General features: G+C 64.6%; 48 protein-coding genes. 16 read left to right on the top strand and 32 right to left on the bottom strand.

The window, feature by feature from the left end:
• Positions 1-29: 29 nt before the first annotated feature.
• Positions 30-1199 (top strand): pyridoxal phosphate-dependent aminotransferase, encoded by a 1170-nt coding sequence (locus tag JO236_RS06275; protein ID WP_293326239.1) that lies wholly within the window; start codon positions 30-32, stop codon positions 1197-1199.
• Here the strand turns inward: JO236_RS06275 and JO236_RS06270 are convergent.
• The 4 genes from JO236_RS06270 to JO236_RS06255 all read right to left on the bottom strand — a co-directional run bounded on the left by JO236_RS06270 (position 1171) and on the right by JO236_RS06255 (position 3776).
• A complete protein-coding gene (locus tag JO236_RS06270) occupies positions 1171-1641 on the bottom strand; it encodes an SRPBCC family protein (RefSeq protein ID WP_293326227.1) in 471 nt (156 codons plus the stop codon). The genes JO236_RS06275 and JO236_RS06270 overlap by 29 nt on opposite strands.
• A 58-nt stretch (positions 1642-1699) precedes the next feature.
• Positions 1700-2713 (bottom strand): hypothetical protein, encoded by a 1014-nt coding sequence (locus JO236_RS06265; RefSeq protein WP_293326225.1) that lies wholly within the window; start codon positions 2711-2713, stop codon positions 1700-1702.
• On the bottom strand, positions 2713-3165 hold the full coding sequence (locus tag JO236_RS06260; RefSeq protein ID WP_293326222.1) for a hypothetical protein: 453 nt from the start codon (positions 3163-3165) through the stop codon (positions 2713-2715). Before JO236_RS06260 ends, JO236_RS06265 begins: the two co-directional genes overlap by 1 nt.
• 80 nt (positions 3166-3245) lie before the next feature.
• Positions 3246-3776, bottom strand: a complete 531-nt coding sequence (locus JO236_RS06255; protein WP_293326219.1) for a hypothetical protein — start codon at positions 3774-3776, stop codon at positions 3246-3248.
• 31 nt (positions 3777-3807) lie between these two features.
• On the opposite strand from JO236_RS06255, the gene JO236_RS06250 reads away from it, so the two are divergent.
• On the top strand, positions 3808-4059 hold the full coding sequence (locus tag JO236_RS06250; RefSeq protein ID WP_293326216.1) for a hypothetical protein: 252 nt from the start codon (positions 3808-3810) through the stop codon (positions 4057-4059).
• 567 nt (positions 4060-4626) lie between these two features.
• On the opposite strand, the gene JO236_RS06245 is transcribed toward JO236_RS06250, so the two are convergent.
• Genes JO236_RS06245 through JO236_RS06235 form a run of 3 tightly spaced genes read right to left on the bottom strand, consistent with a single transcriptional unit; the run spans position 4627 to position 6669 of the window.
• Positions 4627-5082, bottom strand: a complete 456-nt coding sequence (locus JO236_RS06245) for an SRPBCC family protein (RefSeq protein ID WP_293326214.1) — start codon at positions 5080-5082, stop codon at positions 4627-4629.
• Positions 5083-5139: 57 nt separating this feature from the next.
• Complete coding sequence (locus JO236_RS06240) at positions 5140-6219, bottom strand: CaiB/BaiF CoA transferase family protein (protein ID WP_293326211.1); 1080 nt, start codon at positions 6217-6219, stop codon at positions 5140-5142.
• Positions 6220-6225: 6 nt separating this feature from the next.
• Positions 6226-6669, bottom strand: a complete 444-nt coding sequence (locus JO236_RS06235; RefSeq protein WP_293326208.1) for an SRPBCC family protein — start codon at positions 6667-6669, stop codon at positions 6226-6228.
• Between the two features lie 65 nt (positions 6670-6734).
• Between JO236_RS06235 and JO236_RS06230 the strand changes: the two genes are divergently transcribed.
• On the top strand, positions 6735-8423 hold the full coding sequence (locus JO236_RS06230; RefSeq protein ID WP_416362167.1) for an alpha-keto acid decarboxylase family protein: 1689 nt from the start codon (positions 6735-6737) through the stop codon (positions 8421-8423).
• A gap of 18 nt (positions 8424-8441) precedes the next feature.
• Here JO236_RS06230 and JO236_RS06225 read toward each other — a convergent pair whose 3' ends face one another.
• The 7 genes from JO236_RS06225 to JO236_RS06195 form a co-directional block, all read right to left on the bottom strand.
• The gene (locus JO236_RS06225; RefSeq protein WP_293326205.1) at positions 8442-8609 is read right to left on the bottom strand and encodes a (2Fe-2S)-binding protein; all 168 of its coding nucleotides are present in this window, start codon (positions 8607-8609) and stop codon (positions 8442-8444) included.
• A gap of 16 nt (positions 8610-8625) precedes the next feature.
• Positions 8626-9225: a fatty-acid--CoA ligase gene (locus tag JO236_RS06220; protein ID WP_293326233.1), complete on the bottom strand. Its 600-nt coding sequence runs from the start codon at positions 9223-9225 to the stop codon at positions 8626-8628.
• A gap of 30 nt (positions 9226-9255) precedes the next feature.
• Entirely contained in the window at positions 9256-9939 is a 684-nt protein-coding gene (locus JO236_RS06215; protein WP_293326202.1) for a twin-arginine translocation pathway signal, read from the bottom strand.
• Positions 9936-10946, bottom strand: a complete 1011-nt coding sequence (locus JO236_RS06210; RefSeq protein ID WP_293326200.1) for a hypothetical protein — start codon at positions 10944-10946, stop codon at positions 9936-9938. Before JO236_RS06210 ends, JO236_RS06215 begins: the two co-directional genes overlap by 4 nt.
• A 464-nt stretch (positions 10947-11410) precedes the next feature.
• Entirely contained in the window at positions 11411-12841 is a 1431-nt protein-coding gene (locus JO236_RS06205; protein WP_293326197.1) for a FadD3 family acyl-CoA ligase, read from the bottom strand.
• Positions 12838-14028: an amidohydrolase family protein gene (locus JO236_RS06200; protein ID WP_293326194.1), complete on the bottom strand. Its 1191-nt coding sequence runs from the start codon at positions 14026-14028 to the stop codon at positions 12838-12840. The genes JO236_RS06205 and JO236_RS06200 overlap by 4 nt, the downstream gene beginning before the upstream one ends.
• A 99-nt stretch (positions 14029-14127) precedes the next feature.
• The gene (locus JO236_RS06195) at positions 14128-14547 is read right to left on the bottom strand and encodes a lipoprotein LpqH (protein ID WP_293326191.1); all 420 of its coding nucleotides are present in this window, start codon (positions 14545-14547) and stop codon (positions 14128-14130) included.
• Positions 14548-14688: 141 nt separating this feature from the next.
• Between JO236_RS06195 and JO236_RS06190 the strand changes: the two genes are divergently transcribed.
• On the top strand, positions 14689-15444 hold the full coding sequence (locus JO236_RS06190) for an enoyl-CoA hydratase/isomerase family protein (RefSeq protein WP_293326189.1): 756 nt from the start codon (positions 14689-14691) through the stop codon (positions 15442-15444).
• A gap of 38 nt (positions 15445-15482) precedes the next feature.
• On the top strand, positions 15483-15860 hold the full coding sequence (locus JO236_RS06185; protein ID WP_293326230.1) for a hypothetical protein: 378 nt from the start codon (positions 15483-15485) through the stop codon (positions 15858-15860).
• Here JO236_RS06185 and JO236_RS06180 read toward each other — a convergent pair.
• The gene (locus tag JO236_RS06180) at positions 15776-16477 is read right to left on the bottom strand and encodes a TetR/AcrR family transcriptional regulator (protein WP_293326186.1); all 702 of its coding nucleotides are present in this window, start codon (positions 16475-16477) and stop codon (positions 15776-15778) included. The two genes, JO236_RS06185 and JO236_RS06180, sit on opposite strands and share 85 nt — an antisense overlap.
• Before the next feature lie 207 nt (positions 16478-16684).
• Here JO236_RS06180 and JO236_RS06175 point away from each other — a divergent pair, with 207 nt between their 5' ends.
• Positions 16685-17962, top strand: coding sequence for a cytochrome P450 (locus JO236_RS06175; RefSeq protein ID WP_293326183.1), 1278 nt, complete (start codon positions 16685-16687; stop codon positions 17960-17962).
• Positions 17963-17968: 6 nt separating this feature from the next.
• Here the strand turns inward: JO236_RS06175 and JO236_RS06170 are convergent, their stop codons facing one another.
• From JO236_RS06170 to JO236_RS06155, 4 genes are read right to left on the bottom strand one after another with little or no spacing between them, the layout of a single operon-like run.
• Positions 17969-18256, bottom strand: a complete 288-nt coding sequence (locus JO236_RS06170) for a cytochrome C oxidase subunit IV family protein (protein WP_293326181.1) — start codon at positions 18254-18256, stop codon at positions 17969-17971.
• 3 nt (positions 18257-18259) lie between these two features.
• Positions 18260-18853, bottom strand: a complete 594-nt coding sequence (locus tag JO236_RS06165; RefSeq protein WP_293326178.1) for a cytochrome c oxidase subunit 3 family protein — start codon at positions 18851-18853, stop codon at positions 18260-18262.
• A complete protein-coding gene (locus tag JO236_RS06160) occupies positions 18850-19626 on the bottom strand; it encodes a hypothetical protein (RefSeq protein ID WP_293326176.1) in 777 nt (258 codons plus the stop codon). The genes JO236_RS06165 and JO236_RS06160 overlap by 4 nt, the downstream gene beginning before the upstream one ends.
• Positions 19623-20399: a hypothetical protein gene (locus JO236_RS06155; protein WP_293326174.1), complete on the bottom strand. Its 777-nt coding sequence runs from the start codon at positions 20397-20399 to the stop codon at positions 19623-19625. The genes JO236_RS06160 and JO236_RS06155 overlap by 4 nt, the downstream gene beginning before the upstream one ends.
• Positions 20400-20500: 101 nt before the next feature.
• On the opposite strand from JO236_RS06155, the gene JO236_RS06150 reads away from it, so the two are divergent.
• The gene (locus JO236_RS06150) at positions 20501-21100 is read left to right on the top strand and encodes a TetR/AcrR family transcriptional regulator (protein ID WP_293326171.1); all 600 of its coding nucleotides are present in this window, start codon (positions 20501-20503) and stop codon (positions 21098-21100) included.
• A gap of 147 nt (positions 21101-21247) precedes the next feature.
• On the top strand, positions 21248-21538 hold the full coding sequence (locus JO236_RS06145; RefSeq protein ID WP_293326168.1) for a hypothetical protein: 291 nt from the start codon (positions 21248-21250) through the stop codon (positions 21536-21538).
• Positions 21539-21544: 6 nt separating this feature from the next.
• Here the strand turns inward: JO236_RS06145 and JO236_RS06140 are convergent, their stop codons facing one another.
• Entirely contained in the window at positions 21545-21949 is a 405-nt protein-coding gene (locus tag JO236_RS06140) for a hypothetical protein (RefSeq protein ID WP_293326165.1), read from the bottom strand.
• 230 nt (positions 21950-22179) lie between these two features.
• Here JO236_RS06140 and JO236_RS06135 point away from each other — a divergent pair, with 230 nt between their 5' ends.
• The 3 genes from JO236_RS06135 to JO236_RS06125 all read left to right on the top strand — a co-directional run bounded on the left by JO236_RS06135 (position 22180) and on the right by JO236_RS06125 (position 24080).
• Positions 22180-22896 carry a hypothetical protein gene (locus JO236_RS06135; protein ID WP_293326162.1) on the top strand — a complete coding sequence of 239 codons (717 nt, stop codon included), beginning with the start codon at positions 22180-22182 and terminating at the stop codon, positions 22894-22896.
• Positions 22893-23489, top strand: coding sequence for a twin-arginine translocation pathway signal (locus JO236_RS06130; RefSeq protein ID WP_293326160.1), 597 nt, complete (start codon positions 22893-22895; stop codon positions 23487-23489). Before JO236_RS06135 ends, JO236_RS06130 begins: the two co-directional genes overlap by 4 nt.
• 87 nt (positions 23490-23576) lie before the next feature.
• Positions 23577-24080 carry a hypothetical protein gene (locus tag JO236_RS06125; RefSeq protein ID WP_293326157.1) on the top strand — a complete coding sequence of 168 codons (504 nt, stop codon included), beginning with the start codon at positions 23577-23579 and terminating at the stop codon, positions 24078-24080.
• 60 nt (positions 24081-24140) lie between these two features.
• On the opposite strand, the gene JO236_RS06120 is transcribed toward JO236_RS06125, so the two are convergent.
• From JO236_RS06120 to JO236_RS06075, 10 genes are all read right to left on the bottom strand, one after another.
• The gene (locus JO236_RS06120) at positions 24141-25838 is read right to left on the bottom strand and encodes an MCE family protein (RefSeq protein ID WP_293326154.1); all 1698 of its coding nucleotides are present in this window, start codon (positions 25836-25838) and stop codon (positions 24141-24143) included.
• The gene (locus JO236_RS06115; protein ID WP_293326151.1) at positions 25838-27277 is read right to left on the bottom strand and encodes an MCE family protein; all 1440 of its coding nucleotides are present in this window, start codon (positions 27275-27277) and stop codon (positions 25838-25840) included. The genes JO236_RS06120 and JO236_RS06115 overlap by 1 nt, the downstream gene beginning before the upstream one ends.
• Positions 27274-28713, bottom strand: coding sequence for an MCE family protein (locus tag JO236_RS06110; protein WP_293326148.1), 1440 nt, complete (start codon positions 28711-28713; stop codon positions 27274-27276). The genes JO236_RS06115 and JO236_RS06110 overlap by 4 nt, the downstream gene beginning before the upstream one ends.
• Positions 28710-29792 (bottom strand): MCE family protein, encoded by a 1083-nt coding sequence (locus tag JO236_RS06105; RefSeq protein ID WP_293326145.1) that lies wholly within the window; start codon positions 29790-29792, stop codon positions 28710-28712. Before JO236_RS06105 ends, JO236_RS06110 begins: the two co-directional genes overlap by 4 nt.
• Positions 29785-30825, bottom strand: coding sequence for an MCE family protein (locus JO236_RS06100; protein WP_293326143.1), 1041 nt, complete (start codon positions 30823-30825; stop codon positions 29785-29787). Before JO236_RS06100 ends, JO236_RS06105 begins: the two co-directional genes overlap by 8 nt.
• Positions 30822-32057, bottom strand: coding sequence for an MCE family protein (locus tag JO236_RS06095; RefSeq protein WP_293326140.1), 1236 nt, complete (start codon positions 32055-32057; stop codon positions 30822-30824). Before JO236_RS06095 ends, JO236_RS06100 begins: the two co-directional genes overlap by 4 nt.
• Positions 32058-32090: 33 nt before the next feature.
• A complete protein-coding gene (locus JO236_RS06090; RefSeq protein ID WP_293326137.1) occupies positions 32091-32936 on the bottom strand; it encodes an ABC transporter permease in 846 nt (281 codons plus the stop codon).
• Between the two features lie 41 nt (positions 32937-32977).
• On the bottom strand, positions 32978-33784 hold the full coding sequence (locus JO236_RS06085; protein WP_293326134.1) for an MlaE family ABC transporter permease: 807 nt from the start codon (positions 33782-33784) through the stop codon (positions 32978-32980).
• A gap of 362 nt (positions 33785-34146) precedes the next feature.
• The gene (locus JO236_RS06080) at positions 34147-35352 is read right to left on the bottom strand and encodes a CaiB/BaiF CoA transferase family protein (RefSeq protein ID WP_293326130.1); all 1206 of its coding nucleotides are present in this window, start codon (positions 35350-35352) and stop codon (positions 34147-34149) included.
• Complete coding sequence (locus tag JO236_RS06075; protein ID WP_293326127.1) at positions 35349-36854, bottom strand: aldehyde dehydrogenase family protein; 1506 nt, start codon at positions 36852-36854, stop codon at positions 35349-35351. Before JO236_RS06075 ends, JO236_RS06080 begins: the two co-directional genes overlap by 4 nt.
• 282 nt (positions 36855-37136) lie before the next feature.
• Between JO236_RS06075 and JO236_RS06070 the strand changes: the two genes are divergently transcribed.
• From JO236_RS06070 to JO236_RS06060, 3 genes are read left to right on the top strand one after another with little or no spacing between them, the layout of a single operon-like run.
• Complete coding sequence (locus JO236_RS06070) at positions 37137-37838, top strand: SDR family NAD(P)-dependent oxidoreductase (RefSeq protein WP_293326124.1); 702 nt, start codon at positions 37137-37139, stop codon at positions 37836-37838.
• Between the two features lie 18 nt (positions 37839-37856).
• The gene (locus tag JO236_RS06065; RefSeq protein ID WP_293326121.1) at positions 37857-38057 is read left to right on the top strand and encodes a ferredoxin; all 201 of its coding nucleotides are present in this window, start codon (positions 37857-37859) and stop codon (positions 38055-38057) included.
• A 13-nt stretch (positions 38058-38070) separates the two neighbouring features.
• Positions 38071-39435, top strand: a complete 1365-nt coding sequence (locus JO236_RS06060; protein ID WP_293326119.1) for a cytochrome P450 — start codon at positions 38071-38073, stop codon at positions 39433-39435.
• Positions 39436-39519: 84 nt separating this feature from the next.
• Here the strand turns inward: JO236_RS06060 and JO236_RS06055 are convergent, their stop codons facing one another.
• Complete coding sequence (locus JO236_RS06055; protein ID WP_293326116.1) at positions 39520-40692, bottom strand: acyl-CoA dehydrogenase family protein; 1173 nt, start codon at positions 40690-40692, stop codon at positions 39520-39522.
• The gene (locus JO236_RS06050; protein ID WP_293326114.1) at positions 40676-41686 is read right to left on the bottom strand and encodes an acyl-CoA dehydrogenase family protein; all 1011 of its coding nucleotides are present in this window, start codon (positions 41684-41686) and stop codon (positions 40676-40678) included. Before JO236_RS06050 ends, JO236_RS06055 begins: the two co-directional genes overlap by 17 nt.
• Before the next feature lie 116 nt (positions 41687-41802).
• On the opposite strand from JO236_RS06050, the gene JO236_RS06045 reads away from it, so the two are divergent.
• Together JO236_RS06045 and JO236_RS06040 are read left to right on the top strand one after the other, a co-directional pair.
• Positions 41803-42303: a nuclear transport factor 2 family protein gene (locus JO236_RS06045; protein WP_293326112.1), complete on the top strand. Its 501-nt coding sequence runs from the start codon at positions 41803-41805 to the stop codon at positions 42301-42303.
• Positions 42300-43400 carry an NAD-dependent epimerase/dehydratase family protein gene (locus JO236_RS06040; protein WP_293326109.1) on the top strand — a complete coding sequence of 367 codons (1101 nt, stop codon included), beginning with the start codon at positions 42300-42302 and terminating at the stop codon, positions 43398-43400. Before JO236_RS06045 ends, JO236_RS06040 begins: the two co-directional genes overlap by 4 nt.
• Positions 43401-43610: the final 210 nt, after the last annotated feature.

The following is a 43610-nucleotide window of genomic DNA, read 5'->3' as shown; positions in this document are numbered from 1 at the left end:
GCGAAAAGCAGGCCTTAAGCTCGACCACCATGACGGTGCGGCGCCTGCGCCCGTATGCGACCACGGTGTTCGCCGAGATGTCGGCGCTGGCCGCGCGTATCGGCGCGGTCAACCTCGGGCAGGGCTTTCCCGATGAGGACGGCCCCCCGGAAATGCTCAACGCCGCCCGGGACGCCATCGCCGACGGCCTCAATCAGTACCCGCCCGGCATCGGCGTAGCCCCACTCCGACAGGCGATCGCCGCACAGCGCCAGCGGCGGTTCGGCATCGAATACGACCCCGACACCGAGGTGCTCGTGACGATCGGGGCCACCGAGGCCATCGCCGCAGCGGTGCTCGGCCTGGTCGAACCCGGTTCGGAAGTAGTCCTGATCGAACCGTTCTACGACTCCTACTCGCCAGTGGTGGCAATGGCCGACGCGCATCGGGTGGCCGCGCCGCTGGTCCCCGACGGGCGCGGCTTCGCTCTGGACACCGACGCGCTGCGCAAGGCGGTCACCCCGCGCACCCGTGCGCTGATCGTCAACTCACCCCACAACCCGACCGGCATGGTGCTCAACTCGGCAGAGCTGGCCGCCATCGCCGAGATCGCAGTAGCCGCAGATCTTTTGGTGATCACCGACGAGGTTTATGAGCACCTGGTGTATGACGGCCATCACCACCTGCCCTTGGCGAACTTCGACGGCATGGCCGAACGCACCGTCACCATCTCCAGCGCGGCGAAGATGTTCAACTGCACGGGGTGGAAGATCGGATGGGCTTGCGGCCCAGCCGAACTCATCGCTGCTGTGCGGGCGGCCAAACAGTATCTGAGCTACGTCGGCGGAGCGCCGTTCCAGCCGGCGGTGGCGCTGGCGCTGGACACCCAGGACGCCTGGGTCGCCCACCTGCGCAAAACCCTGCAGGACCGCCGTGATCGGCTCGCACAGGGCTTGGGCGACATCGGCTTCGCCGTGCACGACAGCTACGGCACGTACTTTCTGTGCGCCGATCCCCGCCCGCTGGGCTACGACGACAGCACGACCTTCTGCGCGGAGCTACCGGAAAAAACCGGGGTGGCCGCGATCCCGATGTCGGCGTTCTGCGACCCCGCGGCCACGCATATCGACGTGTGGAATCACCTGGTGCGCTTCACCTTCTGCAAGAGGGACGACACCATCGACGAGGCGCTCAGGCGTCTGGCGGTGCTGCGCCGCTAGACCGTCGGCCCACGCCCATCACCCGACGACGCAGTCCCTCCGTCGCCGCGTTAAGGATCTTCTTGCGGGCGCGATTGACCAGGAATTCGGGCAGCGGCGCCGAGGGTTCGACAGTGAGCGTGAACCGCACCCGGGTCTTGTCGTCGCCTTCGCGGCTCAGGTTGTACTCACCGTGCTGGGCGTGTTGCTGGAGGGTCTTCCTCGCGTCCCACACTATCCAGTCCGGACCCCAGTGGTACTCGAGCAGTTCGGTGTCGACGATTCCCATCAGCCTGATGGTGACCTTCACATGATGCGGCCGCCCGTCGGGGTGGGTGTCGACGACTTCCGCCCGCTTGTGCACCGACGACCACGTCGGCACGGCGTCCATGTCGGCAAGCGCGTCGATGATGACGCCCGGGGACGCGTCGATCACGATTTCGCTCGATGCTTGGATGGCCACTGTTCTCAAAGTAGCAATCGCAGCTCGCTTCGTCCGACACACGTCGTCGACCCCACCGTCATGATCCGCAGCAACCGGCGTGACGCAGCCCGAGGCGTCGAGACTGACTCGAACGAAGGCCGGCGGTGGGGTCGCCGGTGACCAGCAGGTCGGCGAGCCGCTCGAAAATCGGCATGCCCGTCTTGATTTCCATGTAGGCGAACTGGCCCTGCGGATTGACTTCCAAGAAGTAATGCTGGCCGTCGGCGCCCAACCGGATGTCGATCACTCCGAATACCAGCCCGAGACTCCTCATCAGCGCGCTGAGCGGGTCGCTGACCGATTGCGGCAGTTGGTACGGCGAGAAAGCGACGGAGCTGTCGAGTCGAGAGTCGACGCGGCCCAGCCCAGACTGCGAGTCGATTCGGACGGTGCATTCGTGTCCGCCGATCCACGCGATCCGGAGATCGGCCTCCGCTTCGACGTAGTCCTGGAATATGGTCGGCGCCGACCTGATCGAGTTCAACCGAGCGATGTCCCGTTCCGTCACGATCCGCGTCGGAGAGAATTCCCTGGTGGTTCCGACGCGCTTACACACCACGGCGCGCGGCCGCGACTCGATGAACGCTCGAGCATGGTCGGGGTCGTTGGTGACGAGCGTCTCCGGCACCAGCAATCCATGCTGGTGCGCGGCTCTTAGCTGAACGATCTTCCGCGCGGCCATCCGCTCGGCTCTGGGATCGTTGACCCAGCGGACCGGAAGCGACATCAGCAGGCCTTGAATGAAGGTGTCGCACTCGGCCTGCCGGTAGGAATCGTCGGACGGGTTCGTGCTCGCAGGAACTCCGCACGGGCGCGGCCGGCGCCACCACACCGACTGAACCTCGTCCAGTTCAATACCCGCGACGTCACTTAAGACGGCCGTGCGGCCCATCCGAAAGCTGCCAGCATGCCCGGGGAAGTCATGCAGGTCCAGGCGGATGGCATTGACCCCGTGGTGCTTTCGCAGTACCACGGAGATGGCGGCCGCGTGCAGGTCGTCGGCTTCGGCGACGATCAGCGCGGAGCCGCTGGTATTCGCCGGGAGGTCCACTACTCCATGTCCACGCAGTCGCATGCGGTGCCGTCGTAACCATTATTGGTTTCGCAGTACGTATATGACTCCACATCGGCAACTGTGTACGCCAGGTCGAGGGACATGTCGGCGGCCCAGGACGCCGCCAGCGCGCTCAGCTCCCGGTTGCGGGTGGCGTCAAAGGGCTCGTCGGGAAGGGTGATCGGGCGGTCCGTCACCTCGATCTGGATGCTCTGAGTGAACTCTCCCAACGCTCCGGATCGAATGTCGACCGCAACAGGCCGCCCGCCATCGAGCTCAAAGTCACCCTCCCATGCGGATATTCGGGCGACGTCGCCGCGCCGAAACGTCCACGTCCCCCCGGTCACCTTCACTCGGACCTCGTCCTCCGACTCGCTGACGAGAAATCCCTTCAATGGAGGCGCCGTGGTCTCAGCGGAAGCGTCCGGCTGGTTTGACTGGTCAGACATGTTGTGTGCTCCTCGCTCGAAGGATCTGAAAGATGGCCTGAACCGATCATTGACCATGCGCGCGAGAATCGCGCGACTTTCTACGCGACCGGCCCGGGGCCCTTACAACAGCCGTAGCCGTCCATCACGTATTCGTGGCCGCCCTCTGACGCGGCCAACACCGTCTCGCAGTTAGGGCAGACGGCCACCGCCCGGGGGTTGACCCGGACCACCGACGCATTGGGCAACGCGATCGCCGTCTCTACCGTTTCCCGCCCGTGTTCGCGGAGTCCCTGCTGGATGAACTCGAAACCGCCGTAAAGATGATCGCAGCTTGGGCACGGTATCCGATTTGAGCGGCTCTGCTCGGACAGCGTTATGCCGAGTTCGCTCTTGATCTTGGCCAGCTCTTCGGACGTGAGCGGTTCCAGTCCTCGGTCGGCCGCACGCTCTGTGGTCCAATACCAGGCGAACACCTCGTCGGCGAACGCCTTCGGCATGTAGAAGGTGGCGGACTTACCGCTCATCACGGCCTCCTGGACCAGCGCCAGGGTCGTCTGCCTGTCGGCCGACACGTAGCAGCCGGACGCTTCCACCGCGGCATCGATGCGTCCTAGCGGTGTCTGATCCACAATGCCCTCACTTTCTGTCCCCGCTTGCGCCGTGGGCGAACCTGCCGACGGGCTCGACGGTACCAAGGAAGAAGAGTTTAAAGTCGCGCAGGTATTGGCCCAGCGCGGCATCGCCAGCCTGGCCTTCGACGGCCCCGGCCAAGGCGCAACGCTGCGGCTGAAGGGTTTGCCGGCGCGCTTCGATTCCGAAGTCGCCGTAGGCATTCTATGCGATTACCTTGCCACGCGCGGCGACGTCGATACGAACCGCATCGGCTTGCTCGCCTCCAGCCTCGGCGGTTAGCTGTTGGAAATTCACCAACAACCGCTTGTAACGAGCCCTTTGTCGTGCCTGCACAATTTGAAGGTGCTTCGGTGACCAGAACGTGCTCAGTTCCCTGCTCTGCCCCAACACCTCCCGAACCTTAAACACGTTGTCTACCAAGGCGACTAGCTCAGTCAACGCCTCCTCCAGCTTCGAAGAATTCCGGGCCAGCTCCGCTAACCGTTACGACCGATGTCGCGACTTCGCCGTGGCGCTCGTTGGTGAAAACCGCGGGCCTCTCACCACAAAGCGAACGAGCCGAGGCCTCGGCTACGGCCACCGTCCAAACTTTCCAAAATGTCGCCGCCCATGCTGGACCAAAGACCTGCACCAACTGCCTACGCAATTAGCGTCGGTTGAACTCGCGTCGAGAGCTCGACGGGCAGTGCCGCCAGACTTGTGCGCCTTCCGCGGACGTGCGAAAGATCAGTCTCACAAACTGCCGCCAGCCGGTGGCCGAGCCTGAACATTGTTGACAAGATGCACGTTTAGGCACCGACCCAGTCGGCCTGCGTTTCAACTCATGCCGACATACGCATGACGGATTTATTGAACCTCGTTCGTCGGGCCGCCGTTGGCGACCCAGTTGCGCAGCCCCTCGGTCGCGGCGTTCAGCACGATGTTGCTGGCACGCTTGACGAGGAAACCTGGAATCGGACCCGACGGCTCGACGGTGATGTCGAACCGCACCCGCGTTTTGTCAACGCCCTCGGGTTTGACGGTGTACTCGATGTGCTGTCCGTGCTGCTGAGCCGTCTTCTCGGCGTCCCACACCACCCAGTCGGGTCCCCAGTGGTATTCCAGGATCTCGGTATCGATGAGCCCCAGGATCTTGACGGTGGCCTTCACGTGGTGCGGCTGACCGTCGGGGTAGCAATCAAGGACCTCGACGCGTTTGTGAACCGGAGACAAGTGTGGCAAGGCGTCGACGTCTCGCAGCGCCTCCATGATCACTTCCGGCGGCGCATCGATCACAATTTCGCGCGATGCTTGTACAGCCACTCATCCCAAGCTACAACGCGGCGCCGCTGCTGAACTAGATTTCGCGCAGTTATTGCGTTACCAGCCGATTTCGGCGATCGGTGTGGTCGCTGTTGGCGGCTTGCCGACCGGCCCCGCCGGCGTTCTGGAGAACCGCGGCGCGGGCGCCGCCTGCTCGGCGCCGTGGGCGGTGATCACCGTCGATCGCGCGTTCAGATGGTCGTCGACGGCGGCTTCGCTCCACGTCAACACCGGGGTCACGCAGGCGTCGGTGCCGGCGAACACCTTTGTCCACTCCTCGCGGGTTCGGCTTGCGAACCGCTCCGCGAACAGCTCGTACATCCGCTGGTACGAGCCGACCTCGAGCTGGCCCGGCACCTCATCGGCAGACAGCCCGAGCCCGCTACGCAACGCCGCGAAGAACTGCGGCTCGATGGCACCCACGGCCATGTACTTGCCGTCAGAGGTCTGATAACAGCGGTAGAAGGGCGCACCGCCGTCGAGCAGGAACGATTCGCGTTCGTCGCGCAGCGCGCCGGTCGACTTCATGGTCCACATCATCTGGGCCAGCACGCTCACACCGTCGACCATCGCGGCGTCGATCACCTGCCCCTGCCCCGAGCGCTCCCGCTCGTAGAGCGCCGTCACGATGCCCAGCAGCACCAGCATCGACCCGCCGCCGAAGTCGGCAACCAGGTTCAACGGTGGCATCGGCGGCCGGTCGCGGTACCCGAGTGCCGAGAGCGCACCGGTCTGCGACAGGTAGTTGATGTCGTGCCCAGCGGTAGGGGCCAGCGGCCCGTCCTGTCCCCACCCGGTGATGCGCGCGAAGATCAGCCGCGGGTTCACCGCCGCACAGGCGTCGGGACCGACGCCCAGCCGCTCGCAGGTGCCGGGCCGGAAGCAGTCCAACAGCACGTCGGCCTTGGCGGCCAGCTCCAGCAGCACCCCCGGCTGCGTCTTCACGTCGAGGTCGACGATGCGCTTCCCGCGGTGCAGCAGGTCGCGGTCCTCCGAGGGCATCTGTAGGCCCCCGGGCCGGCGCACCCGGACAACGTCCGCACCGAGGTCGGCGAGCACCATCCCCGCATGGGGCCCCGGTCCGATGCCACCGAGTTCGATGACCCTCACCCCGGCCAGGGGACCCCCGCAGGCCACGCGCGGCTACTTGCCCTTCTTCACTTGCAGCACCCGCTTTCTCAGCTCCTGGGTGGCCGAGTCCATCGTCCCCTTAACCGCCCGCTTGAGCACGAAACCGGGCAGCGGAACGTTCGGGTCGACGGTGACGTCGAACTTGACCAGAGTGTTGTCGCCCTTGGGAACCAGGGTGTATTTGCCGTCCTGTGACTTCTGCTGAGCGGAACTGACCAGCGACCAGCTCACAACGTTGCCGTCCCAGGTGTAGGCCACCACCTGTTCGTCGGTGATGCCCGCCGTCTTGACCTTCATCTTCACTTGAGTTGGCCGGCCGTCGTCACCGGTCTCGAGCACTTCCGCGCTCTGGTGGGGTCCCGACCATTCGGGCATCGCTTCGAAGTCGGCGATGACGTCCAGAATCTCCTCGGGGCTGGCTTCGATGACGATCTCGCGGGATTCTTTGATTGCCATGGCCCGCACGATAGCGAACCAGCGTCCCGGCCGGAATAGTTTCCGCTGAGCGTACCGTCGTTTGCGTGACCGATCCCGTCTACACCGTCGGCGACTATCTGCTGGACCGCCTCGTCGAACTCGGCGTCTCGGAGATCTTCGGAGTTCCGGGTGACTACAACCTGGAATTCCTCGACCACATCGTCGCCCACCCGGCCATTCGGTGGGTGGGCACCGCCAACGAACTCAACGCGGGTTATGCCGCCGATGGGTACGGGCGGTTGCGTGGAATGTCCGCAGTGGTAACGACATTCGGCGTTGGTGAACTCTCGGTGGCCAACGCGATCGCGGGCAGCTACGCCGAGCACGTGCCGGTGGTGCACATCGTCGGCGGTCCCTCGAAGGACGCTCAGGCCACGCGCCAGGCGCTGCACCACTCCCTCGGCGACGGTGACTTTGAGCATTTCCTTCGGATCAGTCGCGAAATCACTTGTGCCCAAGCCAATCTCATGCCGGCAACGGCGTGCCGGGAGATCGACCGGCTGCTTTCGGAGGTCCGGGAGCACAAGCGGCCCGGATACATCCTGCTGACCACCGACGTGGCGCGCTTCCCCACCGAGCCGCCGGGGGCGCCGCTGCCCCGCTTTACCGGGGGCACCAGCCCCCGCGCGCTGTCGCTGTTCATTCAGGCGGCCACCGCGCTCATCAGCGACCACCAGTTGACGGTGCTCGCCGACCTGCTCGTGCACCGGCTGCAGGCGGTCAAGGAACTCGAGGCGTTGCTGGCGGCCGATGTGGTCCCGCACGCCACCCTGATGTGGGGAAAGAGCCTGCTCGACGAGAGCTCACCCAACTTCCTGGGTATCTACGCGGGCGCGGCCAGCGCCGAACCGGTGCGCGCGGCGATCGAAGAGGCACCGGTGTTGGTGACGGCTGGGGTGGTGTTCACGGACATGGTCAGCGGCTTCTTCAGCCAGCGGATCGACCCGGCCCGAAACATCGACGTCGGGCAATACCAGAGCAGCGTGGCCGGTGCGGTGTTCGCGCCGCTGGAGATGGGTGCCGCGCTGGAAGCACTGGCCACGATCCTCACGCAGCGTCAAATAAGTTCGCCGGCCGTGGTGGCCCCACCCGATAGCCCGCCGCCGCCACGACCGCACCGCGATCAGCTTCTCACCCAACAGATGCTGTGGGATCGCCTCTGCTCGGCGCTTACGCCGGGGAACGTGGTGCTGGCCGATCAGGGGACCTCGTTCTACGGCATGGCAGACCACCGACTGCCCCACGGGGTGACGTTCATCGGTCAACCCCTTTGGGGCTCAATCGGTTACACACTGCCCGCGGCGCTCGGGGCCGGAGTGGCACATCCTGACCGCAGGCCGGTCCTGCTGATCGGCGACGGGGCCGCGCAACTGACGGTCCAAGAGCTCGGCACCTTCTCCCGTGCAGGACTCAAGCCGGTGATCGTCGTGGTCAACAACGACGGCTACACCGTCGAACGCGCGATCCACGGAGTTACGGCCCCCTACAACGACATTGCGAGCTGGAGCTGGACCGACATGCCCAACGCGCTGGGTGTTGGCAACTACGTCGCTTTCCGGGCCCACACGTACGGGGAACTCGACGATGCCCTCACCGCGGCCGCCGAGCACAAGGACCGGATGGTGCTGGTGGAAGCGGTTCTGCAGCGAATGGACTTGCCCCCCTTACTGACCCAGCTGACGCAGCCGTCGCCGGGCGACAACAGGATGTTCCGGCTGGGCAGCCCGGGCTGAGTACCTCGAGTGTGCCGTTCAATCGGTGGCCGCGGAGTCGAGGATTGCCCGCACGGTTCCCCGGCACCGTCCGCAATCGGCGCCCGCCCCGCAGGCCAGGGCCACGTCCTTGGTGGTCGATGCGCCCGCCGCGACGGCGTCGGCCACCATCTGGCTGGTGGCTCCGGTGCACAGGCACACGAACATTCGGGTGGTCCGTGGCTCAAGGCTCGATGCGCATGATGTCGAAGATGCGCCCAACGAACAGCGGCGGGTAGGCACCCGCCCCCGGCCTGGTCATCCATTGCGCGGCGGCGTCGGGATGGTCGATCCAGTGCCGGGCCCCGTCCTCGTCGGGGAACTCCGACAGGATCAAGACTTCGTGCTCATCGTCGAAAGCCTGGAAAACCCAGGTCTTTCGGACACCGGCCGCGATAAACCTGTCCATCGCGAGCCGAACCTCCTCGCTCAGGGTCGACACGTCGTCGACCGAAGCGATCGCGGCCACCACGACTCCCGGGGCGCCCGGAGGGGACTGCGCCTCCGCGACGAAGCGGTCGATGATCTCGCCGGCGAAGACCGCCGGTATGTCCTCGACCCCGGCGGCGTCGAACCAGTCGAAGAACACCCGCGAGCGCAGCAGTTCCACGATCGGCTCACGGCTGTGCACCCCAATCATCACCAGCACCCGGCCGTAGTCGTGGGTAGATGTGTAGACCAGAACGTGGTGGGCGCCAATGTCGGCCAGGGCGGTCTTGTTGCGTTCGAGCAGCGGCCATACCCGGCTGGGATCCGGGACACGGTAATCCGACGCGATCACCATCGAATGTATGTCGTTCGTCACCGGCGGTCTCTATATCGGAGTAAACGACGAAATAAGCCACTTCCCATCGGCTTTCGTCAGCTTCACCTCGACGCTGCTGGACGTCAGGGCTGGCTCCGGCCGATCCGCGCTCTGCGTGGTTTGGTTGACGAACAACAGCACCACCGCGGAGTCCGGATGAAAGTCAGACAGCGCGGCACGAAGCACCACCGCGGTGGTCTTCACGGCCTTCTGTTTGGCGGCCGGCGCGACGATCTGTTGGGTGAACTGGTCGTAGTACGACAGGAAGTCGCCGGTCAAATGTGACTTCGCAGAAGTGAAGTCGCGGTCGAGGGTGTCCGGGGAATACGACAGGATCGCTACCGTGCCTTCAGATGCGGCCGCGATCGCCGACTTAGCGGCGGCGGAATCGGTCTTCTGATCCGGGAGGTAGGTGAAATACAGCTGCGAACCCAACAACGCGAGCGAGCCCACCACCAGCAGCCCCAGCACGGCCGCAAGCATTCGCCGGGTCGATAGCGCCTTCACGCGGGCCGGGAAGCCTTTGAGCCGGCCGGGGCGCGCGTCTTCGCCGCTGTCCTTGCCTTCGGTGGGTTCCGCGGCTTCTGTGACGTCCTCGTCCGCGGACCCTTCGGCCGCCTCGGTCTCTTCGGCCGCTGCGGTCTCGGCGGCTTCTGGTGTCTCGTCGACGATCGACGTTTCTTCTGCGCTCACGGCACGAACTCGACTTTCGACATCTTGAGCTGACCGCCGTCGCGGGTGATAGTCACGATCAGCCGGTAATTCCGCGGATCCTGTTTTGCCCCAGCGGCATTGGTAACTTCCGACGTCGAAGCGACGTACACCACCGCTGAATCGTTCGTCATCGAGTCCAGGTCAACCGCGGCGGCCTGGACACTGCCCTGCTCGACCACCTTCGACTCTTCCACCACCTTGTTGAAATCGCCGGCCATCTTCAGCAGATCGTCTCTGAACGAGCCGGTGGAGTCGTCGACGATACGCTGGATATCTTGCTTGGCGTTCTGGAAGTTGAGCGACGTCAAAGTCACGACGCCTTGCCGCGCCGCCGCAGCGAACTCCGCCACCTGCTGCCGCCGCTTTTCGGCGTTGCGATGGGCGACGACCATGAGACCGGTCAGCACCAGCGCGACGAGGACGATCAGGACGGCGGCCGCCGTGGCCACGGTGGACCAGTTGGGACGGCGTCGCCACCGGCCGGGCCGACGCGGCCTGCGCACCTTCGGGGCCAGCAGCTCCGACTCTTCCGCCTCGTCCTCGTCCGCAACCTCGTCGTCGGCCTCGGTCTCCTCGACGGCCGCGCTTTCGGCCGCGCTTTCCTTGGTGGCCTCGTCCGGGCTCGCCTCGATCTCGACGGTTTTCGTCTCGACGGTCAGCGGGCCGTCTTTCGGTCGGCTCTCCGACGGGGGTTGTTGAGCCTCGGCTTCGACCGTTACGTCCGAAGCGTCCGAAACGTCTGCCGCTACATCTGGTTCGGGGCCCGCGACTGCTTCGGCGACCGTGGGTTCCGCGGCAGCCGCGCGTTTCGTGGCGGCTTCGTCTTCCTCCGCCTCGGCACGTTCCGCCTTGCGGCGCAGTTGAAGGGCGCGAACGCGGGCACGCGCCGCGGCGGCCAGGGCTTCAGCTTCGGCGGCCTCGGCCTCGGCCTCCTCAGCCAAAGCACGGATCTCCGCGGCGGTGCCGAGTGTTTCGTCCTCGCTCACGGGAACCGACTCCGTGTCAGCAGTGCTCTGGCGGACACGGGGGCTCACGGCTCACCGGCCCACGAACGCGGCTGCTCGTGACTCACTCTGAAACTCCTCTGCCCGTTGCCCCGTGCTCACCGGCGTCCCCGACGTATCGAACGGTTGACGCCGACGTCGTGCGGTATCCATCCAGCTCACCGTTGCGCCACCCTACTCGGCATGACCGATAGCGCCAGCACCTACGCCGAGATTCTTTTGTCGCTATTGTCCGCGTCCGATGCCGGGCTAATTCCGGCGGCCCATCAGCCTGGCGGCCGAGGGCATGTCGCGGCACACGATCTCCTCCCAGATCGATAGCTGCGGAGAGCCACGTTATCACCTCTTGCTATGCAGCCGACTAGACCGTGGCCGTCACCCACCCAGAAAATCGGCAAGAGCAGTGAGAATAGCATTTCCCTAATCCGAGAACTTCAGCGCGTGATTCAGCGCAGCTGGTCTTTGACTACCTTGCCGGTGGCATTGAGGGGCAGCGCGTCGACAAACTGCACCACTCGCGGCACCTTGAACCCCGCCATCTGCTCGCGGCACCACGCGATCAATTCCTGCGCCTCCACCTGGCCCTTACGGACGACGAACGCCTTGCCGACCTGTCCGAGCCGATCGTCGGGAACGCCGATGACCGCCGCTTGGGCGACGGCCGGGTGGTTCAGCAGGAACCCTTCGATCTCGGCCGGGTACGCGTTGAAACCGCCCACGATGAACATGTCCTTCTTGCGGCCGACAACGCGCAGGCGGCCCGCGTCGTCGAAGTTTCCCAGGTCCCCCGTGTGCAGCCAGCCATCGGCGTCGATCGTCTCGGCGGTCGCCGCAGGATCGTCGAGATACCCCTGCATCACGTTGTATCCGCGCGCCAGGATCTCCCCGTCGTCGGCGATGCGCACGTCGACTCCGTCGCAGGGGAGGCCCGCGGTGGCGGCCACATCCTCGAAGGAATCCCCGGGCCGGGACAAGGTGATGTTGCCGGCCTCGGTCAGACCGTAACCGGTCATCAACGTCTGGAACGGCAGCTCACTGTGTATGCGACGGACCAATTCGACGGGAATGTCCGCGGCACCGGTCACCCCCGCCCGCAGCGTCGCCAGCCTGGACTTGTCGCGAACCGTCAGCAACGAGTGATACAGCGTCGGCGGCCCGGGAAGCATCGTGATGCGCTCACGCTCAACAAGATCCACCACCGTGTCGACGTCGAAGACGGCGACCGGCAGCATCGTCGCGCCGCGCAGGAAGGACGCGACAAGTCCCGCTTTCAAGCCGAACGTGTGAAAGTACGGATTGATCATCAAATAGCGATCACCCTCGCGCAGATCCGCGAGCGTCGCCCACTCCTCATACATTCGCAGCGTTTGGTGATGGTTCATCATCGCGCCCTTCGGGCAGCCGGTCGTGCCCGAGGTGAAGATGATGTCCGAAGTGTCCGTGCCACTCACCGCCCGCTCGAACGGAGAACCGCCGGTGAGGAAGTCGGACTTCAGGTCGATGACCGGTATCCCCGCTGGCGCGATGTAGTCCTGCCCCAGAAATCCCTTCTGCACCAGGACGGCCTTGACCCCGCTGCGCACGATGATGTCGCCGGCTTCCTCGGTCTTGAACCGGGTGTTCACCGGCACGAGCACGCCGCCCGCGGAGAGCAGCCCGAATGCCGCGATTATCCACTCCGCCGAGTTAGGCGCCCAGAGGCCGACCCGGTCGCCCTTGCCAACGCCAAGGTCAGCGAAAGCGCCTGCAGCGCAACGGATTCGCTGGACAACCTCGGTGAACGTCAAGCGTAGCGGACCGTCGACGACGGCTTCTGCGTCGCCGAAGCGGTCCGCTGCGCTCAAGACCATCTCGGGGATGGTCCGCCAGCGCGTCACACCGTGACGAGTCGACCGAGGTTGCCGCCCATGATCTTTGCCTGGTCGTCGACGGACAGGTGCGACAGCGCGTTGACGTAGAAGGTCGGCTCCGCCAGCCCTTCCGGGTGCGGCCAGTCCGAGCCGTACAGCACCTGATCCACGCCGACGAGGTTGACCAGGTCGTCGATGCCATCCTCGAAGAACGGGCTTACGTGGATGCGGTTCTTGACCATCTCGACGGGGTCGCCCGGGAAGACTTCCGGGGCCTTCCGGTAGACCTCGGCCAGGCCGTCCAGCAACGGAGTCATCCACTTCGAACCGGCCTCGACAATCGCGACCTTCAGCTTCGGGTGGCGGTAGAGCGCGCCGTGGATCACCCATGAACCCACCGCGTCCTGGATCGGCCGCCACTCGTTGAGGATGCCCATCGCATTGGTCTGGAACGGCAGCATCTCCTGTTCGGCGCCGTCCCACTCGGAAGTGTACCGGGAGTAGCCGCTGTCGGATGAGTGCATGCCGACCAGCACGTCGTGCTCGACGACCCGCTCCCAGAACGGGTCGAACTCGGGCACCGCGAACGACCGCGGGCCACGAAAGCCGGGGACCGGAGCCGGGCGGACCAGGATGCAGCGGGCCCCCCGCTTGACCGCCCATTCCAGCTCCTCGATCGCCTTGTCGACGATCGGCAGGGTGATGACCGGGGTGGTGAAGATCCGGTTCTGGTAGTTGAAGCCCCAGACCTCATCGAGCCATTGGTTCAGCGCATGAATCAGGACGTGGACGGCGACCGGGTCGTCGCGCAGCCGTTCCTCGAGCAGGCTGGCCAGCGTCGGGAACATCAGCGTGCGGTCCAGCCCCAGCTCGTTCATCTTCTCCAGGCGCGGCCCGGGCTCGAAGAACGCCGGGATCGCGCGCATCGGCTCGCCGAACAGCTCCCGCTTGGTCTTGCCGTCCGGGTTGCCGTACTTGAAGTACTCCTCCCAGGCACCCGGTCGGGCGACGACCTCGAAGGTCGGGTTGGGAATGTAATTGCTGATATGGCCGCGGATCGCGATCTTGGTCCGCCCGTTGACCTGCACGTACTGGACGAAGTCCTTGTACTCCTTGGGCAGGAACTTGGTCAGCGCCTCCGGCGGCTCGTAGAGATGATTGTCCGCGTCAAAGATTGGAAACGGAACGTCTTCCCGATGCGACAACTGCCCCATGGAATCCTCCTTCGCGATTTGTGAGAATACTATTCTCTCCAAAGACCGGTCGCAACAAGCCCCTAGGACGGGCCGGCGACATTACGAATCAACAAGTCCTCAGCATTTGGCGCTGATCTTGAAGGTGGCGGTCATCGGCTCGTTGGTCTTGTCGGCCTTGGAGCCGTTGGCGGTGCCGGTGATCGCGAACGTGTCGTTGGTCAAGGTCGCGCTGGCGTCTCCGTCGCCGCCCTGCGAATACATGCCGGTGAAGTTCCCCATATTTCGGATGCGCACCGATCGTGCCGTTATCGGTTCGGCATGCTCGTCGATGACGGCCGTGGCCCCGGAATACTGGCCACCGATATCAATCGTGCGGGTCCACTCCAGCTGAGAGCACCTGACCGAGGACATCTTGGCCTCGACCCCATTCACCGTCACCACAGCGGTGCTGGCGATCTGCGCCTGTGAGGGCGGCCCGCAGGCACTGAGAATGACCGCGAGCGCCACAGCGCCTGCCGCCGCGATTCGGTCCCGCATGTGGCCACCTCTATTCGTCGCGATTCCGCAGGACCGCACCAGGTCCGGGCCTGCTGCGATGATGCTATTCTCCGCGAAAGAGAATGCCAATATCGGCCGCTTACCGGCACACCTTCCGGGCCTCTCGAGGAGCAGGACTCAATGGTGGACTTGGAGTTCGACCCAGATCGGGATAGCGGGCTCGCGGTGCTCACCATCGATCGCCCCCACGCCCGCAATGCCATCGCGCTCGACACCATGGAACAGCTGGAGAAAGCACTCGACGCGGCGGCGAGCGCGCGGGCCCTGGTCATCAAGGGCGCAGGCGAGCGCGCCTTTGTGTCCGGCGGTGACCTCAAGGAGCTGAGCGCGCTGCGGACCGAGCAGGATGCCGCGGCGATGGCCGAACGGATGCGGTCAATCTGCGACCAGCTCGCGGCCTTCCCGGCCCCGGTGATCGCGGCGCTGAACGGCCACGCGTTCGGCGGCGGAGCCGAAGTGGCTGTGGCCGCCGACATCCGGATTGCTGCCGACGACGTCAAGATCGCGTTCAATCAGGTGAAGCTGGAGATAATGCCGGCGTGGGGGGGCGCCGAGCGACTGGCCGCTCTGGTCGGCAAGAGCAGGGCGCTGCTTTTGGCAGGCACCGGAACACCGCTTGGCGCCGCCGAGGCCGAGCGCATCGGTTTGGTGGACGTGGTCTTTCCGCGGTCCTCGTTTGAAGCCGGTTGGCGTTCGGTCGCGACGTCGCTGGCGCGTCGGCCGGCGACCGAGATAAAGCGGGTAATCAGGGGCGTTTCGCCCGACGAAGCGATAGCATCCTTTGCACGACTGTGGGTTGCCGACGCGCACTGGCAGGCCGCAGAGCGGGTGATGAACCGCAACGGACCGCGCCGAGAAATCGGAGGAGCGACATGAGCGTCACCAAGAAGAAGCACGCGGCGGCCGGCTCGGCGATGCTCTTGGCAACGGCGGGTATATTCGCGGCCACCGCGCACGCCGACCCGGTCTGGCATCAGGTCACCTACACCGTCTCGGCACAAAATCCGATCTACGCCGACATCTTCTACCAGGATCAGGATCCGACGAAGTTCTCCGACTACAGCCACAACAACTACACGTTCACGCCGCAGGTCCACGTCGACATCGCCCCGGGTACGCCATGGGTGCAGCAGGTTCCGCTGCTAGACCCCGATCAGTGGGCGATGGTCACCGTCACCAGCGCGCACGAGCCCGGGGTGCCCAATTTTCACTGTGAGCTGGCGGTGGACGGCAAAGTGGTCGTCGCCAAGGACGGCGCCAAGGGCGTGCTCTGCTCACTGCGCTCCTGGTGAACAACCCAGGTCGACGGCATGTAGTTGAGCGACGGCGGCTCGCCTTCGAGGCGGCGCAGGTAACTCTCGACCAGGTCCACGGTTTCGGCGTGCCCGCCGGACATGCCCAAAGCCTGCTCGAGCACCAGGAATCGGGACAGACTGGTGATCAACACCGTCAACACCACCGGCGGCACACCGTGGGTGTCCGTGCCGTAGCGCTGCAGCGCCGCGGTCAGCGCTTGGCGTTGCTCATCACGGAAACGTTCGGCGTAATAGGCGATTTCGGCACGCATTTCTTTGCGGTGGTTGGCCAGCGCCATGAATTCCATCGAGATGCGGGTGAACTCGGGATTGGTGCCAAACCTCCACAGCGCCCACAACGGCTGCGGGGACTCCAGCAACCGTGCCTGCACCTGGAGCCCTTCGTCGGCACGGCGCCGGAAGACCGCGAGAAAAAGCTCCTCCATGGTGCGGAAGTAGTAATGCACCAGCTGCGGCTTGAGTCCGGCCTTGCCGGCCAGGCGGCGCGACGTCACCGCGGCGTAGCCCTCTTCGAGCATCAACTGTTCGGCCGCGTCGAGCAGCAGGCCGCGATTCTTCGCGTCCGGCGCCCCGATCCTGCGCGCCGATGTCATGCCCTATCTCCGTACTCCCGACCGCCAAACCCGACCACGCTGATCCTAGCCAGCTTGTCTCGCCACCGGCGTTGCCGCCTTGACCACGACATTACCGTCATGCTAAGCAGATGCTCAGCACTTCCTCGATCCGGGCGGCGCACCGTCTCGCCGCCTGGTAGCCATGGGGGCACAGTTCGGTAGCCAGCTCCGGGAGGCACGCGCGACATGACCACCACCTACGAGTCGATCGACTTCTTCACCGACCCGTCTCTGGTGCCGGACCCGCACCCCTACTTCGATTACCTGCGCAGTCAAAGCCCGGTGCTGCGGCTGCCCCATTACGGGGTGGTCGCCGTGACCGGATACGAAGAAGCCACCGCCGTCTACAAGGACACCGACTCCTTCTCGAATTGCGTCGCGCTGGGTGGTCCCTTTCCACCGCTGCCGTTCCAACCCGACGGCGACGACATCAACCACCAGATCGACGAACACCGCGAAAAATTTCCGATGTTCGAGCACATGGTCACCATGGATCCGCCGGACCACAGTCGGGCGCGGTCCATCCTGAGCCGACTACTGACGCCGAGCCGGCTCAAGCAGAACGAGGAGTTCATGTGGCAACTCGCCGACCGACAGCTCGACGAGTTCCTGACCAACGGCGAGTGCGAGTTCATCAGCGAATACGCCAAGCCCTTTGCAACGCTGGTGATCGCCGACCTGCTGGGCGTCCCCGAACATGACCGCAACGACTTCCGGGTCGTCCTCGGCGCCGACCGCCCCGGCCGGGTCGGCGCGCTGGACCACGCGTCGGTGGGCGTCAACCCGTTGGAGTGGCTCGACGACAAGTTCAGCGCCTACATCGAGGGCAGGCGAAGCGACCCGCGCAACGACGTTCTGACCTCGCTGGCGACCGCGAGGTACCCGGACGGCTCGACGCCCGAGGTCATCGAGGTGGTCCGGTCGGCCACCTTCCTGTTTGCGGCCGGGCAGGAGACCACTGCCAAGCTGCTGACCGCCGCCATGCGGGTACTGGGCGACCGGCCCGACCTGCAGCAAAAGCTGCGTGACGACCGCAGCCTGATCCCGAATTTCATCGAAGAGTCGCTGCGGATGGACAGCCCGGTCAAGAGCGACTGCCGGTTGGCCCGTAGGTCGGCCACGTTGGGCGGTCTCGACATATCCGCGGGCACCGTGGTCATGGTTTTGCCCGGCGCGGCCAACCGCGACCCACGCCGATTCGAGGACCCGCACGAGTTCCGCATCGACCGCCCGAATGTCAGGGAGCACATGGCATTTGCCCGCGGTGTGCATTCCTGTCCCGGGGGTCCGCTGGCCCGGGTGGAGGGCCGAGTTTCCCTCGAACGCATCCTCGACCGGATGGCCGACATCAGCATCGACGAGATCAAGCACGGGCCGGCACAGGACCGCCGCTACGTCTACGAGCCGACGTACATCCTGCGTGGGCTCACCGAGCTGCACATCACCTTCAAGACAACGGAATAACGCGCTTTAGGCCAGGGCCATGCCGACGAAGTAGCTGCTTAGGAGGCTCACGCCCATCAGGACGACCCAGGCGTCCGTGAGCCGGCACAGCAGAATAGGAGCCTGCCGGACTTCCATGAACTCTCGAAAGATGATGCGCACCTTGATGAGCGCGATGACGATGACGCTTGACGTGACCACCGCACTGGCACTCGGCGCTCCCCCGTTCGAGTGATCAATCCATAAATAGGCCAGCGTGACCGACGCCAGGACCAACCAAACGACCAGTAGCCTCTTGTTGAAGTCGACCTTCATCGATCACCTCACCACATAGAGCAGCGCGAAAATGAGCACCCAGAGGAAGTCGACGGTGTGCCAGTAGGTGGCGCAGGTTTCGACAAGTTCCTGGGACCCCCGGGACCTTGGTGCCGGTCTCCGGAGTTGGTAGAAGATGACGCCCAAGGCGATGAACCCGATCAGCAGGTGGATGAAGTGAATCCCGGTCAGGAAGTAGTAGTAGGTGAAGAAGTCGTTGCTGGCGAAGCCATTTCCGATGCGGATCTGCCGGAACCATTCGAAGACCTTGGACACCATGAACACCAGACCGAAAAGCGTGGTGAGGACGGCGTCGGTGTGCGCCTGGCGGTAGGCGCCGGCGCGGGCCGACTGGACACAGCGCGCCACCGACCACGAACTCAGCAGCAGGACGAGGGTGTTGAAGACGCCGATGCGCAGGTCCAGCTGCGCCTGAGCGCGCAAGAAGAGTTCGGGACTCTGGGTTCGGTAAAACAGATAGAAGCCGAAATAGCCTGTGAAAACCAGTGTTTCGAACAGGACGAAGGCCCACATGTCGGGTTGTCCGGGCACGAACTTGCCCGGCTTAGTAACCTGAGCCACCGAGTGGTCGGTCATCGCGCCGCCTTCGGCGCGAGGTTGGGCAACGGCCCGGTGCCGAAGTCCTCGCGCTGGATCAGCTGTCTGAGTAGGAAGATGAAAACCCCCGTGTAGATGGCGAACACGACCATGTTGAGCCACCACGCGATCTGGCCGTTCCAGGCCAGCACGCCGCGCCGGAAGATCCACGCGGGTGACACGACTATCTCGGTGAGTGCGTTGCACAGGTTGAGGTAGCCGAACCACTTTGGGAACACCCGATTCTTGTCGATGAGAATTGCGAGCATCCACACCAGTGAGCCGATTAGGAACACCCCCATGGTCCCGATGAACGACAGGAAGGCGAAGTCGTAGGTCCAAGTGATCAGCTCAGGGTCGCGATCGGGTCGCAGCGCTCCGACGGTGAGCGCGATGCACATCAACAACATGCCCGGGATGGCGCTGAGCGAATAAAGAATCAGATAGGTATAGCCGAACGCAGGGCTTACCGACATGCGCCGCATCGAATAGGCGATGAGTGCGTTGCTCATGGTCGTCATGCCGGTGATGACGAACATGATGGCGAACCCGATAAGGATCCCGGAATGGTTGTCCTGGAACCATTGCACGACCTTGCGGCTGTCCCATGCGGGACTCGGTGGGGGTTGAGTGCGCGTCAGCACGAAGAACACCACGCCGAAGAAGATGTAGAAGACGACGAGTGTGCCCCAGGCCAGCCACAACTCGCGCTTGGGGTTTTGCCGCGCGTACCAGGCAAGCGGAGACGCGGTCCGTGTCGCCAGGGTATTCATCCGGCGACCTGTTGTTCCTCGGGCAGCGCCCGCTGGTCGCGCTCTCGGTAAATGGCCTGGCCCAGAACGACTCCCATCACAACTATCCATACGGCGATGGCAATGTTCTTGAGCCAGAACGACAGCGTCCCGTTCCATGCCAGCGGACCGGACAACGCGAGGCCGGTGAATGCCGCCGGCACCAGCGCCGCCGCGACGAGAACGTTGAAGTGGGCCACCCACCGTTTCAGTACCAGGCCTGTCGGGTTGTCGAAATAGATTGCCGCGGCGAGGATCACGCATTGCGCGATCAAGAATGGAACCTGACTCGTGAACGTGATCCAGGCAAAATCGTTGTACAGCTGCGTCAACTCCGGGTTGCGCTCCGGCCGGAAGGCGGCCAACAGCCAGCAGATGTTGGCGATAAGAAACAGCGTCGGGCCGCCCGCCACACAGCCGAGCATGCAGTAGGAGAAGATCGGCGTGCGATGAGCCATCCGGCGGATCTGCATCACCAGCAGGACGAGAATCGGCACCAGGCACACGCCGAACCAGTTGAACAGGATCATGCTGTAGCGAATCCGCGGAAGGTTGTGCGGATCGCGATAGAACGCGGCGACCTGGTCTGCTGACAACGTCGGCGACAACGGCGGCGTGAACCCGGGAAACAGGAGGAAAGCTGAGACCCAGATGATGGCCGCCGCGGGCAATGTCCAAAACAGAAGGGACTCACCGTCGGTCCGTCGAAGCCCAGCTCGTGGTGGTGGGGCGTCGCTTTCACCGATGTCTGACATCGTGGCTCCTTCGCTACGACGGCGTGGATACGTGCGCGGCTAGTCAGCGAAACTAGCCGATCGGCTAGCCTAGGGTCAAGGCGTTCGTCTACCCTCTTTCTGTGGCATCTCCGCAGCAGTCGGCCGCCAAGGGTGGCCTCAACGTCGTCGCGCACAGCGCCGCTCGGACGCGAGTCCTTGATGCCGCACTGGATCTGTTCGCGCAACACGGCGTCAGCGGGACCTCGTTGCAGATGATCGCCGATGCCGTCGGGATCACGAAAGCCGCCGTCTACCACCAGTTCCGGACCAAAGATCAGATCGTCATCGCCGTCACGGAGCGCGAACTCGGCCGGTTGGCGCCCGCACTCGAGGAGGCCGAAGAACACGGCGACGGATCCCAGGCCCGTGATGCGCTGTTGGTCAGCACGATCGAGATGGCGGTCCGCGACCGCCGGTTGGTGCGGACATTGCAGTTCGATCCGGTCGTCGTGCGGTTACTCGCGGAGCACGAACCCTTCCAGCGGTTCATGGACCGCCTATACCGCGTGCTGCTGGACGACACCGACGAGGACACCCGGATCGCGGGAGCGATGTTCTCGGGCGCGGTCAGCAGCGCCGTCATGCATCCTTTGGTCGCCGATATCGATGACGACACTCTGCAGAAGCGGTTGACCGACCTGAGCAGGCGCCTGTTGGGTCTGCCAAGGGCACGCAATTAGATCGGCCACCGCGTGCCGTGACGATATATTTGAAACCCAGAGATGATGCGCTCCAATGCGAAATACTGTTTGCGGTGAACTCATTTATCTGACCGCTCGTTGCAAAACTCCTCGGCAAAGTCACTTCCGCTTAGGTACGGTTCTCCCATGAACATAGTGACGCGTTTCGCTGCCGCGGCGATTGTGGCCACGGCCGGCTTCGGGCTCGCGAGCGCGACCACGGCGACCAGGGCTCACGCCGACGATCCTCCGTGGCCGTTCGTGGGATACCACTGGTGCCCGGGCCAGCCGTTCGATGCGGCATGGGGACCGCAGTGGGAACCGGCCACTTGCCACGACGCGCACCACCGCGACAGGGACGGCACCATTCATAACGGAGATTACTTCGGACCCAGCCCCTTCCAAACGTGGCCCGAAATTCCGAACAATCGGCCGTGAGTCGGGTTAAGTGTCGCCGCGCTCCCAGATTTGAGTGCCGTCATGCGCATTGCAGACCAGGAATAGACCATCCGGCGCTTGTGCGACGTAGTACTCCTGATAGTCAACGCAGGACGAATTCTCGTCCTTGACACCGGCCATCGGGGGCGATCGGAACCAGCGGGGCTCGTATCGCCTGGGCGAGCCGCAGAACATCAGCCGCCCTGGCTGCGTCGCGAAGGACACGTAATAGTCGGCGGTCCCGAACACGTAGTAGGTGGTGTTATCGCACGGCGCACCGAGCACACGATGCGGGATGATGCCCGGCGTGCAATCCGGGTAATCGCAATTCACCGGTCCGGCGCCGGCCTGGGGCGCCACCAACACGCTGAAGCCGAATAATGCGGCGACCGCTGTCACGATAAATCGCACGTGATTACTTTGCCACAATGTGGTATGGCAGGGGAACAAAATTCTCGGTGGTGGAGAAGATATGCTTCCGATATCGTCCCGCCGGCACCCGTGTATCCAATCTGGCTGGGACAACCAGTGATAACGTGGCTCTCCTGCCGGTGCGGACGAGGAGGTGATTCATGCCGCCGCGCGAGCTTTCAGCCGGGGCGCTCGACCCCGATGCCCTCTCCGCGCCTACGTCCTCTTCAGTGACCGAGGCAGACGAACTCGCACGCGCGCAAGCCCGCGCCGAAGCCGCCCGTGCCCGCGCCACCCGGCTGCGCCGGCAAGCGGATGCGGCATCGAGTGAGCGCCGCACCCTGGCCGCCGCGGCGGAAGCCGACGTCGAGCCTGATGCCGGCGTCCCGCTGGACGGCGAACAATCCGACGCGGCGCCGTCGCGCCGACGCCGGCTGCCCCGGTTATCCCGCTTACCGCGGGTGACGTGGAAAGTCGCCGCCGCCGTCACCGCCGCGGTCGCCGTCATCTGCGCCGCACTGGCCGCGACCGGTTATGTGGCGTGGCAGCACCGCGGGATCGAAAAGGAAAGGCAGCGTAGCGCCGAGTACGCCGCGGCGGCCCGCAACGGCGTGCTGACAATGATGTCGCTCGATCCGAGCACGGCCAGAGACGACATGCAGCGGTTTGCCGACGACACCACCGGCCTATTCAAAGTCGGCATCTTGATGGGCGCCGAGGATGCCATCAAGGCACTCGAGAAGTCCAAAGTCACGGCTAAGGGCACCGTCAAAGACGTCGCGGTCGAGTCCATGACGACGGATTCGGCGGTTGTGCTGGTCGCGGCGAGGGCCGAGTACACCAAGCCCGGCCAGGCCAAGCCGGATACGCAGTCGGTGCGGCTCGTGGTGACCGTCCAAAACGAACAAGGTCAGCTCAAGATCTCGAGAATCGAATTCGTCCCGTGAGCCTGGACGACGAAACGACCACGGAGGAAGTTCAGGAGGCAATGCCCAGCCACCGGACCAATGTCATCGGGCGCGGGTTGCGTCGTTGCGTGGCACGGTGGCGGCCCATTCTGTTGAGCGTGCTGGTTGTCGTCTCGACGACCTTTGGTGGCTGGTATTTCCACTCCGTGTACCAGAAGGATTTGCAGACCGACGACGTCGTGGCACACCAGGTGATCAAGGCGGCAAGCGACGGCGCCGTTGCGTTGCTGTCCTACTCACCCGACACCTTGGGCCAGGATTTCGAGAACGCCAAATCCCGGCTCACCGAAAACTACCTGGCGTACTACCAGCGCTTCGCCGACCAGATCGTCGGGCCGTCGGCGCAGCGCGCGCGAGTCACATCGAGTGCCACCGTGGTCAAGGCCGGCGTGTCGGAACTGCACCCGAATTCGGCTGTCGTGCTCGTATTCGTCAAACAGAAGACATCCAGCAAGGAAAAGCCGGAACCCGTGGTGACATCGAGCAGCCTGCGCGTAACGCTGACAAAGGTCAACAATTCCTGGCTTATCGAGAAATTCGACGCGGCAATACCGGACCGGCAAGGCCATTAAGTTAAACCCGAACGTGATAGGCAGATACGGTGTTAGTCTTTAGATTCCACCTGAAATGCCGGTAATTAGCGCGTCAAGGAGTGTGTGATGCGTTCGATGATGGTCGCGGTAAGCGCATCACTGGTCCTCGCCAGCGTGAGCGCGGCCCCGTCAGCATGGGCCTACGACCCGGCCGTCAACGGCACATACACCGCCACGGTGGTCGGCGACTGGGCCAGAACTAACAGCGTCTTTCACCAAGAGTCCGTCGTGCGAAGCACCTGGAGGATCAGCACTGCGTGCTCGACGGCTCAGGACTGCACCGGCCAGGTGGTCAGTGACCAGGGCTGGACCGCACCTGTGACCATGCACGACGGGCTCAACTGGTACGTCAAACGCGACATCCCGAACTGGGAGACCTGCCCCGACGGCAGTTCGTTCGTCGGCCACGAGGTCTTCTATTTCTATCCAGCGGACCCAGACAACGGTACAAACACCCCCGGATCGCCAGTGTTCGCCGGCAGGGAGCACACCACGGGGCCGTCCGGCGCCTGCGGTACCAATGCTCCGCTGTACATCGAGCAGCCGTTCAGGCTGGACAAGATAGGTTGACCCGGCGCGCCTGACCTAAACGCTGTGCCTGGCAAAGACGCCCGGCAAAGGCGCCCGTTGTTATGTCGCGAACATGTCCTTCCATGTTTTGGGCGCCTTGTTGACCAGATCCGACTGGCGAAAAACGTGACCGTCCGGGGTCACGTATGCCCCGGTTTGGGGGTTGTACTGGGCTATCGCCACTGACGGGCCGGGCTGCGACGCGCCTCCGAACGCGCTCGGCGCCACAGCGGGTGCACCGCCGGCCGGAGCGGGCGCGTCCGCGGGCGGGGGCGCCGGGGAAGGCCCAGGCGCCGCCGGCGCGGGCTCGGCCGCAGGCGCGGGCGCGGGCGAGGGAAGGTCGATCGGCGCTATGGGATCCACCGCCCCCATCGGTGTCAGCGGGGCTCCAATGCCGGCCGGCAACGGTGGTCCCGCCGGGGGAGTTCCCCGCGGAACTGCTCCTGGGGGCATCGGGGTCCCCTCCACGGGCCCAAAGATTCTGTTGCGGTTCCAGTTGACCCGGTCGTCGGGCGCGATGCCCTGGCTGATGAGGTTCGGGTCCAGCGGGTAGGTGCCGAACACGTGCTGCCTCATGGCGAGCGGCTCGAACGGCTTGTCGCTCTCGCAAATTTCGACGGTCGGCGCCCGCTTTCCGGGCTGGCCCTGGCAAGGGTAGTTGCGGGCGCCGCGCACGGCGATGGGCGAATCCTGCGGCAGTTTGCAGTAGAGCCCGTCGGGTGTGTCAACAATCCGGGTGTCGGCGGGCGAACGCCATTCACTCGGCGGCAAAAACCCGACCGTGCATGCGGGCGGATCACTGATGATGACGTTGAAGGCGCCACTGGCCAATCCATGCGGGGTCTTCGTACCGAGGAACGACTGAATGGCTGCCGTGAACGGCGGCAGCAACACCAATATCTGCTCGAGCGAGGCGTGGTAGGTCACACCGATCTGGCCGATCGTAGTGAGGTTGGCCAGCAGCACCGGCAACGTCGGCTTGATCTGGGTGAGCAGGGCCGATGCCTCGTTGAACGCGCCGGGCGCCCTTTGGAGCAAAGTGCGGAACTCCGGGTCGTTCTTCGCCAGCTGCCCCGTGACCCCGGCAAGGCTGCGCGCATACAGCCGGATCGAATCGGCGGTCTGAGCCTGCGCATCCAGGAACGGCCCGGTGTCCTGGGTCAGAGCCTGCGCCTGGTCGGAGACTCCGTTGAGGTCGCCGGAGATTTGCGCCGAAGAGTCGAACAGCGAGCCGAAGTCGTAGCCGGCGCCGTTGAATGCCTGGAAAGACTCGTCGAGCAGGGTGCCGAGCTTGCCCTTGGGGATGCTATTGATCAGCGCGCTGGTCTGGTCGAGGACCGGACCTATCGGCTGCGGGATTGTCGTGTCCTGCGCGGCGATGACGGAGCCGTCGTGCAGGTACGGCGGCGAGTCCGTTCGCGGCCGCAGATCCACGTAGTATTCGCCCACTGCGGAAATGCTGCGCACCTCGGCTTGCAAGTCCGCCGGGATCTTCGGCGAAGAGTCAAGGGTGAGCGTGGCTTGCGCGCCGTGCGCGGTCAACTCCACCCCGGTCACCTTGCCGATCTGCACGCCTCGATAGGTCACATTGCTGAAGCGGTAGATCCCACCGCCGGTGGGCAGTTGCACGGTTACCGTTATCTTGCCGATGCCCAGCAGGGTCGGCGCCTGGATGTAGAACAGCACCATCACGACCACGCCGATGATCCCCACGATCGCGAAGATCGCCAATTGGATGCGAACGAAGCGGGTCAGCATCAGTGCCCTCCGTCCGTCGGCTGATCCGTGACCGGAGTCGCCCCCGGGACCGGGGCTCCCACGGTGGGCGGCGGCGGGTCCGACGCTCCCGGACCGAGCATTGTCAGGCCCGCAACCAACGGCGGGACGGGCGGCGGCGGGGTATCTCCCGACTGTGGGTTGAGCGGCGCCGGTGCCCCGGAAGAGTACGGTCCCGGTGCCGGTCCCTGTGGCGGCGCGTTTGGCGGCGGCACCCCAGGTTGCCAGGGTGACCCATTTACCCCGCGCAGCGGTTCTCCGACTGGCCCGGGCGCCTCCAATCCCCCGGGCGCCCCGGGCGGAGCACCGTATTTGAATTGCAGGTACTCCGGATCCCCGGGCGCCGGCACGGCTTCCGCACCCAGCCGCGCCCAGTGGGTGCCGAGCAGGATGCTCTTGCGCAGCCCGGCGTTCGTCAGGTCGATGATGAAATACCCGTTGACGTAGTCGCCGCGGATGAACCGGTCGATGGCGCCCTGCGTGAAGGGGAACGTCGGCGCATACGCGATGGCCGCGTCGAGCTCGGGCCCGATGTCGGCCAGCGCTTGCAGAGTCGGCCCCAGGTTCTGCAGGTTCTTGACCAGGTCATCGCCCGCGTCGTTGACCAGCCTGGTAGCGGTGTCGCTGAGCGTCCCGAGCTTGCTGAGCGCGGATGTGAGGCGCGGCCGCTCCTTGATGAGCACGTCCAACGCCGGTGGAATCTTGTTCAGCGCCTGGGCGATCACGTCGCGTTGTCCGGCAAACGTCGAGGCGAGGCGGTTCAGGGCTTGTATCGACGCGATCAGGTTGTCGCGCTGGTTGTCGAAGGTGCCCACGAATCGGTCGAGCCGGACGAGCAGGTCGCGGACCTCGCCCGCGTGGCCGGACAGCGCGGCGTTGAAGTTGTGGATGACGTCGCCGATCTGTCCCAGCCCCCCGGCGTTGAGGACCACCGACAGCGACGACAGAGTCTGCTCCGTCGACGGATAAGTCGACGTGCGGTTCAGCGGCAGCGAAACGCACTTGTCTATCGGATGGCCACATGGTTGCAGTCGCCCGCTCGCCGGCTGGTCCAGGGGCGGATTCAGCTCCAGGTGCATGGATCCGAGAAGGCTGGTCTGGCCTACACTGGCCACCGAATTAGCGGGGATCACTGTGCCGGGCTTGACCGAGATTTCAACGACGGCGTGCCATCCCTGCACAGTTATCTTGCTGATGCTGCCAACAATGACGTCGTCGATCATCACCGGCGAATTCGCTTCCAGCGTGCCCACGTTGGCGACCTCAACGCGGTAAATGTTGGAGCCGGCACCGACCAGGGGACGTCCCACCGCCCCCGGCAGCGGCAGCGAATTCAGGCCGTTGAACGCGCACCCGGTGGTGATCAGCAGAACGCAGCAGGCGAGGCCGAACACCCTTCGGGTGGCTCGTGCGGCGCTCATGGTTGCTGCCCTTCCGCCGGCAGCAGCATCTGGGGCACATTGGCCGGGCCCGGGCCCGGAGCGGGCCCCGGCTCGGGCGGCACGCTCGGCGGCGGTGGCTCCGGCATTGCCGCACCGGGTATCCGCCCCGGTGGCGGTGGCGGCGGCGGCTCGTCCGGGGTGTCACCCGGGAGCCCCCGGTACGCGGACACGGCGGGCGGCAACTCGGGCGGGCCCGGCTTCGGGCCCTCCCCGCCGGGCGCCAGCCGCGCCTCGGTGTAGACGACGTTCTTGGGATCGAACGCCGGGGCCAGGATCGGGTTGACCGGAATCGGGAGGTAATTGAAGTTGAAATACAGCAACGGGTTGAACACCCTCAACGCCGGGCTCAGGTACAACCCGCACAGCTTGCCGGTCTCCACCGAGGTCGCGTTCTCCAGGGCTCCGATCTGCGAGCAGAAGGCCCACGTCGGATTGGTGAGGTTCTGAATTCCAACCCCGCCTCGGATGTTGCCGACGTCCGGGTCGTAGTCGTTATAGCCGTTTGCCAAGGCGTTCGGCGTGACGTGCAGAACGTTCTTCAACGAAGCCTTGTTGTCGACGAGAATCTGCGTCAGGTCAGCCAGCCGCGCAATCTGCTCCGAGGTCGCATCTCGGCTGCCCGCGATGAACCGCTGCACCTCGCCCACCGCGCTCGACAGGTCCGTCAACGCCGCGTCTATGTCGGACTTGTTGTCGTCGAGCACGCTGGTGAGCGTGGCCAGCCGATTGTCGAACTGCACGATCTGGACGTTGCTGTCCCGCAGGGCCGCGACGAAGGTCTGCAGGTTCTTGATGATGTCGACGAGGTTGCCGCTGCCGCTGGCCAGGATTCGCCCGACCCCCGACAACTGCGCCAGCGTCTGCCGCAACTTCTCACCGTTACCGTTGCCCAGCGCGTCGGCGGCGCTGTCGATGAACCGCCCCACCGACGTGGTCGACACCTGGCTATTGGGACCCAACTCCGTTGCCAGCCGCATCAATTGGTCCTTCACCTGGTCCCACTCGACCGGTACGGCCGTCCGATCGACCGGTATCACCGTGCCGTCACCCATGGTGGGGCCACTGGACCGATAGGCCGGCGTGAGCTGGACGTAGCGTGCCGCCACGAGGTTCTGGGCCACGATCACCGCTTTGGCGTTCACCGGGATGGGCACGTTGCGGTCGATGTGCATGACCAGCTTCGCCTGCGTGCCCGCCGGCTGGATGGACGCGATGGTGCCGACCTTCATCCCGGACACCCGCACGTCGTCGCCCGGATAAATCGCGGTGGCGGTCGGGAAGTAGGCGGTGATCGTCGTCGGACGGAAGAAGGTGTTACGGATGGCGATCCACCCGCCGACAACGACGAGCCCGGCCAGCAGGATCGCCAGTGCGGTTTTGAGCTTGTTGCGCAGCAACCCCTCGAGCCGGCTCATCGCGACCCCCCAGGATCCTGGTTGAACGGGAATGGGAGCAGCGCCCGCGGCCCCGCGGTGTCCGGCGGTTGACCCGGAGCGCCGTAGGCACGGAAGCCAAACGAGTAGTCGAACAACCACTGGAAGAATTGCAACGTGAACAAGTTAGGGATGAACGGGTTGTAATAGAACCCGCTGGACGCGGTCTCGGCTTGCGTCAGCTCGTATTTCGCGAGCCCGGGAAGCGCTCTGGAGAGGCTGTCGCGGTTCTTCTCCAGCATGTCCGTCACGGAGTTCAGCTTCTTTAGTGCCGGCGCCAGCTTCGCCTCGTTGTCGTGCACCAAACCGGTAAGTTGCCTTGCCACCGCGGACGTGCTGGCCAGCAACCGCACGATCGCCTGCCTCCGCGCCACCAGCATGGAAAGCAGATCGTCGGCGTTGAGGATCAACGTGTTGAGTTGCTGACTGCGTTGCGACAGGATGCCGGTCACATCGGCGGCGCCCTTCAGCAGCTCCCCCAGCGTCTGGTTGCGTCCGTTTAGCGCCTGCGACAATCGAGTCACCCCGTCGAAAGCCGGTCCCAGTTGCGGCGCAATCTGATTCAGGGTCGTCGACAGCGTGTCAAGCGACTGGTTGAGCGCCCGGGTGTCGGTTCCCTGGATGTCACTGCTGAGGTCCTCGACGGCTTCGGACAGCGAGTAGGGCGACGACGTGCGCGATACCGGGATGACCGACAACGGATGCAGGGTGTCGCCGCCCGCGGATTCAAGGGTCAGAACCCGCTGACCCAACAGCGAACCTGTCCTGATGTGGGCGGTAGTGGCACCCCCGAGTTGGACCGTGCCCTTGACGGTGAACGTGACCAGGACGTCTCCGTGCTGCAGGGACATGCTCGACACGCTGCCGACTTTCGTTCCCGATACCGTGACGTCATTGCCGGTCGCCAGGCCACCGGCATCGGAAAACAGTGCTTTGTAGCGGACACTGGTCGCCCGCTGTATCAGCTGCTCGGGGTTCAGTCCGACGGCGATGACCAGCATCACCAGCACGGCGCCGATGAATCCGGCGCGAATGAGGCCTGCTCCGCGATACCTATTCATCGGGATCCGTCGGTTCCGCGCAGCGCCCGGTGACCTGATGAGTCACTCCCACTTCCACCGTCCGGTACTGCAGGTCGGAGACACGCAGCCCAAGCCCGCACAGGTAATAGGGGAACCACGCCCCGTACGAACCCAACCTCTGCAGTTTGCGGTAGTTGTTGGGCAACTTCTTCAGCGAGATGTCGATCTGGTTCTTGTTGCTGTCCAGCAGCGGGGCCAGCCGGCTCAACTGGTCCACGGTGCCGGCCAGCGGGGCGCGGGCGCGGGCGAGAAGATCCGCGATCGAGGCGGTCCCGTTGTCCAGGGCAGTGATGGCGGTGCCGATCGTATTGCGGTCATCCGAGAGCCCGCTGATCAACCGCTGCAGGCGGTCGATGGTGTCGGAAAACTTAGGGCTCTCCTTGTTGACGGTCGCGACGACGGTGTTGAGGTTGTCGATCAGCTCCTGCACGGTCTGGCTGTTGTCAGCCAACGCATTGGAGAACGAGGACGTCTTCGATAGCAGCGACTGCAAGGTTCCGCCCTCGCCCTGGAACACCTGAATCAGCGATGCGCTGAGCGAGTTGACGTCCTGCGGATTGAGGCCCTGGGTAACGGGTTTGAGCCCACCGAGCAGGAGATCAAGGTCGAGCGCCGGCGCAGTGCGGTCGATCGGGATCTCCGACCCGGCCGGCAGAACCTTAGTGGATCCGGGACCGTCTACCAGCTCGAGGTAGCGGTCACCGACCAGATTGAGGTAGCGGACGACGGCGCGGGTGCCCGTGGTCAACGCGACGCTGCGGTCGACGTCGAACTTGACCATAACTTTCTTGTCGGCGCGCAGTTCGACGCCGTTGACGGTACCCACCCGGACACCGGCGACCCGCACAGTCTGTCCGGTCTTCAGCCTGGACACATCGGTGAAGACTGCCGTATAACCCGCCGTCGAACCGGTTCGATACTGGCCGAAAATGAAGAACAAACAGACCGTCAACACAATCATGACGGTGGCGAAGGCCCCGAACTTGATGATCATCCCGCGCGAGCCCGTCATCCGGGTTGTCCCACCTGTATCGAGTTGCGCGGCGGCCCGGCGATCGGCCCGTACAGCAGCTGCTTGAGGGCGTCAGAGTTCAACAGCAATTGCTGGTTGCCGTACTCCTGCGGGTTGGTGCCGACGTCGGCAATCACGAAGGGCGGCGCGGCGTCGTAGGGCACGAGGGGCAGATCATGACACTGCGGACCGCCGGTCGCAGCCACCTTGGGCAAGTTGGTCGGGTAGCGGTACCGCTCAGCGCCGAAACCGAGGTAGACGATGACCTTGACCATCGGCTCGGGCAGGGTTGGAGCGTGCAGGTTCACCAGCGACCCGGCGAGACCACACCACAGCGCCTGGTGGTACTGGTTGAGCAGGTCGGTGGTCGGCACCGCCAAGTGCAGGGAGTCGGTCAGCGCCTGCCGGTTGCCGCCCACCACGTCATTGCCTATGTCCGCCAAGCCAATTGAGCTGATCAGGAAGGCATCCAGGTTTCGCTGCTCGTCGACAATCGATTTGCTGATTCTGACCGCATTGTCGGCCGTCGCCAGCAGGTCCGGCGACGCGTCAGCGTAGGCGTTGCTGACCACCGGCAAGGCCTCGAGGTCGTGGCTCAGCGCGGGAAGTGCGGGATCCTGTTTGGCCAGAAACGCATCCAGATCGGAAAGCATCTGGCCGATCTTGTGGCCGCGACCATTTACCGCTGCCGCTATCGCCCCGAGCGTCTCGTTGAGCTTTGCGGGATCGATCGTGGACAACAGCGAGGTGAGTTGCTGGAACACCGTGTTGATTTCCACGGTCACGTGTTGGCCCTGAAGTACATCGTTGGCCTGCAGATGCTGGGAGGAGGGCGCGTCGGGCGCAATCAGCTCGACGAACTTCGCGCCGAAGACGCTCGTCGAAGCGATGTCGACGAGCACGTTGCGTGGAATGAGTGTGATCTGCGACGGTTGCAATTCCAGGTGCAGGACCGCTTTACCGTCCGGCAGCGTTTCGATCGTCCCGACCTTGCCGACTTCCACGCCGCGCATCTTCACTTTGGCGTCGGGGTTCATCACCAGGCCGGCACGCGGTGAAACCACGGTCACCGGCACGCTTTTGGTGAAATCGCCCTGGAACAGCCCGATCGCCACCGCGAAAATGAGGCCGATTACGACGATGGTCGCCAAACCGGTCAGCGGGCGAGCGTATGACCGCCCGCCGGAGTGACGGCCGGTGCGCGCGGGGCCCCGCCCGACACTGCGCGTCAATGTCCCGTCTCCATCATGGTGTCCATCCCGCCCCTAGCCCGACAAGTGGAAGTTGCCGTTGGAGCCGTAGATGGACAGCGAGATCAGCAGGGTCACCGATACGACCACGATCAGCGAGGTCCGTACCGCATTACCAGTAGCGACGCCGACGCCGGCCGGCCCACCCGAGGCAAAGTACCCATAGTAGGTATGGATCAACAGGATCGTGAGTGCCATCAGCACCGCTTGCAAGAACGACCACAGCAAGTCGATCGGGTTGAGGAACGTCGTGAAGTAGTGCTGATACAGGCCGCCTGATTGACCGAACAGGACCACCGTCGTGAACTGACTGGCGAGAAACGACAGGATGACGGCGATGGAATACAACGGGGTGATGGCCAGCATCCCCGCCACGATCCGAGTGCTGACGAGGTAGGAAACCGGCCGGATCGCCATGGCTTCCAGTGCGTCGACTTCCTCGTTGATGCGCATGGCACCCAGCTGCGCGGTCACGCCCGCACCGAATGTGGCGGCCAAACCGATCCCGGCGACGATCGGCGCCGCGATGCGAACGTTGATGAATGCTGCCAGGAATCCGGTCAGCGCCTCGATGCCGATATTGCCCAGTGAACTGTAGCCTTGCACCGCCAGCGTGCCACCCGCGGCGAGGGTAAGAAATCCAACGATCACCAGCGTCCCGCCGATCATCGCCAAAGTTCCCGCGCCCATACTGATTTCGGCAACCAGGCGAACGATTTCCCGCCGGTAGTGGGTAGCCGCGAACGGTGCGCCGGCAATCGCCCTGCCGTAGAACAGCGTGTGGTCGCCGATCCGGCCCAAGGTGGCGATCGGTTTGTCCAGCTGTCGCGACAGTCGCGGATACGCGGCTCGCAGCGTCACGGTCTGTCCTACCCCTCCTTCAAGGTCTTGGCCCCTCTGGGCTACTTCGACGACATTCGGATGCCGATGGCGGTGACGACCACATTGACGACGAACAGCGACATGAACGCGTAGACCACCGTCTCGTTCACCGCGTTGCCGACTGCCTTCGCACCGCCGCCCGTTATCGTCAACCCCCGGTAACAGGCGACCAACCCGGCGATCAGACCGAAAAGCGCCGCCTTGACGCACGAAATGATCACTTCGGGCACGCCGGTCAGCAAGGTGATGCCCGCCGCGAAGGCGCCCGGGTTAACGTCCTGCACGAACACAGAGAAGACGTATCCGCCCAGAATGCCGATGATGACGACGAGGCTGTTCAGTAGCAGTGCCACCAGGCCCGAGGCCAGCATGCGCGGGGTGACCAGGCGCTGAATAGGGTTGATACCCAACACTTCCATCGCGTCGATCTCTTCGCGGATCGTTCGCGAACCAAGGTCCGCACACATGGCCGTGGCGCCGGCGCCGGCCACAATCAAAACGGTTACCAGCGGGCCGACCTGCGTGACCGCACCGAACGCGGCACCCGCTCCCGACAAATCCGCGGCGCCGAGCTCTCGCAATAAAATATTGAGGGTAAAACTCACCAGAACGGTGAAGGGGATGGCCACCAACAATGTGGGCAGCATCGCGACCCGCGCCACAAACCAGGACTGCTCCAGGAACTCGCGTCCCTGAAAGGGGCGGCGGAACACAAACTTGATCGCGTCCGCCGACATCGCGAACAGACCCCCGACCGCCTCCATAGGTTTGGAACCACGCCCCAGGCTGATGCCCGGAGACCAGCGGTCCCCGCCCCTACTCGCCATCGGTCCGGCGTCCTTCGACCATGGCAAATTCGGCAGAACCACCCACGCTGTACGCCAGCTTGTTCCGGGCGCCCTCGGCCGGTCTCGGCCACCCCGCGGAGCGGGTGACTGCGCCGTCGACCATGCCTTCCCGTCTCACGCCAGGCCCTCCGTTCTGTCGCGTGAGCTGGCGCTCCCAACCATGTAGGCCGGCCATACCCCCACTACTGGAAGCGTTCGGCGATTATGACTCATCCGGCGTCCAGGCGGAACGGAAAACGCATAACCGTTATGGGACAGGCTGCAGGAAGCGCGCGCGGCATGCGCGGGCAAATCCCGGCAGATGAAACATCGGGTGTCGATGGCCGCACACAACTTCATGTCTAGGTCACCGCCCCGGCCGTCTTGAGTTCGATGATGCGGTCCCAGTCGATCCCCAGTTCCAACAGGATTTCGTCGGTCTGCTCAGCGAACCCTGGGGCCGGGCCTGTCTGCGGCGCGGCGAGGTCGAACTGCACCGGGTTGGCGACCAATTCGAGTTCGCCTGCGCGCACGATGTATTCGTTCGCCCGGATCTGCGCGTCGGCGGCCGCCTGCAACGTGTCCTGCACCGGCGCCCACGGTCCGGCGAGCGTCGCAAAGCGTTCGCTCCACTCGGCAAGAGTGCGGGTCGCGATCACCTTGGTCAAGATCTCGACGGCCTCCGCCGTGTTGGCAGTGAGGTTCTCGATGGTGTCGAAGCGAGGGTCGTCGGCGAGCTCCGGATGGTCGACGTGCCGGCACACGTCGGCCCAGAACTTGGTGGGTTGCATCATCACGAAGGAGATGTAGCGGTCGTCGGACGTCGTGTAGAGGCCCACCAAGGGGTTGTTGGGCGCACCGTGCACACCGGGGGGCGGCGCTTCCAGCCGCTGACCGAGGTGCTTCGTCAAGGCCACTGTGTGGCCCATCGACCACAGTCCGCTGCCCAGCAGCGAGACGTCGACGACAGACGGTTCACCGGTGCGTTCGCGCTTGAGCAGCGCCGCCGCGATGCCGCCGGCAAGGTTGGTTCCCGAGATGGTGTCGCCATAGGCCGGCCCGGGTGGTGCGATCATGCCCGGCATCCCCATCGGCGTGATGGTCGCCGCGGTGCCGGCCCGACACCAGAAGGCCGTCATGTCGTAGCCGCCCTTGGTGGACTCTTCGCCCCGGGGCCCCAGCGCGCTGCCGCGCGCGTAGATGATCGTCGGGTTCACCGCCCGGATATCGTCGACGTCGATGCCGAACTTCTGCCTGGTGCCGGGCAAAAAGCTGGTCAGGAACACATCCGACCGCCGGGCCAACTCGTAGAGCACCTCCTTGCCTTCCGGCACGGACATGTCCAGCCCGAGGCTGCGCTTGCCGCGGTTGGCGTGCTCGATGTTGGGGTTGGGGTCGCCCTCGACGCGCAGCATGCCGGTCTGCCGCAGTCCGCGCTGCGGATCGCCAGTCACCGCGTGCTCGACCTTGACGACGTCGGCTCCCCATTCGCGCAGGACGGCGCCCGCCGACGGGACAAACCCGTACATGGCGACTTCCAGGACCCGGATTCCTTCGAGTGGTCTCATGCCCGAACACCCTGCGCCGGGATCGCGAAAGTCTTGCCTTCGAGGAACTCTTCGAGCCCGGCGACTCCCATCTCCCGGCCGATGCCAGACTGCTTGAAGCCACCAAACGGGCTGTCCGCTCCGAAGTAGTTGCCGCCGTTGATGGAAAACGAGCCGGTCCTGATCCGGCGCGCCACCGCAAGCGCCCGATCCTGGTCTCGACTGAATACCGCCCCGGCCAAACCGTAAATGGAGTTGTTGGCGATGCGCACGGCGTCGTCGTCATCGTCGAAGGCGATGACGACAAGGACCGGACCGAAGACCTCATCCTGGGCGATCTCGCTGTCCGGATCGACATTGGTGAGCAGGGTTGGCGCATAGAAGAAGCCCGGATCCAGCTTTTCGCCGCCGGTGACCAGCGTGGCGCCGGCCGCGACGGCCCGCCGGACCATACCGTCGACCTTGTCCCGCTGCCGCTCGTTGATCAACGGTCCCATGAACGTCTTCGGGTCCGCGGGGTCGCCGTGGCGCACGTTGGCGAAGTGGCCCGCGACGAGCGCGACGATCTCGTCGTGGTGAGACTTGGGCACCAGGAGTCGGGAGGTGAGCGCACACCCCTGGCCGGCGTGGGTGACCATACTGAACGCGGCAAACATGCTCGCGCTGATGAACTCCGCGTCGTCGAGCATGATCACCGCCGACTTGCCTCCCAATTCCAGGAAGACCTTCTTGACGGTCTCGCTCGCCGCGGCCATGATGCGCCGGCCGGTCGCGGTCGATCCGGTGAAAGTGACCACGTCGACGTCGGGACTGGTGGTCAGCGCGGCCCCCACCGCGGGATCCGACGAGCTCAGCACGTTCACTACACCGTTTGGGATGTCGGTGTGCTCGGCGATCAACTCGCCCAGCGCCAGGGTGATCAGTGGGGTGTCCGGCGCGCCCTTGAGCACGACGGTGCATCCCGCCGCGAGCGCGGGGGCCAGCTTGGCCAGCGCGAGTTGGTTCGGATAGTTGTAGGCGATGATGGCCGCGACCACCCCCGCAGCCTCCTGCTCCACCCAGCGGTGATGCCGCATACCCCGCGACTCGATCTCGCCGAGGTCCTCGGAAAACGAATAGCTGCGCAGCAGGTCGGCGTAGAAGCGCACGATGCGGATCGGGTCATCCAGCTGAGGACCCTGGGTCAGCGCCCGGGTGGCCCCGACCTCGGCGATGGTCAGCTCGCGCAACTCGTCGGCGTGCCTGACCAACGCTCGATGCAGCTGATCCAGACAACGGATCCGCAGCTCGACGTCGGTCGACCAGCTCGTGGCGTCGAACGCGCGCCGAGCCGCGGTGATCGCCGCCTGGGCCTCCACGATGCCGGCGTCGGGCGCGTTGCCCAAGACCGCGCCGGTCGCGGGGTTGATCGAGGGGAATGTCTTGTCGGTGGTGACCAGACGGCCGTCGATCAACAGTCGTCGGTCAACCCGGTCGGCCGGCGACACATCAGCCGCGGCCACGGGCGTATCCGACACTGACATTCACGCTCCTGGTGTGGTGGGAGTCACGATAATTTGATTCTCATCTGTCGCGAATCTTACATTCGGCAGCCGAGAATTCAAGAAATTCTCAGGAACCGGAAGTGCCAGCCGACCAGCACTTATTGGCGCCACTGCTGCCCTTAAAGGCCCAGGCCGGGCGTGGTTTCATCGCCATCTTGCAAGCGGATCCGGCGTGAGAGTAGGGTTCTCACAAATGTAAGGGAGATTCTTTGTGATGGAGACGCGACCCCTTCCAACCGGGGGCCCGGCCGGGGCCGGCGCGTGAAGGCGGCGGTCGTCACCGGTGGCGGATCCGGCATCGGTCTGGCCATCGCTCATCGGCTGCGCGCCGACGGCCTTGATGTGGCAACCATCGATCTCAGACCGTCCGACACCGATCTGGCTTTCACGGCCGACGTCACCGATCGCTCACAGGTGGACGCCGCGCTGTCGGCGATCCGCGACCGACTGGGTCCCGTCACCGTGTTGGTCAACGCCGCCGGCCTCGATGGATTCAAGCGTTTCACCAACATCACCTTCGAGGATTGGCAGCGGGTGATCGACGTGAATCTCAACGGCGTCTTCCACACGATCCAGGCGGTGCTGCCGGACATGGTCGAGGCCGGCTGGGGACGCATCGTCAACATCTCCTCGTCGAGCACACATTCCGGCACCTCATACATGGCGCACTATGTCGCGGCCAAGTCCGCGGTCAACGGGCTGACCAAGTCGCTAGCACTCGAGTACGGGCCCAACGGCATCACGGTCAACGCGGTGCCGCCGGGTTTCATCGATACCCCGATGTTGCGCAACGCGCAGGCGCAAGGGTTCCTCGGCGACGTCGAGCAGAACATTGCCCGCACGCCCGTGCGCCGGATCGGCAAGCCCGAAGACATCGCCGCGGCATGCGCCTTTCTGGTGTCCGAAGAAGCCGGCTACATCACCGGTCAGATACTGGGCGTCAACGGCGGTCGCAACACCTGAGCATTCGAAGGAAGCACCATGAAAGTCTGGGTCGATCCGGAACGCTGCCAAGGCCATACCCTGTGCTCGATGATCGCGCCGGAATCCTTCCAGCTCAGTGACATCGATGGCAGTTCGTCGGCGATCAACGAGCTGGTCTCGGCCGACAAGCAGGATCAGGTGCGCGAAGCCGCACAGTCCTGCCCCGAGCAAGCCATCACCATTACGGACGAAACATGAGGGAGACAGGGCGTTGAGTGTCGAGGACGTCGTCGACGAAAGCGATCGTAAAAAGAAGAAGTATCGCTTCGAGCGGCACTCCGCGGAGTACCGCTCGCAGTTCAAGACGATCACCGAGGAGATGCACGCCCAGTGCCCGATGGCATGGAGTGACACCTACGGCGGGCACTGGGTCGCGGCCGGCAGCCACGAGGTCTTCGAGCTCGCCCGCTGTCCCGCCGTCTCCAACGATCACGACGTCAACAACGAACGCCGCGGCTACAAAGGCATTTCGATCCCGACGGCCAGTCGCATCAACGGCGTGCGGGGCGGCATTCTCGAGATGGACGACCCCGAGCACCGGACCTACCGCACCGTGCTCAACCCCTATCTGTCGCCGGCCGCGGTCAAGCGCTGGGAACCGTTCATCGATGACGTGACGCGCGCCTGCCTCGACGAGAAGATCGAGAGCGGTCACATCGACTTCGTCGATGATCTGGCGAACATCGTGCCGGCGGTTCTCACGCTGGCGATGCTGGGCATCCCGCTGAAGAACTGGCAGATGTACAGCGAGCCGACCCACGCGGCGGTGTACACGCCCGAGCACTCCCCCGATATCCAACGGGTCACCGAGATGCACCGGCAGATGGGGATCGACCTGATCAACAACATGATCGAGATTCGCAACAATCCACGACCCGGCTTGGTCAATGCCCTGGTGGAGATGCGGATCGACGGCGAGCCGGCCCCCGATCTGGAGATCCTGGGCAATCTCGGATTGGTCATCGGCGGGGGCTTCGACACCACGACGGCGCTGACAGCCCATTCGCTGGAATGGCTTTCGGAAAACCCCGACCAACGAGACCGCCTGCGACAGAACCGCGATACCCTGCTCGACCCCGCCACAGAAGAGTTCTTGCGCTACTTCACTCCCGCACCCGGCGACGGCAGGACGTTCTCCGACGACATCGAACTCGACGGCACGCAATTCAAAGAGGGTGAGCGACTGTGGATTTCGTGGGCCATGGCCAACCGCGACCCCGCGGTGTTCCACGACCCGGACCAACTTCTCCTCGACCGTAAAGGCAACCGGCACTTCAGCTTTGGCATCGGAGTGCATAGATGCATCGGATCGAACGTGGCTCGCACGGTGTTCAAGTCGATGCTCACCGCGGTGCTCGACCGGATGCCGGACTACCAGTGCGACCCCGACGGCGCCGTGCATTACGAGACCATCGGCGTTATCCAGGGCATGCGCAAACTTCCGGCCGGCTTCACACCGGGCCGCAAGGTCGGCGCCGGGCTCGACGAAACCCTGGACAAGCTCCAGCGGATCTGCGACGAGCAGGGCTTGGCCAGACCCATCACCGAACGCAAGGAAGCCGCCGTCATCGAATGACGGCCGAGCAGACGCAAAAGCACCCATTTCGTGCCGAAATGAGGTGCTTTTGCGTCTGCTCGGCAGTACTGGCGCGGCGCCCAGCTAGCGCGGCAGGCCCAGCACCCGTTGGGCGATGATGTTGCGCTGGATTTCCGACGTACCGCCGGCGATGGTGCCAGAGAAGCTGCGGGCGTAGCGGTCGAACCAGCTGGCGAAATAGTGGTCCAGGTTCATGTGCTCGTACGGGCCGGTGGTCGCGGGGTGGACGAGCCCGTCGGCCCCGGCCGAGTGCAGCGCGTGTTCGAAGCCGCGCAGCTCCGCCTCCGAGCCGAGCAGCTTGAGCACCGACACCGCGGCCACGTCGTCTTCGCCCCGGGCGGCGCGGGCCAGGGCCACCGAACCCAGCAGGCGCAGGGCTTGTTTGTCCATGATCGTGCTGGCGTATTGGTCGCGCTGCAGCTGGGTCGTGGGATGGAAATCTGTGATCAGGTTGTCCAGTCGATCCGCGAATCCCAGCCACATCATCGTGCGCTCGTGGCCGAGCGACCCGTTGGCCACCCGCCATCCTTGGTTGAGCGGGCCGACCAGATTCTCCGCCGGCACCTCCACGTCGGTGAAGAACACCTCGTTGAAATCCAGATCATCGGCCGAGCAGATCGACGGGAAGGGCCGCCGCACCACGCCGGGGGTGTCGGTCGGGATCAGTAACACGCTGATGCCTTTGTGTTTTGGCGCGTCGGGATCGGTGCGCACAAAAGTCAGCAACACATCGGCGTCGTGGGCGCCCGAGGTCCACACCTTCTGCCCGTTGACCACGAAATGGTCACCGTCGAGCACCGCCCGGGTACGCAGGGAAGCCAGGTCGGAGCCGGCGCTCGGCTCGCTCATCCCCAGTGAAGCGGTGATCTCGGCCCGCAGGATCGGTACCGCCCAGCGGCGCTTCTGCTCGTCACTGCCGAACGAAAGAAGCGACGCCCCAACAATATTCACGCCCTGCGGGTTGAAGCTGTGGTAGATGCGCCGTCGGCACAACTCCTCGAGGTGGACGAACTGCTGAACGACGGTCGCGTTGCGCCCGCCGAATTCCGGGGGTTGGCCGGGCAGCAGCCAGCCGTTGTCGAACAACAGCCGCTGCCAGCGGCGCGCCCACTGCGGCATGTGCGAGACCGATCGCGGACGTTCGAGGGTTTCGCTTGCGGCGGGCAGGTTTTCGTCGAGGAAGGCCGCGAACTCCGCCCGAAACTCCTCGACGTCGGAATCAAAAGTCAGCTGCACGGTACTCCTCGGCGATCTGCGCCCGATGCTCCGCGGCGCCGCCGAGCATGAGCTCACCCGCTTTGGCCCGTTTGAGCGCGAACTGCAGGTCGTTCTCCCACGTGAATCCCATCGCGCCGTGCAGTTGTAGGCCGTGCCGGAAGACCAGTGACTGGCACTCGCCCGCCGATGCCTTGGCCATGGCGGCCGCCAGCCGCCGGCGGGGATCGTCGGCGGCGATGGTCAACGCGGCGAAGTACGCCAACGCCCGGGCTCGTTGTATCGCGACGTGCATGTCGGCGGCCTTGTGTTGAACGGCCTGGAACGAACCGATCGGCACGCCGAATTGCTGGCGGCTGCGTACATGTTCGAGTACTAGATCGAGGATGCGCTGACAGGCGCCGACCATCGTCGTGGCCATGCCCGTGAGGGCGACGTGATGTGCACGCTCGGAGTCGACGGCTAGCCGCGCGCTGTCCGACACTTGGACGTCACCGAAGGACACATCAGCGACGTGCAGCACCGGGTCGAACACGGCTTCGCGCCGTACCGTCACCTGATCGGAGTTGACGATGAACACCCCGGCGCCCGTCACCACCGCCAACCGGTCCACCCGGTCGCCGTCGAGCACATGGCGCGCCGTGCCGTGCAAGACCCATCCCTCCGCGTCGCGGCGCGCCGCCACCCCGCTGTAGACGGCCGTGCCCGATTCCTGCGGGTCGAACCGCTCGCCGACCAATGGAGCGAACTGGCTCATTGTCGCCAGGAAGGGGGTGGGATCGGTGGCGTGGCCCAGCTCCTCGAACACGATTGCCAGTTCGACCGCGCTGGTCGGATCGCTCAGCTCCGTCCAGCCTTGGTCTAAGTAGAGCTTCCACACGGGCTCCCAGAGGGCGCGCGAGTTTCCACCGTCCTCGGCAACGCTGCGCACCAGCGACGGCGGGCACTGCTTGGTGACGACATCGCGGACCGTGTCTTGCCACAGTCGCTGATCTGCATCGAACTCCAACAGCATCGCGGGGCCCGCCTCCTACCTGGTCGCCAATCCTGCGAGAATAGCATTCTCGGATGCGGAAGTAGTAGTCTCGCAAACTGGCTATGAGATGCTAAAGCACCCGTGAGGGGACCGTAATGCCGGACGCCGCAACGACGCTGTTGGAGATCGAGGCGATCAAGCAGCTCAAGGCCCGTTACTGCCGCTACCTGGACACGAAGCGCTGGGACGACTGGCGAAATCTCTTCACCGACGACTTCGTGAGCGACACATCACAGTCGGGTGGAAAGCTGATTTCGGGCGCCGACGAGTTCGTCTCCTTTGTGCGCGGCACGTTGGGCAAACCCTCACAACCCACGGCGCACCAGGTGCACGCACCCGAGATCGAGCTGACGTCGGCGACGACCGCGGCAGGGGTATGGGCACTCGAAGACGTGGTACGACTGGGTCCGGGCGTCAACCTCCAGGGGCGCGGCCACTACCATGAGACCTACGTCAAGGCCGAAGACCGGTGGCTGATCAAAACGTCCACGCTCACCCGGCTGCGCGAGGATGTGTTCAATCCGCTTTTCTCCGTACGCATCTCGCCGCGGCTGCGCGATGCCGGCGCCGCCGTCGCGCGCAGGTTCGGCCGATGAACAGCCAAACCGTCGTCGTTACAGGCGGTTTCGGTCAGGTCGGCAAGCGCTGCGCCGAAATCCTGCTGCGCCGGGGACACACCGTGATCGCGATGGATATCCGCAGCGACGCTTCCGCGGCGGTTGCCGCGGCCCTGGCCGCAACGACGCACCCGGGCACGCTGATCCCGGAATACATCGATCTCACCGACGCAGACACCGTCGCCGCTGTGCTGGAGCGCCACCGTCCCGCCGCGATCGTGCACCTGGCGGCGATCGTCTCCCCACCCTCCTATCGCAATCCCAAGCTCGCCCGCAAAGTCAACGTGGATGGCACCCGAAACCTCGTCATGGCGGCGCAAGCCCTGAGCGACCCACCGCTGATCGTGTTCGCCTCCAGCGCGGCGGTGTACGGCTCACGCAACCCGTACCGGCAACCGGAACGCATCACGGGTGAAACCCCGGTTAATCCGATCGATCAATACGGCGAAGACAAGGTCCTGGCCGAGGCCGTGATCGTGAAAAGTGGTCTGCCGCACGCGCTTCTGCGGCTGGGTGGAATCGTGTCGCCCGACGGCCAGGCCAACCTCGACTCCGATTACTTGCTCCTGGTCCGCGCCACCCCGGTCGACAACCGCATGCACATGGTGGATGCCCGCGACGTCGCGCTGGCCTTCGCCAATGCCGTCGAACGTCGCGACGCCATCGACGGCAAGGCACTCGTTATCGCCGGCAATGACACCTACGTCCATCTGATGAGTGACGTCCAGGACGACATCATGGCCGCCGTCGGAATCGGGCGCCTGGGCCGGTCGGCCGGCCTGCCCGGTGACCCCGACGACGACCGTGGGTGGGGTTTCACCGGCTGGTTCGACACGACGGAATCCCAAGCGCTGCTTGACTATCAGAAACATGACTGGATCGAAACCGTAGCATGGCTGGCTGGCTCGATTGGCCGCCGCCGCCATCTGCTCAAAGCGCTGAGCCCGGTGCTCCGCCCGGTCATGCGTGCACTCCTGGCCCTGCAACGCCGAGTCGAACACCGCGGCCGCTACGCCGACCCGTGGACGCTGATGGTCAGCAAGTTCGGTCCAGACGTGCTGGCGCACACGTCATAACCGCCAAGAAACCGGTGATCGACGCCAGCGGGTTGCTGGGTTCGCACGTCCCCCGCCAACTCGTGGCGGATGAAGAAGACGGTCGAACGTCGTCGGCAGCTGGTGGGTGAACGGCTCATCGCCGGCGGAGCAGCCCATCGTCGACGTCCCGGTCCTCTCCGGTCAGCGGCTAGCAGTCATCGGAACCCGTTTGGCCACAATGTAATTCGT

The organism is Mycobacterium sp. (genome assembly GCF_019247635.1).
Taxonomy (GTDB): domain Bacteria; phylum Actinomycetota; class Actinomycetes; order Mycobacteriales; family Mycobacteriaceae; genus Mycobacterium.
This window is presented reverse-complemented; position numbering and strand designations above follow the sequence as displayed.

Bases quoted from the DNA above. Each gene is read 5' to 3' on its own strand.
- JO236_RS06155 (WP_293326174.1), bottom strand. From the start codon at position 20,399: ATGTCAGACATCGGTGAAAGCGACGCCCCACCACCACGAGCTGGGCTT.
- JO236_RS06065 (WP_293326121.1), top strand. From the start codon at position 37,857: ATGAAAGTCTGGGTCGATCCGGAACGCTGCCAAGGCCATACCCTGTGC.
- JO236_RS06190 (WP_293326189.1), top strand. From the start codon at position 14,689: ATGGTGGACTTGGAGTTCGACCCAGATCGGGATAGCGGGCTCGCGGTG.
- JO236_RS06235 (WP_293326208.1), bottom strand. From the start codon at position 6,669: ATGGCAATCAAAGAATCCCGCGAGATCGTCATCGAAGCCAGCCCCGAG.
- JO236_RS06195 (WP_293326191.1), bottom strand. From the start codon at position 14,547: ATGCGGGACCGAATCGCGGCGGCAGGCGCTGTGGCGCTCGCGGTCATT.
- JO236_RS06125 (WP_293326157.1), top strand. From the start codon at position 23,577: ATGCGTTCGATGATGGTCGCGGTAAGCGCATCACTGGTCCTCGCCAGC.
- JO236_RS06220 (WP_293326233.1), bottom strand. From the start codon at position 9,225: ATGGTGATCGCGTCGGATTACCGTGTCCCGGATCCCAGCCGGGTATGG.
- JO236_RS06105 (WP_293326145.1), bottom strand. From the start codon at position 29,792: ATGAATAGGTATCGCGGAGCAGGCCTCATTCGCGCCGGATTCATCGGC.
- JO236_RS06120 (WP_293326154.1), bottom strand. From the start codon at position 25,838: ATGCTGACCCGCTTCGTTCGCATCCAATTGGCGATCTTCGCGATCGTG.
- JO236_RS06075 (WP_293326127.1), bottom strand. From the start codon at position 36,854: ATGTCAGTGTCGGATACGCCCGTGGCCGCGGCTGATGTGTCGCCGGCC.
- JO236_RS06080 (WP_293326130.1), bottom strand. From the start codon at position 35,352: ATGAGACCACTCGAAGGAATCCGGGTCCTGGAAGTCGCCATGTACGGG.
- JO236_RS06170 (WP_293326181.1), bottom strand. From the start codon at position 18,256: ATGAAGGTCGACTTCAACAAGAGGCTACTGGTCGTTTGGTTGGTCCTG.
- JO236_RS06175 (WP_293326183.1), top strand. From the start codon at position 16,685: ATGACCACCACCTACGAGTCGATCGACTTCTTCACCGACCCGTCTCTG.
- JO236_RS06200 (WP_293326194.1), bottom strand. From the start codon at position 14,028: ATGGGGCAGTTGTCGCATCGGGAAGACGTTCCGTTTCCAATCTTTGAC.
- JO236_RS06165 (WP_293326178.1), bottom strand. From the start codon at position 18,853: ATGACCGACCACTCGGTGGCTCAGGTTACTAAGCCGGGCAAGTTCGTG.
- JO236_RS06100 (WP_293326143.1), bottom strand. From the start codon at position 30,825: ATGACGGGCTCGCGCGGGATGATCATCAAGTTCGGGGCCTTCGCCACC.
- JO236_RS06115 (WP_293326151.1), bottom strand. From the start codon at position 27,277: ATGAGCGCCGCACGAGCCACCCGAAGGGTGTTCGGCCTCGCCTGCTGC.
- JO236_RS06145 (WP_293326168.1), top strand. From the start codon at position 21,248: ATGAACATAGTGACGCGTTTCGCTGCCGCGGCGATTGTGGCCACGGCC.
- JO236_RS06110 (WP_293326148.1), bottom strand. From the start codon at position 28,713: ATGAGCCGGCTCGAGGGGTTGCTGCGCAACAAGCTCAAAACCGCACTG.
- JO236_RS06160 (WP_293326176.1), bottom strand. From the start codon at position 19,626: ATGAATACCCTGGCGACACGGACCGCGTCTCCGCTTGCCTGGTACGCG.
- JO236_RS06050 (WP_293326114.1), bottom strand. From the start codon at position 41,686: ATGCTGTTGGAGTTCGATGCAGATCAGCGACTGTGGCAAGACACGGTC.
- JO236_RS06275 (WP_293326239.1), top strand. From the start codon at position 30: ATGACGGTGCGGCGCCTGCGCCCGTATGCGACCACGGTGTTCGCCGAG.
- JO236_RS06225 (WP_293326205.1), bottom strand. From the start codon at position 8,609: ATGTTCGTGTGCCTGTGCACCGGAGCCACCAGCCAGATGGTGGCCGAC.
- JO236_RS06045 (WP_293326112.1), top strand. From the start codon at position 41,803: ATGCCGGACGCCGCAACGACGCTGTTGGAGATCGAGGCGATCAAGCAG.
- JO236_RS06185 (WP_293326230.1), top strand. From the start codon at position 15,483: ATGCTCTTGGCAACGGCGGGTATATTCGCGGCCACCGCGCACGCCGAC.
- JO236_RS06085 (WP_293326134.1), bottom strand. From the start codon at position 33,784: ATGGCGAGTAGGGGCGGGGACCGCTGGTCTCCGGGCATCAGCCTGGGG.
- JO236_RS06260 (WP_293326222.1), bottom strand. From the start codon at position 3,165: ATGTCTGACCAGTCAAACCAGCCGGACGCTTCCGCTGAGACCACGGCG.
- JO236_RS06180 (WP_293326186.1), bottom strand. From the start codon at position 16,477: ATGACATCGGCGCGCAGGATCGGGGCGCCGGACGCGAAGAATCGCGGC.
- JO236_RS06040 (WP_293326109.1), top strand. From the start codon at position 42,300: ATGAACAGCCAAACCGTCGTCGTTACAGGCGGTTTCGGTCAGGTCGGC.